This is a genomic window from Streptomyces sp. NPDC101219 (assembly GCF_044767675.1).
Lineage (GTDB): Bacteria > Actinomycetota > Actinomycetes > Streptomycetales > Streptomycetaceae > Streptomyces.
Window position 1 is genome coordinate 332,582 of sequence record NZ_JBIWOK010000003.1, and the last position, 56,556, is coordinate 389,137.

Consider the following 56,556-nt stretch of genomic DNA (forward strand, 5'->3'; position numbering starts at 1 on the left):
GTCGCGGGGCCTACAGCTCCTTCTCGTACCAGGCCACGTCCCAGTAGCGGCCGAACTTGCGGCCCACCTCACGGTGGGTGCCGGCATGGCGGTACCCGAAGCGTTCGTGCAGGCGCACGGAGGCCTCATTCGGGAGGGCGATGCCCGCGTACGCGCGGTGCAGGTCCTCGCCCGTCAGTGCGTCGAACAGGGACCGGTACAGGAGCGAGCCGATCCCGCGGCGGCCCGCGTCCGGCGCGACGTACACCGTGGTCTCCACGGACGTCGCGTACGCGGGCCGCGTGCGGTACGCGCTGGACGTGGCGTAGCCGAGAATCCGCCCGGATCCGGCGCCCGTGGCAACCAACAGCCGGTGCGGGCCGTCTACAGGGTGGGAGAGCAGCCAAGGGCGGCGCTCTTCCGGGGTGAACGGCGCCGTGTCGAATGTGATGGCCGTCTCACGTACGTAGTGGTTGTACAGGTCGGTGAGAGCTGCCAGATCACCCTCGGTGCCCGGCCTGACCTGGATCTCCGTCGGTTCCGATGGCATGAAGCCTCCCGCAGTGCGGCGGGACAGGGTACTGCAAGATCAGAAAAATCGAGGGTCAGGTTGGGAATTCTGTCCTGATTCCAGTCGTTGTTTCCTACGGATGCAGGGCACCCGAGCAGAGTCCGAAGAGACCTGTGAAGAGGTGTCCGAGCGTCCGCACCACCCGCTGACCTCACCATCGCAAGGGAGCACGCATGGCAACCCGCGCCGTCGCCCGTCGTCAGTCCGCCACCGGCGAGACGGTCGCCGCGGCAGGCAGTGTTCGCGCCCACGGCGGCGAGATCGCCGACCGCGACCTGGTAGGCATGTACCTCGACGAGATCGCGCGCACACCGCTGCTCGACGCCGCCAAGGAGGTCGAGCTCTCGCAGATCATCGAGGCGGGTGTGTTCGCGCGGCAGATCCTGGACGGCCAGGAGGAGAACAACGTCGGAGCCACCCCCGAGGAGCTCCAGGCCCTGGTCGACGACAGCGAGCGGGCCAAGGACATCTTCATCCGCTCCAACCTCCGGCTGGTCGTCGCCGTCGCGCGCCGTTACCCGCGCAGCGGACTGCCCCTGCTCGACCTGATCCAGGAGGGCAACGCCGGTCTGGTGCGTGCCGTCGAGAAGTTCGACTACCGCAAGGGCTTCAAGTTCTCGACGTACGCCACGTGGTGGATCCGCCAGGCCATCACGCGCTCGATAGCCGACCAGTCCCGCACCATCCGCCTCCCCGTGCACCTGGTGGAGGAGCTGGGGCGGATCCGCCGGGTGCAGCGCGAGTTCAACCGCGAGCACGGACGGGACCCGGAGCCCACCGAGATCGCCGCCGAGCTCGGTTCCACGCCGGAGCGCGTCACCGACGTGCTCGACTGGGCCCGTGACCCGGTCTCGCTGAACATGTCGGTCGACGACGACGGCGAGACGCAGTTCGGCGACCTCCTGGAGGACACGTCCGCCGTGTCGCCCGAGCAGTCGGTGCTCACGCTGCTGCGCAGCGAGGAGCTCGACGACCTGATCGGCCGTCTGGACCAGCGCACCGCCTCCATCATCAAGATGCGCTACGGCATCGAGGACGGCCGCGAGCGCACCCTGACGGAGGTCGGCAAGGAGCACGGCCTGACGCGCGAGCGCATCCGGCAGATCGAGAAGCACGCGCTGCTGGAGCTGAAGAAGCTGGCCCGCGACACCGGTTTCGACGCGGTGGCCTGAGCGCCCCCGCTGCCGGCTGCCCTCTCGCGGTAGTCCCGGGCCTGTACGGCCCCGACGATGCAACGATGCGTCCGCGGCAGCCGGCCCGTTCGCCCGGGCCGGGCCGGGCCGGTGCCGCCGGTGCGCAAGGTGGCGGACGACCGCGCGAACAATGGCGGTTCCGCGCCGCTTCAACTCCCGGAGCTCCGGGAACAAGACCTGCAAGTGCGGGAGTTCGGGCCGGAGGACCGTCGTGGCCCTCTCGGGCCGACGAGGCCGATGACCACGCAACGACGGACCGATCCACGCACGACGGACCACTGAGCCACGTCCCGGCGCACACCCCCCCCGGCGCCGGGACGCCCCGAGCCGGGCTCGGCGCCCTCCCCCCGGGCGCCGGGCCCGGCTTTTCTTCTGCTCGCCCGGCTCGGCCCGGTGGCCGGGGCGTATCCCCGTGCTGAGGGCATGGAAAGCGGGCCACCCCGAACCTGAACCCCGGGGTGGCCCGCCAGATGGCAGATTGTGCCACATGGGCATAGCCTGCCGAGCGTGAGCAGCACCACCCCGACGCCACCGTCCTCCCCGCTCCCACCGGCGTCACAGGACTCCTTGTCGCCTTCGCCCTCCCTGACCGAGCGGCGCAAGGCCGAGACCCGTATGTCGATCGCCCGCGCAGCGGCCGGACTGTTCGTCCGGCAGGGGCTGCGGGCCACCCGGGCCGAGGACATCGCGCTGGCGGCGGGCGTGGCCCCGCGCACCTTCTACCGGTACTTCGCGACCAAGGAGGAGGCCATCGCCCCCCTCTACGAGACCGGCGCCGGGCGCTGGGTGGAGGCGGTGCGGGCGGCCCCGCCCGAGGAGTCCGTGCCACAGGCGCTGGAACGCGCGGTACGGCACACGCTGACGCCGGGCGCAGGGGTGTCGGCGGCCTCGTGGGACTGGATGCGCACGCTGATCCGGCTCGCCGGGTCGGATCCGGTGCTGCGCAGGGTGTGGGCCGAGGTCTGCCAGGCGTCGGACCGGGCCCTGGCCGACGTGCTGGAGGAGCGGGTCGCCGCGCGCCGGGCGGCCCGGGGGCATGTCCCCTCCTCCGAGGCCGACAACGTTGCCGTGCGGATCCGGCTGCGGTTCGCCGCCGCCGTCGCCGGTGCCGCCGTGCGGACGGCCACGGAGGGCTGGGCGTCCGGTGACGGTCCCGTCGACGGCCCGCAGGGTCCCGTGGCACTGGCCCTGGCCAACCTGGCCGCGCTACGGCACTTCCCCTGGGACGACGTGGCGGGCACCGGCGGCTGACGGGTCACCGGTCGCCGCCTCTGCTCCGCCGCCCGAGGCTGACGGGGGACCGGTCGCGGCTTCTGCTGCGCCGCCCGTGGCTGACGGGGGACCGTTCGCGGCTTCTGATCCGAGGCCTACGGCTGGCGGGGGACCGGCGGCGGCCGCTGCTCCGCCGCCCGCCGCCCTCGACATGCGTGCGCCCAACTCACGTACACAGTCGACCAGTTCCTCCGGTCCGTGCACGGTGAAATCATGGCCGAGGAGGAGCAGACGGACCGCCATCCACTTCTTGTCGTCCCCCACCGTGGCGCGCAGGCGGCAGCTGTGCTCGCCCTGCGGCTCCGGCGTGCCCAGCCAGGGCGGCAGCTGGGGAGCCACCACGTCGGCCGGGGCGGCGAAGGAGACGTCGAGTGCGTAGGACTCCTGGTGGCGGTGCATCGACCTGCGCAGGTACTCCGCCGCGTCGCCGGTGGGCAGCTCGCGCGGTGCGAAGCGTGCCCCGGTCGCGAACGGTTCGCTCACCCGGTCGACGCGGAACGTGCGCCAGTCGGCACGGTCGAGGTCGTAGGCCACGAGGTACCAGCGCCGCCCGGTCGACACCAGCCGGTACGGCTCGGTCAGGCGCCGGGACTCGGTGCCGTCGGCCGCCCGGTAGGCGAACCGGAGCCGCTCGCGCCCGGCCACCGTGGACGCCATGACGGTCAGCGTCTCGGGGGCGATGTTCGCCCCGTCGCCGCTGGTCAGCGGGGTGGTGGCGGCCTGGAGTGTGCTGACGCGGTGGCGCAGCCGGCCGGGCAGCACCTGTTCCAGTTTCGCCAGCGCCCGTACGGACGCCTCCTCGACGCCCTCCAGGGCGTGTCCGGCGCCCGCGCGCAGGCCGACGGCGATCGCCACCGCCTCCTCGTCGTCGAGCACCAGGGGCGGCATGGCCTTGCCGGCGACGAGCCGGTAGCCGCCCTCGGCACCCAGGGTCGCCTGGACGGGATAGCCGAGTTCGCGGAGCCGGTCGATGTCCCGCCGCACCGTGCGGCGGGACACCCCGAGGCGCTGGGCGAGCTCGCCGCCGGGCCATTCACGGGGTGTCTGGAGGAGGGAGAGGAGCGTCAGGAGCCGAGCCGGGGTGTCCGTCGTCATGCACGTCAGGATGCCGCAGGACTAGGACATGATCTGGCCTATATGCGTCATAGCGTCGGGACATGACCTACACGGACTCCACCTCCGGCTCGCCTCCCACGTCTGCCGAGCCCGCTGCTCCGGCGCCCGCTCCGGGCGACCGCCGCCGCTGGTTCGCGCTGGCCATCGTGATGACCGCCGCCTTCATGGACCTGGTCGACGTCACGATCGTCAACATCGCCATCCCGACCATCCAGCGCGACGAGGGCGCCAGCTTCAGTCAGATCCAGTGGATCACCGCGGGCTATGCGCTCGCCTTCGCCGCCGGGCTGATCACCGGCGGACGGCTCGGTGACATCCACGGCCGCAAGCGGATCTTCCTCCTCGGTGTCGGGGGCTTCACCCTCGCCTCGGCGCTGTGCGGGCTCGCCGTGAACCCCGAGATGCTGGTCGCCTCCCGGATCCTGCAGGGCGCCACGGCGTCCCTGATGGTTCCGCAGGTGCTGTCGATCGTGCACGCCACCTTCCCCGCGCACGAACGCGGCAAGGTGTTCGGACTGTTCGGCGCGATCGTCGGCCTCGGCGCCGTGTCCGGGCCGCTGCTCGGCGCGTTGCTGACCGAGTGGAACCTGTTCGGCCTCGAATGGCGGCCGATCTTCCTGATCAACCTGCCCGTCGGCCTCGCCGCCCTGATCCTGGGCCGCCGCTTCATCTCCGAGTCGAAGGCGCCCCGCGCCATGAAGCTGGACCTGGTGGGCGTCGGACTGGTCACCCTCGGCCTGCTGATGCTGCTGTACCCGCTCACCCGCGGCCGTGAGCTGGGCTGGCCGCTGTGGGGATACCTGATGATGGCGGGCGCGCTGGTGGTGCTCGCGGTGCTGGTGGTGTACGAGCGCGGCAAGGGCGCGCGGGACGGTTCTCCACTGATCGAACTGTCGCTGTTCCGGGTCAAGAGCTTCGCGGCGGGCATCGCCGTCCAGACCGTGTTCGGCATCGGCCTCGGCATCTTCTTCCTGGTCTGGACGCTGTACATGCAGGTCGGCCTGGGCTGGACCGCCCTGCGGGCGGGCCTGACGGGGGTGCCGTTCTCCATCGCCGTCTCCGTGGCCGCCGGCCTGTCGGTGCAGCTGCTCGTGCCGCGCTTCGGGCGGAAGGTGCTCCAGGCCGGGGCGCTGGTGATGGCCGTCGGCGTGCTGCTCTACATCTGGGAGTCCGAGCGCTACGGCATGGGCATCTCCTCCTGGCAGATGGCGCTGCCGCTGGTGGTCATGGGCGTCGGCATGGGCCTGATCGTCGCCCCGCTGACGGACGCGGTGCTGTCCGAGGTGCCGCACGCCCACGCCGGGTCGGCGTCGGGGCTGATCAACACGGTGCAGCAGATGGGCAACGCGCTCGGACTCGGCCTGGTCTCGGTGGTGTTCTTCGGCGTGATCGACGAACGCCTTGCCCGGGGCGAGGTGGGCCCCGCCTTCGCCGACGGGTTCCAGCACGCGCTGGGCTGGGTCGCCGCGGTGATGGGTTTGATCTTCCTGCTGATGTTCGCGCTGCCCGGGCGGCCGGCTCAGCACGTGGACGGCGCGGAGGTGCCGGGAGGGCCGGAGCCGGTGGATGCCGGCCGTGCGCCGGGGACGGCGGACGGGGCGGCGGGCGCCGCAAGCGGTACTGCGGACACCGTGGACACCGCAGCGACCGCCGGCGGAGGGCGGGGCGACGCCGCGGCGGAGGACCGGAAGCCGCAGTTCGTGCCCTGAGCCGCAGTGCGTGCCCTGAGCCGGGGGCGTGACCGTGGGCGAGGGGGGCGTGACAGGAGGCGAGACGACGAGGAGCGGCCGGAGGGCCGGGCACCCGCGCGGGACGCCCGGCCCTCCGGCCGTGCGCCGCTCTCGCGTCCCAGGCGGCCGATCGGGCGGTCGAGGCAAAACGGGCACAAGCAGAAGCCCACTCATGCCCGATTGCGCCCGGACCTGTTTACTTTCCTGAAATGGAGCCGTACCATTCATTTCTAAACCACACGTTCGGGCACGGTTCGGAGGTGAGTGGACATGTACGCACCGGAGCGCCAGCAGGCGATCATGCGGCTCGCCCGCGAGAGCGGGCGGGTGGACGTGGTGTCGCTGGCCGAGGAGTTCCAGGTGACCGCGGAGACGATCCGCCGGGACCTGAAGACCCTCGACCGGGCGGGACTGGTCCGCCGGGTGCACGGCGGTGCCATCCCGGTCGGCCGCCTCGACTTCGAGCCGGACCTCGCCGAACGCGAGACGACCGCCGCCGACGAGAAGGACCGCATCGCCAAGGCGGCCCTGGCCGAGGTTCCCGTCGACGGCACGGTCATCGTGGACGCCGGTTCCACGGTCGCCCGGCTCGCCGGCTCGCTGCCGGTGGAGCTCTCCCTCACGGTCGTCACGCACAGCCTCCCCATCGCGGCCCGCCTCGCCGACCACCCCGGCCTCCAGCTGCACCTCGTCGGCGGACGCGTACGGCACCGCACACGCGCCGCCGTGGACGCCTGGGCGCTGCGCGCGTACGGCGAGATCCGCGCCGACGTGCTGTTCGTGGCGGCCAACGGCTTCTCCCCCGAGCACGGGCTCACCACCCCGGACCTCGCCGAGGCCGCGGTGAAGCGGGCGGCGATGGCCGCCGCCCGCCGGGTCGTACTCCTCGCCGACTCCTCCAAGCACGGCCAGGAACACTTCGCCCGCTTCGGCGACCTGAACGACGTGGACCTGCTCATCACCGACAGCGGGCTGAGCCCGGACGACGCCCTCGCGATCGAACGCGGCGGCACGGAAGTGGTACGCGCATGATCCTCACCGTCACCCCCAACCCGTCCCTGGACCGCACCTACGAGGTCCCCTCGCTGGCCCGCGGCGAGGTCGTGCGCGCCACCGGCGAACGCGTGGACCCGGGTGGCAAGGGTGTCAACGTCTCCCGGGCCGTGGCCGCCGCCGGGCAGCGCACCGTCGCCGTCCTGCCACTGGGCGGCGCACCGGGCGCCCTGGTCGCCCAACTGCTCGACGCACAGGGCATCGAGGTCGCGCCGGTCCCCGTCGAAGGGCCCACCCGGTCCAACATCGCACTCGCCGAGGCGGACGGAGTCCTCACGAAGATCAACGCGCCCGGACCGGAACTGACGGCCGCCGAGCAGGAGTTGCTGCTGCGGACGGTGCACCGGCAGTCCGAGGGCGCCGACTGGATCGCCTGCTGCGGCAGCCTGCCGCGCGGCCTGGACCCCTCCTGGTACGCCGAGTTGGTCACCCGGGCGCACTCCGCCGGGGTGCGCATCGCCCTGGACACCTCCGGCCCCGCCCTGCTCGCCGCCCTGCGCGGACAGCCGGACGTGGTGAAGCCCAACGCCGAGGAACTCGCCGAGGCCGTCGGCCGCCCGCTCGCCACGGTGGGCGACGCGGCCAAGGCCGCCGGAGAACTGCGGGAGATGGGCGCCCGCGCCGTCCTCGCCAGCCTCGGCGCCGACGGGCAACTGCTGGTGGACGGGGACGGCACCTGGTTCGGCACCGCCCGCGTGGAGACCGTCCGCAGCAACGTGGGCGCGGGTGACTCCTCCCTCGCCGGGTTCCTCATCGCCGGCGGGCGCGGCCCGGAGGCCCTCGCCTCCGCCGTCGCCCACGGAGCGGCGGCCGTCCAGACCCCGGGCAGCGTGATGCCGTCACCGGGCGACCTGGACCCGTCGGCCGTCACGGTCACCGCCGACGTCCCGGCCGACCGCCCGCTGAAGGAGCCGGTCACATGAACCCGTCCGACGTGGCCGCCCCGCTCACCACCCCCGTCCGTCCCCCCACCCCCTTCCCCCGCCCCCCGTTCCCTGCCTCCCCCCACCGCATCCCCGTCCCCTCCCCCGCCCACGGCACCTCCCGGGCGATACGCGTGCGAAGGAGCCCGCGATGAGCGACATGATCACCGCGGACCTGGTCGACCTCGACCTGTCCGCCGACACCAAGGAAGCGGCGGCCCGTGCCCTCGCCGAGCGCATGGCGGCCCTGGGCCGGGTGACCGACCTCGACGGCTTCCTCGCCGACGTGGCCGCCCGCGAGGCCCAGATGCCCACCGGCCTCGACGGCGGCATCGGCATCCCGCACTGCCGCAGCGAGCACGTCACCGAGCCGACGCTGGCCTTCGGGCGGACCGCGGACGGCATCGACTTCGGCGCCGCGGACGGCCCCGCCGACCTGATCTTCCTCATCGCGGCACCCGCGGGCGCGGACGACGCCCACCTGACGATCCTGTCGTCGCTGGCCCGGCAGCTGATGAACACCGAGTTCACGACCGCCCTGCGCGAGGTCACCGACCCGGCGGGCGCGGCGGCCCTCATCCGCGGCGACGCGACCCCGGCGACGGCGGACGCAGCCGCACCGGCGACCCCGGCCGCCCCGGACAGCCCGGCGTCCGCAGACTCCGTGGCGGCTTCGGCGGCGGCCTCCGCCGAAGCCGCCACGGCCGACGACGCCAAGAGGGCCAGGAGCGCCAAGGGCCGCACCGACGCCCAGGACGCCACCGCTTCCGGAGCGGGCGCCGGCACCGGGACCGGCACCGAAGGGTCCGGCCCGCGCCCCTTCCGGATCGTCGCCGTCACCTCCTGCCCCACCGGCATCGCCCACACCTACATGGCCGCCGAGTCCCTGGAGAACGCGGGCCGCGAGGCAGGCGTGGAGGTCACCGTCGAGACCCAGGGTTCGGCGGGCTTCACCCGGCTCGACCCGGCGGTGATCGAGGCGGCGGACGGCGTGATCTTCGCCCACGACGTTCCCGTCCGGGAGAAGGAACGCTTCGCCGGCAAGCCGACCGTCGACACCGGCGTCAAGGCGGGCATCAACCGCCCCGCCGAGCTGATCTCCGAGGTCCGGCGCAAGGCCGAACGCGGCGAGGTCACCGCGCCCGCCACGGGCGACGGCACGCCCGTCGAACGCGGCGGCGAATCCGGCGACGGCTACGGCACCAAGCTGCGCAAGTGGCTGATGTCCGGCGTCAGCTACATGGTCCCGTTCGTCGCCGCGGGCGGTCTCCTCATCGCCCTCGGCTTCGCCATCGGCGGCTACGAGATCAACGAAGCGCCGTCGGTGATGGAACACTTCCTCTGGACCGAGGCGGCCAGCTGGGGCGCCCTGCTCTTCCAGATCGGCGGCGTCGCCTTCGGCTTCCTCGTCCCCGTCCTGGCCGGCTACATCGCCTACGGCATGGCCGACCGGCCCGGCCTGGTGCCCGGCTTCGTCGGCGGCGCGATCTCCCTCACCATCAACGCCGGATTCCTCGGCGGTCTGGCCGCCGGTCTCATCGCCGGTGCGGTCGTGATCGGGATCCAGCGGGTCCGGATCCCCACGGCACTGCGCGGCATCATGCCGGTGGTGGTGATCCCGCTGATCTCCTCGGCGGTCGTCGGCTTCCTGATGTTCGTCGTCATCGGCAAGCCCATCGCCGAGGCGCAGAAGGCCATGACCGACTGGCTCAACGGCCTCACCGGCACCAACGCCATCCTGCTCGGCACCCTCCTCGGCCTGATGATGTGCTTCGACCTCGGAGGCCCGGTCAACAAGGTCGCCTACACCTTCGCCACCGCCGGTATCGCCGTCGCGAGCCCCAGTGACTCCGCCATGAAGATCATGGCCGCGGTGATGGCGGCCGGCATGGTCCCGCCGCTGGCGATGGCCCTGGCCACCACGGTCCGCGGCAAGCTGTTCAACCGCACCGAGCGGGAGAACGGCAAGGCCGCCTGGGTCCTGGGCGCCTCGTTCATCTCCGAGGGTGCGATCCCGTTCGCGGCGGCCGACCCGCTGCGTGTCATCCCCGCCTCCATGGTGGGCGGCGCCGTCACCGGCGCCCTGTCGATGGCCTTCGGCGCGACCCTGCGCGCACCGCACGGCGGCATCTTCGTGGTCCCGCTCATCGGCAACCCGCTGCTCTACCTGGTCGCCATCGCCGCCGGAGTGGTCGTGACGGCAGCCCTGGTGATCCTGCTCAAGGGCCTGCGCAAGCCCGTCCCGGGAGCAGCCGCCGAAGGCGGCGACGGTGCGGCTGCCGCGCCGGCCCGGCCGGAGCAGCCGGTGGCCGCCTGAGGGCAGCTGCGGACCGCGGCGGGCCCCTGAGGGTTCGGGGGTATTCATCCCGACTGCGAGATAGCTCACCATCATCACGGTCCGGGGCCATAAGCCCCGGACCGTGGTGTGTACTGGGCCGCATGCCTGAGCACGACGCGATCTTGAAGGTGACGGGCAGGACCGCCCTGACCCTGGCAGCCGTGGCCGCCGTGGGCTGCGCGGCCGGCCTGGCCACCGTCCTGCGCCGTCGCGCCGGAGCGGTGCCGGTGCGGACGCGGTTCCCGGCGCGCGCGAAGACCCGCGCGAGGAACGGCAGGCCGCCCGCGCCCTGTCTGCTGGTCCCCGGGCACGCGCGACCGTGGTCGCTCCCTGCGGTGCCCCGGCAGCGGCAGACGGGCCCACAGGCGGAAGCCGTCACCCTCAGCCCGGCGGAACGCGCCGCCTTCGCCGGCCTGGTACGCCGCCTCACCGGCCACGACGACTGACCCGGCCGCGGGCGTCACTGAGCGGTGTCTGCCCTACGGGGCCGGTGTCGCCGCCGGTACCACAGAGCCCGCGCAGCTCCGGCGGGGGAGGAGCGCCCCGACAGGGAGCGGCAAGGTTCGACCGGACCGTACCCGTGCCGCCTACGGGACCTGCGCCGCCCGGCGCTCCATGGCGTCCCGGGCCGCGTCCTCCGTCACGTACACCTCGCACATGTGCCGCCCGTCGGGCGTGGCCGTGTGCTCGACCTCCCAGAGGGAGACCTCGGCTCCGTCGTGCAGCAGAAACGCGTGCTCGTACAGCGAGAAGCACAGACCCGACCGGCCCGAGTACGCCGGCCGGCCGAACGCCTGGGTGATCTGATGCGCGAACGCCGTCCGCAGCAGCGCCGCCGTCCGGGAGTCCGGCCGGTCCGCGTTCTCCGCCCGGCGCAGGAGACGGCGCGCGTGGTCCGCGGAGTCGTCCGGCACGTACGCCGGCCGGGGCGCCGGCACCGACGACAGCTGCACCGTCACCGGAAGCTCGAACTCCGGGGCGTCCGGCGGCAGCGGCAGCCGGGCGGTGGCGGTCCGCAGCTCCTCCTCGTCCACGTACACCTCGTGCTGCGGCTCATGGCCGGGGGCCGGGTTGTGCACCAGCTCCCACAGCGTGAGCGCCGAGCCGTCGGCGAGCAGCCAGGTATGGCGGTACGTCTCCCGGTGCAGGCCCGCGCTGTGGTGCGCGGAGTACAGCGAGCCGTCGTGCGCCAGCGCGCAGTCCAGCCGGGCTATCGTCTCGTCCGGCAACTCGAACGAGTTCAGGGCACGGCCGAGGAGGCGCGCGAGGTGCTCCTCCGGAGACTCGGGCGAGTCGGACGGTTCGTACGCTGCCGTCTCGTACGGAACGCTCAAGGTTTCTCCCGGCGTTGCTGCATGTCACCTTGTGGGTGCATACCGTAGCCCCTCGGTCGGACATCATGTCCGGGAACCGAGAAAACGTACGCAGGGAAAACGGGCGGGCCACGCGAGAAATTCCTACCCGGACCGAGGGAACGTCAAAACTTCCTGCTCAGCGGGCCGTTCCGCCGACGGATCCACGGCGGCACGGCATCAGACCGCGCTGCCCGCGACCCACTCGCCCCACCCCATGTTCCAGCCGTTGAGGCCGTTGTCCGGCGCCACCGTGCTGTCGGGCGAGTTCTTCACGACCACCACGTCCCCGACGAGGGTGTTGTCGAAGAACCACTTGCCGGGCGTGTTGCCCCCGGCGCCCCGCACGTCCGCCAGCCCGACACAGCCGTGACTGGTGCCTTCCCGGCCGAACGGCGGGTTGCCCTTGTTGTACCAGTAGTTGCCGTGGATGAAGGTGCCGCTGCTCGTCAGCCGCATCGCGTGCGGCACGTCCGGGATGTCGTACTCGGAGCCCATCCCGACCGTCCGGCTGTTCATACGGGTCTGGGTGAACTTCTCGGAGATCACCATCTGTCCGTTGTAGGTGGTGTGCTGGGCGTCGCCCGCCGAGATCGGGACCGACTTGACGGTCTTGCCGTCCCGGACCACCGTCATCGTCCGGGTGTTCACGTCGACGGTGGAGACCTGCGACCGGCCGACGGTGAAGGTGACCGTCTTCTTCTGCACGCCGTGCACGCCGTCGGCCCCCTCGACACCGTCCAGGTCGATCTTCATCGTGACCTTGGAGCCGGCCTTCCAGTGATCCTGGGGCCTGAAGTCGAGGCGCTGCGCCCCGAACCAGTGCCCGACCACCTCCTGGCCGCTGCTCGACGTGACGGCGATGTGCGACTGCACGGCCTTCTTGTCGGTGATCGCCTTGTCGAAGGTGAAGGACACCGGCATGCCCACACCGACCGTGGTCCCGTTGTCCGGGGTGTATGTGCCGATGAAGCTGCCGTCGGTCGTGACGGTGGTGAAGCTGGAGTTGGCCGCTGCCGTGCGGCCCTCGCCGTCCTTCGCCGTCGCCGCTATCCGGTACTGCGTCCCGCGCTCCAACTGCTTCCCCGGCTTCCAGGCGGTCCCGTCCGACGAGATCGACCCGGCCACCGCCTCTCCAGAACCCGCCACGGTCATCTTCACGTCCGTCAGACGGCCCCCGCTCACCTTGACGCCGGTGGAGTTGATCGACGCACCCGTCGAACCGTCCTTCGCCGAGATGGCTATCTTCGCGACGGACACGTCGGCGGACTGTGTGCCGCCCTTGCCGTCGCGGTCGCCGTCGGCCTGGGCGCTGCCACCGCAGGCGGTGAGGGTGAGGGCGCCGACGATGAGGGCGGCACCGGCCACCAGTGCGCGCCGTGCTGTGTTGTCCGGCCTTGTCACGGGCTGCTCCAGATGCGAACGATGCGGGTGATCCACTCCGTAGGCGCCATACACGGGGTAAGCGGCGTACGCGAACGAAGAGGGGACCCGCACCTGCCCGGGTTCCGGCCGAGCGGCATGAGAACGGTGCCGTGACAGAACCGGGACATCGGCGCCGGGGAGTCACCGGGGAGGGGGGCCTCCCCCCTCCCCCCCGCCCCCTCCCTCCCCGCCCCCAGCCCTCCCCTCCGACCCTCCCTCCCCACCCGGCCACCCACCCCCCTGGTCGTCCCGCCCCCGGCCCGCCTCGCTCTCAGCTGCCCCTTCGGCTCCCCCTTCGTCCCCTCCCCCGTGCACCTACGGCGTTCCGTACAACTCCTCGTAGGACGGCCAGGCTCCGCCCGGGCCGTCCACGGAGCCGGCCATGCGGACCGCCCGGACGATCGCGCGGGTGACCATGTCCGCGCCGGCCGCGAGGATCTCGTTGAGCGCCAGCGGGTCGGCCGGGTCGAGGGTGCGGGCGCCCGTGGCCATCGCGAAGACCGTGTCGCCGTCGCTGAGCAGGTGCACCGGCCGTACCGCGCGGGCGATGCCGTCGTGGGCCGTGCCGGCCAGCTTCTGGGCCTGCGCCTTCGTCAGCACCGCGTCCGTCGCCACGACCGCGAGCGTGGTGTTGAGCGGCGGCGGCGCGCTGCGCTCGGCCAGCGCCTCCAGCCGCTGGAGCGCGGCCCGGTGGACGTCGGGGTCCGGGTAGCGCACCCGGCCCGCGAACAACTCCCCGTAGAGCACCCCCGTTTCCGGATCGACGACCGAGCCCGCCGCGTTGGCGACCACCAGCGCGGCCACCGTGACGCCGGACTCCAGCACCGTGGCGGCGGTGGCGACACCGCCCTTGAGCTGTCCGACCACCGCCCCCGTCCCCGCGCCGACGCACCCCTGGGGGACCGGCGACCCCGGTTCGCTCGCCGAGGCGGCCTCGACGGCGGCTCGTCCCATGGCCGCGTCGGGACGCGCCCGGAAGTCGCCGCCCCGGCCCAGGTCGAACACGCACGCCGCCGGCACGACCGGCACGACATGCGTGGGGTCGGGGCCGACGCGCACCCCGCGTTCGCGTTCCTCCAGCCAGGCCATCACCCCGGACGCGGCGTCGAGCCCGTAGGCGCTGCCGCCGGTCAGGACGATCGCCTCGACCTTCTGCACGAGGTTGCGCGGATCGAGCGCGTCGGTCTCCTTGGTGCCGGGACCTCCGCCGCGCACATCCACCGCGGCGACCGCCCCGCCCTCCGGTGCGAGGACGACCGTGGTGCCGGTGAGTGCGCCGTCGCCGGTGCGGGTCGCGTGTCCGACCCGCAGGCCGGTCACATCCGTCAGAGCGTCAACTGTCATGGCGCCAGTCTGGAGCAGGCACCGCGCGACCCACCGCAGCTCACCGGGGCCCGCCGCGGGCCGCGCCGTCCGGCACCGTGCGGCCGGAGTGGCGGGCGTGGCCGGAGTCGTACCCTGGAGGCATGAGTACCGCCCCGGATTCCGCGCCGCGCGAGCCGAAGCCCGCGCTGGTCTTCGACGACCCGTTGAACCAGCAGTCCTCGGACGACACCGACCGCGGGTGGGGCGAGCGGCCGTCCGGCGACAGCGCGGCGGACCTGAAGCGCTTCCTCGACGAGAAGCCGCCCCACCACATCTGACCGGTCGGCCCGCTCCGGCCGGGGGCCATCGCCCTCGGCCTCGCCTTGGCCTTCGCCGGGGTGCCGAGTGCGCGCCCTCCGGCTTCGGGGGCCGGGCCCCGCAGCTCAGCGCTCGCTGTGGCCCGAGCCCCGCTGCGACACGAGGGCGTCGCGGATCTCCTTCAGCACCTCCAGCTCGGAGACCTCGATGATTTCCTGCGTGCCCTCCTTGGCCTTCCGGCGGGCCTCCACCCGGGCCAGGTACTTGGCCATGGGCAGCACCATCAGGAAGTAGACCACCGCAGCGGTGATCACGAACTGCAGCGTCGCGCCGAGGACCGAGCCCCACAGGATCCTGACGCCCGTCGCGGCATCGCCGCTGCCCTCGCACGGGCCCTTCAGGCACGAGCTGTAGCTGTCCAGGTTCTGTGTGCCGAACGCTCCGACGAGCGGGTTGATGACACCCTTCACCACCGCGTTGACGATGTTCGTGAAGGCGGCGCCGATCACCACTGCTACGGCCAGATCGACGACGTTCCCCCGCATCAGGAAGGCCTTGAAGCCCTGCCAGATGCTGGAATCCTTCTGCTCGCTCAACTCGGGGCCTCTTCTCGCGTACGCGGTCCGTGGAACAAAACGCTCCGCAACCTACGTCAACGCCGTGTCGGCCTGTCCAATCGGGTCGCTCGCACGAGGCATCCGGCGCGCCCCCGGGACTCGAAAGGTCCCAGTTCAGCACAGCGTCACCGCCAGCCGTGCGGTCGAGCTCGCGCCGACGAGCGCGGCCGCGGTGGCACGTGGCACGGACAGCACCACCAACGCCCCGCCGCTCACCCCGCCGCCCACGGCATCGGCCCCGCCGGTCCCTTCGGCCCCGTCGGCATCGTGCAGGGGGTCGTCCGGGACGTCCGTCACCCGTGCCCCGCGTGCCAGCACACGGGTTTCCCCGCCGGTGGCCTGCTCCTCGGCTGCGATCACGTCGACCCGGTCTCCCGGGCGCACCAGCCGTACCGTGGCCGCGTCGGCGATCCGCACCGGAGCCATGACATACGCGCCCGAGCGCCGCTTCCGTACCGCCTCCGCCTCCGCCTTCGCTGCGGCGGCCGGACGGGCGGCGGCCGACTCGTCGGGGCGGTCCCGGGACTCGTCCGTCTCCCGCGGGCCGGCCGCCACGAGCGCGGCAGCCGTGACGGCGAGTCCCGCCGCGACGGCCCGCCTCCGGTGTGCGGCGAGCCTGCCCGGGCGGAGCATTCCCGCGCGCACCCGCACCGGAGCGAAGTACGGCACCGCGCACGTCGGCGGCACATCGGCACCGGCGCTGTGTACCACGTCGGGCCCGGGAGGGCTCGCAGACGAGGCGACGGTCCGGAACGCGGGCGGGGGACGGTGACGGTGCACGGACGGGGGAGGGGATGCGGACGGTGGACGGTGCACGGACGAGGGGCTGGACGCGGACGAGGGGCTGGACGCGGACGGGGGACGGGACGACAGCGACGACACGGGACCACCACCTGTGACGAGGGACCGGCTTGCGATCCCCACGATGGCGTCTGCCGCCGAAGTCCGCCTGAGTCTGTGGATCAGCACGGACCTGTGGACAACCGCGTCACCCGAACGAGAGCCTCACCTCCCGTCGAGCCCTCGCCCCGCACCGGGCCCTCGCCCGCCGGGCCCTCGCCCCCGTCGACCATTCCCCCCTACGGCAGCGCGATCCCCGGGTCCATCCCGCCCAGCGCGGACGCGCAGAGGCACTCCCGCTCCTCCTCCGCGGCCGGCAGTGCCGCCAGGGTGTCGAAGAGGACGCCCCGCAGCCGGTCCACGTTGGCCGCGAACACGCGCAGTACCTCGTCGTGGGAAACGCCCTCACCGGTCTCCGCGCCGGCGTCGAGGTCGGTGACGAGGGCCATGGAGGTGTAACAGAGCTCCAGCTCACGGGCGAGCGCCGCCTCGGGGTGGCCGGTCATGCCCACCACGGACCAGCCCTGCGCCTGGTGCCACAGGGATTCCGCGCGGGTGGAGAAGCGCGGCCCCTCCACCACCACCAGCGTTCCGCCGTCCACCGGCGCCCAGTCCCGCCCGTGTGCCGACTTCAGGGCAGCGGCCCGACCGGTGGGGCAGTAGGGGTCGGCCAGCGACACGTGCACCACGTTCGGGATCGTGCCGTCGGGCAGCGGAAGCCCGTCGAAGTAGGTGCCCGCGCGGGACTTCGTCCGGTCGACGAGCTGGTCCGGCACGAGCAGCGTGCCCGGCCCGTACTCGGGGCGCAGGCCGCCCACCGCGCAGGGACCGAGCACCTGGCGCACCCCGACGGAGCGCAGCGCCCACAGGTTGGCCCGGTAGTTGATGCGGTGCGGCGGCAGATGGTGCCCGCGTCCGTGCCGGGGGAGGAAGGCGACACGCCGGCCGGCGACCTCACCGATGAAGAGGGAGTCGCTGGGCGCCCCGTAGGGGGTGTCGACCTCGACCTCGGTCACATCGTCGAGGAACGAGTAGAAACCGGAGCCGCCGATCACGCCGATGTCCGCGGTCACGGTCGCAGGGGTCGCCGCCTGGGGAGCGTTCGCCTTGTTCGCCATGCACCGCACCCTAACGGCCCACCGCCTTGCCGAACCGGCCCACCGCCTTGCCGGACCGGCCCACCGCCTTGCCGGACCGGCCCACCGCCTTGCCGGACCGGCCCACCGCCCGGCCGGACCGGCCGTGAGACGGCCGCCCGGACCGTCGAGCGGGGCGGGAACGCCGTACACCCCGTCGTCCGGTGACGACGGGGTGTACGGGGGAAAGCGGAAGAGGAGTTACGCGGCGGTCGTGCTCGTCGAGCTGCCGGAGCCCGACGACGAGCTCGAACCCGAGCCGGACGTCGAGGAGGACGACGACGAAGACGAAGAGGAACCGGAGGAGGAAGACGAGGAGGAGTCGGAGGACGACTTCGACGCCGGCGAGCTGCTCGACGAGGAGCCGCGGCTGTCATTGCGGTAGAAGCCGGAGCCCTTGAAGACAATGCCCACCGCCGAGAACACCTTCTTCAGGCGGCCCTGGCAGTTCGGGCACTCGGTCAGGGCGTCGTCGGTGAACTTCTGCACCGCCTCGAGGCCCTCGCCGCACTCGGTGCACTGGTACTGGTAGGTCGGCACTGTCTTCCTCCTGGCACTCTCACTCGATGAGTGCTAACGACGGTCCATAGTGACGTATTCCGAGGGATCAGTCCACTGCGACGGGCGCGCGGTGACCCACGCCACGTGCGACGGTGCGTCCGCGCGGGGCCGGGACCAGCCGTGACCGGAGGGTCAGCAGGGTCATGAGGGCGAGCACTGTGCCCGCCATCGGGACGAGGAAGCCGGCGCCGTCCCAGAGCCGGTCCTCCAGCTGCCCGGCGACCGTCACCGCGGCCGCCTGCCCGAGGGCCACGGCGCCGGTGAGCCAGGTGAACGCCTCGGTGCGGGCGCCGGCCGGGACCAGGTCGTCCACCAGGGTGTAGCCGGTGATCAGGGCGGGCGCGATGCACATGCCGACCAGGAGTCCGAGCCCGGCCAGCAGCAGCGCCGAGTCGGCGGTCCACAGGGCGGAGGCGGTCAGGGCGAGCGCGGCGTAGCCGAGGAGGAGGCGGCGCTGGGGTGCCGTCTTCCAGGCGATGGCCCCGCAGGCGAGGCCGGCGAGCATGTTGCCCGCGGCGAAGACGCCGTACAGGACGCCGTTGAGGGCGGGCCGGTCGATGGACTCGGAGAACGCGGCCAGCGACACCTGCATGCCGCCGAACACGGAGCCGATGCCGAGGAAGGTCACGATCAGGACCCGCACCCCGGGCACGCTCAGCGCGGAGGCGTGCCGCACGCGCGTGCGCCGGTCGGCGGCGACCGCGGGCTGGGTGCCCTTCTGGGCGGCGAAGAGCAGGCCGCCCACCAGGGTGAGGGACGCCTCGGCGAGCAGTCCGGCAGCCGGGGCGACGGTCGTGCACAGCGCGGTGGCCAGCAGGGGGCCGACGACGAAGGTGAACTCGTCGGTGACCGACTCGAAGGCCGCCGCCGTGCCCATCAGCGGAGAGTCCTTCTTCAGCTTGACGCCCCACCGGGCCCGCACCATGGGCCCGACCTGCGGGACCGAGGCGCCCGTGGGGACGGCGGCGAGGAACAGCACCCACAGCGGGGCGTCGGCCAGCGCCAGCGCGGTCAGGGTCACGCCGGACAGGGTGTGCACCAGGACGCCGGGCACGAGGACGGCGCGCTGCCCGTGGCGGTCGGCGAGGCGGCCGCTGTAGGGGGCGAAGAGGGCCATGGACACGCCGGTGACGGCGGCGACGGCGCCGGCTGCTCCGTAGGAGCCGGTGGTGTGCTGCACCAGCAGCACGATGGAGAGGGTGAGCATGGCGAACGGCTGGCGTGCCGCGAAACCGGGGACCAGGAAGGTCCAGGCGCCGCGGGTGCGCAGCAGTTGGCCGTATCCCGGGCGGGAGGTGGCCGCCGACTTCTCCGACGAGGTGACCGTGGATGCCACGGCCCGTGCCTTTCTGCCGCCTGGTAGCGCAGGCCCGCTGAGGGGCGCGCCGAGAGCTGTCCTCTTGCGCTGACTGCGGTAGATACCGGTGCCACAGCTCAGGGCGTGCCGGCCGCCATACGGTCGCGCCAGCTCTGCATCAGGCAGAGTTGGTTCGATCTGGGTGTCCCTGCATGGTACAGGGATCAGGGGATGCGATGCCTGTGAAACGGAGCACCATCAGGCCGTATGCCTGTGAATGACGGGGGCCTTCCTCGCTGGGTGGGCTCCGGATCCTCGCTGGCCGGGCTCCGCATCGTCACTGGCCGCTCCGGATCGCCGCTCGCCGGGCTCCGGAGGGTCACTGGCCGGGCTCCGCATCGTCGTCCGTGCCCAGCCAGCCCGCCAGCTTGCCGCCGCGGCCGACCGCGCGCAGGCGGCGTTCGGCGGCGTCGCGCACCGGGTCGGTGGCGACGACGAGGAGTTCGTCGCCGCGCCGCAGCACGGTCGCCGGCGACGGCACGAACGACGTGCCGTCGCGGACGACCAGGGTGACGGCGGACCCGGCCGGCAGGCGCAGCTCGGCCACCTCGACGCCGTGCATCCGCGAGCCCTCCGGGATGGCGAGGGACAGCAGGTGGCCGCGCAGCCGCTCCAGGGGCGCCGACTCGATGCCGAGGTCGGCGGCCTCCGGGCCGCTGCCCAGGTGCAGTCTGCGGGCCACCCACGGCAGCGTCGGCCCCTGGATCAGCGTGTAGACGACGACCAGGACGAAGACGATGTTGAAGATGCGGCGGCTGCCGTCGACGTCCTGCACCATCGGGATCGTCGCCAGGATGATGGGCACCGCGCCCCGCAGTCCCGCCCACGACATCAGGGCCTGTTCCTGCCAGGGCACCCGGAAGGGCAGCAGGCACAGGACGACGCTCAGCGGGCGGGCGACCATCGTCAGGGCCAGCCCGATGAGCAGGGCGGGCACGATGTCGTCGCCCAGCTCGTGCGGGGAGACGAGCAGGCCGAGCAGGACGAACATGCCGATCTGCGCGATCCAGCCGAGCCCCTCGGCGAAGCCGCGGGTGGCGGGCCAGTGCGGCAGTCCGGAGTTGCCCAGCACCATCGAGGCCAGGTAGACGGCGAGGAAACCGCTGCCGTGCAACATCGCGCCGGTGGCGTAGGCGGCGACCGCGATGGCGGTGACGGCGATGGGATAGAGGCCGGAGGCCGGCAGCGCGACGTGGCGCAGTCCCCAGGAGCCGAGCCAGCCCACGGCGAGCCCGATGGCGGCGCCGATGGCCAGCTCCAGTGCTATCTCGCCGATCAGGACGTACCAGTGCTCGACCGGGCCGGCCGTGGAGAAGGAGACGACGAGGATGACCACCGGGGCGTCGTTGAAGCCGGACTCGGCCTCCAGGGTGCCGGTCACCCGGCGGGGGAGCGGGATCCTGCGCAGGACGGAGAAGACGGCCGCCGCGTCGGTCGAGGACACCACCGCGCCGATGATCAGCGCCTGCCGCCACTCCAGCCCGACCAGGAAGTGCGCGGCCGTCGCCGTGACCCCGACGCTCACCGCGACACCGGCCAGGGCCAGGGCGGAGGCGGCCGGCAGGGCGGGTCTGCATTCCGACCACTTCGTGCTCAGGCCGCCTTCGGCCAGGATCACGACCAGGGCCGCGTACCCGATGACCTGCGTCAGCTCGGCGTTGTCGAACTGGATGCCGCCGATGCCGTCCTGGCCCATGGCGATGCCGATGCCCAGGTAGACGAGCAGGCTGGGGAGCCCGCTGCGTGAGGAGATCCGGACCGCCGCGACGGCCACGATCAGGACGAGCGAGCAGATGAGCAGCAGCTGGTTGAGGTGGTGGACAGTCAGCGGCCGTTCCCTTCCCTGACGCGTGCGCACCGCGCGCGGACTCACGTGTGTCGCGCGCGGGACCGGGCCCTGCTGCCACGGCAGACTACTTCGTTACCTTACCTAAGTCTTGACGTGTTCTTGACGCCCGTCACGGCATGATCGAACGTCCGTCCGGGCTGGTTCCCGACTCCGCGTCAAGTGGCGCGGGGTCCTGCGCCTATCGTTGCTCCAGCGCTCAGTTAAAAGCACAGCCCGACCTGCCGCTCGCGTTAGGACAGCAAGGACAGCGATGCCCACCGACACCATTGCCGCCACGGGTCAGCAGGCCGGTACGCCCGGCCGGAAGAAGGGGCGCAAACTCCGCCTCATGGCGCTCGTGCTGGTGCTGGCACTGATCGGCGGTGTCGCCTACGCGGCGTACTGGTCCATCAGCACCGTGCGCGCCTCCTTCCCGCAGACCGAGGGCTCCCTCACGCTGCAGGGCCTGTCCAAGCCCGTCGAGGTCAAGCGCGACGGCAACGGCATCCCGCAGCTGTACGCCGACTCCGACGAGGACCTGTTCATGGCGCAGGGCTACGTCCAGGCACAGGACCGGTTCTACGAGATGGACGTGCGCCGGCACATGACGTCCGGCCGCCTGTCGGAGATGTTCGGCGCCGGCCAGGTCGACAACGACGCCTTCCTCCGCACCCTGGGCTGGGACCGGATCGCGAAGGAGGAGTACGAGAAGAAGCTGTCGCCCGCCACGAAGAAGTATCTCGACGCGTACGCCAAGGGGGTCAACGCCTACCTCGACGGCAAGGACGGCGAGGAGATCTCCGTCGAGTACGCGGCGCTGGGCTTCACCAACGACTACAAGCCCGAGCCCTGGACCCCGGTGGACTCGGTGGCGTGGCTGAAGGCGATGGCCTGGGACCTGCGCGGCAACATGCAGGACGAGATCGACCGGGCCCTGATGACGAGCCGCCTCGGCCCGAAGCAGATCGCCGACCTGTACCCGGAGTACCCGTACAACCGGAACAAGCCGATCATCGCCGAGGGCCAGTACAACGAACTCACCGGAGCCTTCGAACAGGGCGGCGACAGCACCGGCGGCACCGGTACGGGAACCGGAACCGGAAACGGAACCGGTACGGGCTCGGGTGTCGGCGGCGCCCCGGACGGGAGCGGCACCGGCACCGGTACGGGCACCGGAAGCGGCTCCGGCGTCGAGGGCGCTCAGGGGGCGGGCGGTGACGGCACCGGGCTGGAGGGCCAGCTCGCGGGCCTGCAGCAGGTCCTGAAGGACCTCCCCACCGCGGTCGGCGTCAACGGCGACGGCATCGGCTCCAACTCCTGGGTGGTGTCCGGCCGGCACACCATCACCAAGAAGCCCCTGCTCGCCAACGACCCGCACCTGTCGGCCTCGCTGCCCTCCGTCTGGTACCAGATGGGCCTGCACTGCCGCAGCGTCTCCGCCTCCTGCCAGTACGACGTCACCGGCTACACCTTCGCCGGCATGCCCGGCGTGGTCATCGGCCACAACGCGGACATCGCGTGGGGGCTGACCAACTCCGGCGTCGACGTCACCGACCTGTACCTGGAGAAGATCACCGGGGAGGGCTACCAGTACGACGGCAAGGTGGTGCCGTTCGAGAGCCGGGAGGAGACCATCCGGGTCGCCGGTGGCAAGGACCGCAAGATCGTCGTCCGGGAGACCAACAACGGGCCCCTGCTGTCCGACCGCTCCGACGAGCTGGTGAAGACCGGCAAGAAGGCAACCGTCGAGACCGCCGCGCCCGACCGGGGCGACGGCTACGGCGTGTCCCTGCGCTGGACCGCGCTGGACGCCGGCCGCACCATGGACGCCGTCTTCGCCATGAACCGCGCGAAGAACTGGGACGACTTCCGCGAAGCCGCCACCCTCTTCGAGGTGCCCTCGCAGAACCTCGTCTACGCGGACACCGACGGCCACATCGGCTACACCCTGCCCGGAAAGATCCCCACCCGCGCGAAGAAGCACGACGGGTCCGTCCCGGCACCCGGATGGAACCCGGACTACGAGTGGACCGGCTGGATCGAGCAGGACGCCCTGCCCTACGAGTTCGACCCCAAGCGCGGCTACATCGTCACCGCCAACCAGGCCGTCGTCGACCCGGACGCCTACCCGTACACCCTCACCACCGACTGGGGGTACGGCGCGCGCAGCCAGCGGATCAACGACCTGATCAAGCTGAAGATCAAGGACGGCGGCAAGATCTCCACGGACGACATGCGGCAGATGCAGCTGGACAACCACAGCGAGATCGCCCGCAGCCTGGTGCCGGACCTGCTCAAGATCGACACCGAGGACCCGGACGTCCGTGAGGCGCAGAAGCTGCTGGAGGGCTGGGACTACACCCAGGACGCCGACTCGGCCGCGGCGGCCTACTTCAACTCCGTCTGGCGCAACATCCTGAAGCTGGCCTTCGGCCACAAGCTGCCCAAGGAACTGCGCGTCGAGGGGCAGTGCCTGTGGGTCGACCCGGTCAACACCACCGGACCGGCGGACGAGGCCGAGAAGGTGCGCGAGTGCGGCCAGCGCTCGGCCGACCAGGCGCAGCCGGACGGCGGCGACCGGTGGTTCGAGGTGGTGACCACCCTGAAGAAGGACCAGGACAGCGACTGGTGGTCCACGCCCGAACGGGGCACGCGCCCGGGCGCCGACAAGAACCGTGACGACCTGTTCAAGCGGGCCATGATCGACGCCCGCTGGGAGCTGACGGCGAAGCTGGGCAAGGACATCGACACCTGGAGCTGGGGCCGGCTGCACCGGCTGTTCCTGAAGAACCAGACGCTCGGCACCGAGGGGCCCGGCTTCCTGCGCCGCGCCCTCAACCGCGGGCCCTGGAAGCTCGGCGGCGGCGAGGCCACGGTCAACGCCACCGGCTGGAACGCCGCCGGCGGCTACGGGGTCGTGTGGGTCCCGTCGATGCGGATGGTGGTCAACCTCGACGACTTCGACAAGTCCCGCTGGATCAACCTCACCGGCGCCTCCGGACACGCCTACAGCGCCCACTACGTCGACCAGACCGACAAGTGGGCCAAGGGCGAGCTGCTGCCGTGGGCGTACTCGTCCGAGGCGGTCGACGAGAACACCGAGGACACGCTGACGCTGGAGCCCTGACCCGGCCCCGGACCCGAGGCGGCCGCCACGCACACGCGCGTGGCGGACGCTTTTCCGTCCCCGTGGCGCCCGCCGGCTCGTCCTCGCCGCGTGCGTCCCGTCCCCCGCTGTCACCGACCCCGCTGTCACCGACCGGTCCTTCGGCCGGGACGACGCTGCCCGGCCCGTCCCGTCCCGGCCCCACCCGTCCCGGCCCGTCCCCACCCGGCCCCACCCGTCCCGGCCCGTCCCCACCAGGCCCGTCCCCACCCGGCCCGTCCCGGCCCCACCCGTCCCGGCCCGTCCCCGCCCGGCCCGTCCCGGCCTCAGCCGAAGCGCCGTACCCCCGACGGGGTCACCGCCGCCCGCACCGGCCGGTCGTGGGGCTCCTCGGGCACCCGCGCGACCACCTCGCCGTCGTACAGCAGCACCACGAGCGCCGGGTCCGCGCCCGCGCGTTCCAGCCGGGCGAGGACCCGGTCGTAGGAGCCGCCGCCGCGGCCCAGCCGCATCCCGCGCGCGTCGACGGCGAGGCCCGGCAGCAGGACGACGTCCGCCTCGGTGACGGCGTCCGGGCCGAGGCGCGGCCCCGCCGGTTCGAGCAGGGTCATGCGTCCGCCGCCGTGCCGGACCGGGGTGAGGGAGTCCGCTCCCTCGTAGCGTCCCCAGTCCAGGTCGTTGTCGGGCAGGAGCGCCGGCAGCAGCACGCGCACGCCCCGCGCGTGCAGCGCGTCGAGCAGCGTGAGCGTGCCCGGTTCGCTGCCGACGGAGACGTACGCCGCCACGGTGCGCGCCTGCCGGAGCTCGGGCAGTGCGTCTGCCCGCCGGGCGAGCGCGGAGGCGGCCACCTGGACGTCATCGGCCGTCAATCCGTTTCTCACCGCGAGGATTTCCCGCCGAAGGGTGCGTTTGTCAGGGTCGTTCGCGCGACGGTTGTATCTCAAGGTTGTCCCTGTCCTGTTCCAATATGTTCATATGAGCAGGAAGTAACCGGAGGTGCAGATTCCCTGCAAAGGCAGCGGATATTGTGGCGGCCATGTCTCAGTCACACCCTCGGATCAGCAAGGCTGTCATCCCGGCAGCAGGTCTCGGCACCCGGTTCCTGCCGGCCACGAAGGCCACTCCCAAGGAGATGCTGCCGGTCGTCGACAAGCCGGCGATCCAGTACGTGGTCGAAGAGGCCGTCGCCGCCGGCCTCGACGACGTCCTCATGGTCACGGGCCGCAACAAGCGCCCGCTGGAGGACCATTTCGACCGCAACTACGAACTGGAGTCCGCTCTCGAGAAGAAGGGCGACGCCAACCGGCTGGCCAAGGTCCAGGAGTCCAGCGACCTGGCCACCATGCACTACGTCCGTCAGGGTGACCCCAAGGGTCTGGGACACGCCGTGCTGTGCGCCGCCCCCCACGTGGGCGACGAGCCCTTCGCCGTGCTCCTCGGCGACGACCTGATCGACCCGCGCGACCCCCTGCTCCAGCGCATGATCGACGTCCAGGCGCAGCACGGCGGCAGCGTCATCGCCCTCATGGAGGTGGCCCCGGAGCAGATCCACCTCTACGGGTCCGCCGCCGTCGAGGCCACCGAGGACGCCGACGTCGTCCGGGTCGGCGGTCTGGTCGAGAAGCCCGACGCCGCCGACGCGCCGTCCAACTTCGCCATCATCGGCCGCTACGTCCTCGACCCGGCCGTCTTCGAGATACTCCGCAAGACCGAGCCGGGCCGCGGCGGCGAGATCCAGCTGACCGACGCCCTCCAGCAGCTCGCGGCCGACAAGGGGGTCGGCGGCCCGGTGCACGGCGTCGTCTTCAAGGGCCGGCGCTATGACACCGGCGACCGCGGCGACTACCTGCGTGCCATTGTCCGGCTCGCGTGCGAACGTGAGGACCTCGGCCCGGACTTCCGGACCTGGCTCCGCCGTTACGTCACCGAGGAGATGCAGCAACGTTGAGCACCGCCGCGCCCCGCACCGCAGGCCCGGACCACCTCTGGTCGGTGGACGAGCACCTGGACGACATTCTCGGCACCGTCCGTCCGCTCGAGCCCATCGAACTGCACCTCCTCGACGCCCAGGGCTGCGTCCTGGTCGAGGACGTCACGGTGCCGGTGTCCCTGCCCCCGTTCGACAACAGCTCCATGGACGGGTACGCGGTGCGGGTCGCGGACATCGCGGGCGCCAGCGAGGAGTACCCGGCGGCCCTCGAGGTCGTCGGTGACGTCGCCGCCGGCCAGGCCGACCTCCTCCACGTCGGCCCCGGCCAGGCCGCCCGCATCATGACCGGCGCCCCGCTCCCGCCGGGCGCCGAGACCGTCGTCCCCGTCGAGTGGACCGACGGCGGCCTGGGCGGCGGCCCCGCCACCGGGATGCGGGCCCGCAGCCTCGCCCCCGAGGGCGCCACCGGACAGGTCCGCGTCCACCGGCCCGCCGCGGCGCGCGCCCACGTGCGCGCCGCCGGCAGCGACGTCGAGGCGGGCGACCGTGCCCTGACCGCCGGGACCGTCCTCGGCCCGCCGCAGATCTCCCTGCTCGCGGCCATCGGCCGCGGCACGGTGCGCGTGCGGCCCCGCCCGCGCGTGGTCGTGCTCTCCACGGGCAGCGAACTCGTCCAGCCCGACGCGGAACTGCGCCCCGGACAGATCTACGACTCCAACAGCTTCGCCCTCACCGCCGCCGCCCGGGACGCCGGAGCGATCGCCTACCGGGTGGGTGCCGTCACCGACGACGCCGCGACCCTGCGGGACACGATCGAGGACCAGCTGGTGCGGGCCGACCTGATGGTGACCACCGGCGGCGTGAGCGTCGGCGCGTACGACGTGGTCAAGGAGGCCCTGTCGTCCGTCGCCGACGAGGACGAACCGGGCAGCGGCATCGACTTCCGCAGGCTGGCCATGCAGCCCGGCAAACCGCAGGGCTTCGGCTCCATCGGCCCCGACCACACTCCGCTGCTGGCCCTCCCCGGCAACCCGGTCTCCTCCTACGTCTCCTTCGAGCTGTTCGTCCGGCCCGCCATCCGTACCCTCATGGGCCTCACCGACGTCCACCGGCCCCGCACGCGCGCGACCCTCACCGCGGACCGCCCGCTGACCTCGCCCAAGGGCCGCCGCCAGTTCCTGCGCGGCCGGTACGCCGACGGTGCGGTGACCCCGGTCGGCGGCGCCGGATCCCACCTGGTCGCCGCGCTCGCCCGGGCGAACGCGCTGATCGTCGTCCCCGAGGACACCGAGTCCCTGGAGCCGGGAGCCGCCGTCGAGGTGGTCCTGCTCGGCTGAGCACCCCGCATTGCCGGTACCGTGTCGCGCACAGCAGGCCCACGCGCCGCACCGCGACGGGCCCGGACCGGGAGCGCCACACGATCATGACCGTGCCTTCCCGGGGGGACACCCCCGGACCCTCCGAGCAGCGCCGCCTGACGCACATCGACGAGGCGGGCGCCGCCCGCATGGTCGACGTCTCCGGCAAGGACGTCACCGCGCGCACCGCCCGCGCCACCGGCCGCGTCCTCGTCTCGCCCCACGTCGTCGATCTGCTGCGCGGCGAGGGCGTCCCCAAGGGCGACGCCCTGGCCACCGCCCGTATCGCGGGCATCATGGGCGCCAAGCGCACCCCCGACCTGATCCCGCTGTGCCACCCCCTGTCGGTGTCCGGTGTGACACTGGACCTGTCGGTCGCGGACGACGCCGTCCAGATCGCGGCGACGGTCAGGACGACGGACCGCACGGGCGTCGAGATGGAGGCGCTCACCGCGGTCTCCGTCGCCGCGCTCACCGTGATCGACATGGTCAAGGCGGTCGACAAGGAGGCGGTCATCACGGACGTGCGGGTCGAGGAGAAGACGGGCGGCAAGTCCGGCGACTGGAGCAGGTCATGACCCCCGGCGCACCGGACGGCGACACGGCGCCCGCGCCGTACCGGGCCCTGGTCGTCACCGCCTCCAACCGGGCCGCCGCCGGCGTCTACGCGGACCGGGGCGGCCCGCTGATCGCCGACGGCCTGCGCCGGCTCGGCTTCGGCGTCGACGGCCCGCAGGTCGTCCCCGACGGGGACCCCGTGGAGGCCGCGCTGCGCGCGGGCGCCGACGCCGGGTACGACGTCGTCGTGACCACCGGGGGCACCGGCATCTCGCCCACCGACCGCACCCCCGAGGCCACCCGGCGGGTCATCGACCACGAGGTGCCCGGCATCGCGGAGGCCATCCGCGCGTACGGCCGCGAGAAGGTGGCGACGGCCGCGCTCTCCCGCGGCCTCGCGGGCGTGGCCGGCCGCACGCTGATCGTCAACCTCCCCGGATCCAGCGGCGGGGTGAAGGACGGTCTCGCCGTTCTCGAGCCGCTGCTGCGGCACGCCGTCGACCAGTTGCGCGGTGGTGACCACGAGCGGCCCGGCGCCCGGAGCGGGGGTGCGAGCTGAACCGCCCCTCCTGGCCCGTGGAACTGGTGGACGGCGACATCGTCCTCCGGCCGATAAAGCTGCGCGACCAGCGGGCCTGGCGTGAGGTCAACCGGCGCAACCGCGACTGGCTGCGGCCCTGGGAGGCGACCATCCCGCCGCCCACGCCGTCCGGCCCCGTCATCCACCGGCCGACCTACCGTCAGATGGTCCGCCACCTGCGGACCGAGGCCAACGCGGGCCGCATGCTGCCGTTCGTCATCGACTACCAGGGCCGCCTGGTCGGCCAGTTGACGGTCGCCGGCATCACCTGGGGCTCCATGTGCTCGGGCCACGTGGGTTACTGGGTGGACGAGGCGGTGGCCGGGCGCGGGGTGATGCCGACGGCCGTGGCGCTGGCCGCCGACCACTGTTTCCGCACCGTCGGTCTGCACCGCCTGGAGATCTGCATTCGCCCCGAGAACGGCCCCAGCCGCCGGGTCGTCGAAAAACTCGGATTCCGGGAGGAGGGCCTGCGGCCCCGCTATCTCCACATCGACGGAGCCTGGCGCGACCACCTCGTCTTCGCCCTCACCGCGGAGGAGGTCCCCGAGGGCCTGCTCACCCGTTGGCGCCGGTCACGCGAACGGCAGGCCGGGCCCGGGGCGTCCGAGGGGAGCGCGGAGAACGGAAGACACCACCCGGGTATCCCGCACCGCCCCGGAAATTGAATAAATGTTCGAAATTGATCGCGTGGTGACCGTCTTCATGCCCCGAATTCCCGGGTCGGGCGGTCCGCTGATCGCATCCGTCACAAGAAAAGTTCGAAATATCAGCCAGATCGTGCGACACACCGGCTCAATTGGCGGATGGCCTCACGCAAACCCCTCTACCGTGTGAGACGTGAGCAGCAGCGGCCTCATCTACGCAGTCATCGTCGGGGCCTGGGCCGCCTACTTGGTGCCGATGTGGCTCCGTAGGCAGGACGAGCTGAACGAGGCCCGTCCGACGGAACGCTTCAGCACCGCCATCCGATTGCTGTCCGGACGGGCGGGCATGGAGCGCCGGTACGCCAAGGACCTGCGGGCGCGCTCCTCCGGCGAGGAGGAGCAGAGCGTCCACGACCCGGACGCGGTCACCGACTCGGTGGACGTCCGGGCCTTCGCCGTGTCCCGGACCCGCCCGCAGACCCGGGTGCCCCTCCCTGAACCCTCCGTCCGCCCGCCCCACGAGCAGGCCGACGCAGCCGCCCGCCCCGCCCCGCAGGGACGGCGCGCCCCCGCCCCGGAGCGCGGCGCGGTCCCGCCCGCACGACGGGAGGACCGGGCGGCCGGGACGGCACACCAGGACCGGCGCGGCCGGCGGGACCACGAGGACCCCGCCGCCGACGCCATTGAGGCAGCCGAGGCGACGCAGGCCGCCACCCGCGCCGCCCACGCGGCCCAGCGCGCCCGGCGGGCCCAGGCGGCGCAGGCCGCCGCGCGCGCCCGGCGCTCGAAGGTGCTCGCGCGCCGCCGCCGCACCACCACGATGCTGTTCCTCGCCTTCACGCTCGGCGCGATCGTCGCGGCGGTCGGCGGACTCGCCTTCCTGTGGGCGCCCGGCGTCCCCGCCGTGCTGCTCAGCGCGTACATCGCCCACCTGCGCTCCCAGGAGCGCCGCCGCTTCGCCTACCAGATGGACCGCCGCCAGGCCGAGGCCGCCGCCCAGCGGCTGCGGGAGCGCGACCGCCGGCCCCGTCGCCGCCCGGCCGTGACCGAAGCCGACCCCGACGAGCCGGAAGGCCCGGGGGCCGGCACCGACACCGACCCCGGCCTCTCCGCCCTGGCCGCCGACCGGCGCGCGCTCGTCGAGCAGACCGACCACGCCGAGTGGGTCGACCAGCAGCGCGAGCGGCAGCAGCGCCCCGGCCAGGGCAGCGACAGCTGGGACCCCGTCCCCGTCCCGCTGCCCACCTACGTCACCGCCCCCGTCGCCCCGCGCGCCACCAGCGACGTCGACCTCGGCGCCCCGGACACCTGGAGCTCGGCCCGCTCCAGCGCCGTCACCCCCGGCCCGCAGGAGACACCGGCCGCCGCAAAAGCCGACGAGGAGGAGACCGGCACGGACGAGCGGACCGACGGCGACGGCCGCACCGACGCCCGCCGCGCCGCCTCCGCGCGCCGCGCCCGCGAACGCGGCCGCACCCCGCTGTTCGACCAGTACGAGGACGGCGACCGCCCCCGCGCCGCCAACGAGTAGCCCGCACATCTCGCGTCCGCGCCCCCACCGGCAACGGATTTCCGAGCTGCCGGATCGGGGTGCTAAAGTTTCACTCGTTGCAAGGGCCTGTGGCGCAGTCCGGTAGCGCACCTCGTTCGCATCGAGGGGGCCAGGGGTTCAAATCCCCTCAGGTCCACGCAGCTCGAAGCCCCGGTCGGGATCTCCCGACCGGGGCTTCGACGTGTCGTACAGCAGCGAAGTACAGCAACTACTCCGGATCTTGTTTCCCGAGATGCTTGCCGAGCTTGCGCAGCGCCCGGCGGGTGGCTTCCGACGGGACGTGCGTGTAGACCTCCATCGTCACCGCGATCTTGCTGTGCCGGAGGATCTGCATGGCGACCCGCGGGTGCACGTCGAGCGCCGCGAGGAGCGAACCGCACGTGTGCCGGGTGTCGTGCAGCCGGATCTGGCGGACGCCGGCGCGGGCCGACCGGTCGACGAACCGGCGGTTGAAGTTGCGCGGCTCGAACGGCGTCCCGTAGCGCGTCGTGAACACGAAGTCGGAGTCCGACCACAGGTCACCCGCAGCCTGCTTGGCCAACTCCTGCTCCTTGCGCCTCCGCTGGAGAGCCGCAATGCAGATCTCCGGGAGAGGCAACGTCGCCGACGACGCCTCCGTCTTGGTCTCGTCGTGGACCAAGCGCCGATTGATCCGTTGAAGCTGCATCTGCACCGTGATCTCGCCAGCGTCCAGGTTGACGTTCTCCCAGGTGAGGCCCAGCACCTCACCGCGACGGAAGCCCAGGACCAGGATCAGCACGTACGCCGCGTACAGCGGGTCATGAGCCGCGCTGGCCGCTTCGAGGAACTGTCGAGCCTCTTCCACCGACCACGGGTGCCTCTTCTTCCTCCGCGCCGATCGGACCTTCACCAGGGCGGCCACGTTCTTCGTGATCAGCTCCTCTGTCATGGCGTTGGTCAGGGCCGACCGTAAGACCGCTCGGGCATCCTGAACAGTGCGGCGGGACGGTATGCGTTCGCAGCAGTCGCCGACGGAGCAGCAGCGAGGTGTGTCCCGCCGCGCGTCGAGTCCCTGCGCGCAGCATTGGCACTGCCCCAGGAGGGTATTCACCCAGTTCCTCACGTCCCGCACCGTGAGCTTGTCGAGCCGCTTTGCCCCCAGTCCCGGAGCGATGTAGAGCCGGACGTGCATCGCGTACGTCTCGGCGGTCTTGGGCTTCAAGTCCGGCGTCACGACCTCCGTGAGCCACCGGGCGAGGTACTGCGCGAGCGTCGGTGACGAGGTCGCCACCGGCCCTTGCTTGGCTTCGGCGTGCAGCTTGATCCACTTGTCGTGGACCTCTTCGCGAGTCTTGCCATAGACGTACTTCCGCTTGCGCTTGCCGTCCGGGGTGGTCACCCAGGCGTATGCGGCGAAGCCGTTCTTGTACGGGTAGATCGAGCCTTCACCGTTGCCGCGCTTGCCGGTCATGCTGACACCCCCTCAGCCTGAGAGGTGACCTGCTGCACGTACTCATCCACCCAGGCCGGGAGTATCCGCCGGTTGCGTCCGACCTTGACGGAGCGGATCTCTCCCGTGAGGACGAGCATCTTGGTCTTGGACAGACCGAAGCCGAGCATCTCGGCCACCTCTGCCGTGGTGTACCACTTGCGCGTGATCACAGCCGTCGTCATGCCGCGGCTTCCTCCCATTCGAGTTGGTCTTGCAGGGCTTCGCGTGCTGTCTCTCGGTTCAGTCGGATCTCCTTCGCGATGGATGCGGCGAGCCAGGATTCGCCGGGGGAGTGGCCCTGTCCGGCGTAGGTCCAGTGGGCGAGGACGAGGGTGGAGCCGTCGGCGTCGTCCAGGTCCTCGGGGAGTCCGCGTTCGCGGCGTTCCTGGCGGGCGCGGTAGTCGGCGCGGGTCTGGCGCAGGGCGCCGAGGGTGGTGGAGTAGCGGCGGGATTTGGTGGAGAAGTGCCCGCGGAAGCCGAGCATGTGAGCCCACCGGGTCAACAGGCGGTCCGGGTAGGTGTCGTTGAGCTGGTAGCAGGCTTCGATCAGCCGCCGGGTGTGTGCGGGCAGGTCGAGCTTGTCGAGTTCGGCCAGCTCGCCGATGCGGCGGTCGACGGTGCCGGTGGTCTCGGCGGCTTTGGTGGCGTACTTGGCGACGTAGGAGGCGACGGCCTGTTCGGTCAGTTCCTCGTGGCCCAGGGCGCCGATGGGCTGCACGTCGACCTGCTTCCCCCAGCGCAGGGTTCGTGCGGGGAAGTCACCGGCAGCCGGGACCGGTACGGCGACGCGGGCGGCGGCGGCCCGGATCGCGGCATCCAGGAGAGCGACGGTGGCCCAGGCCGGGGGTGGAGTGTCGGGGCCTTCCGGGCCGTCGAGGCGCACCACGGCGTGGAAGTGGACGGAGCCGCGTTTCTGGAACTCGGCGACCTTGCCGAAGGAGACCCGGCAGGTCTCCCGCAGGGCGGTTTGGGTGCTGCCGGCGCGGGCCGCGATCTCGCGGCGGAGGTAGATGGTGAAGCGGCGCCACAGGTCCCCGGCGTGGTTGTTCCACAGCACCGCTCCCGCGTAGTCGTAGCGCTCCGGGGCCAGGGCCGTTCCGAGGGCGAGGTCACTCTCGCCGTGCTGGACTCCGCAGCGGCAGCGCCCGGAAGCGGGCCGATTGTGGACCGGGCCGAAGGACGGGGCGGTGAGGGTGGCGAAGACACGCGGGTGATCCCGCACGGTCGCGGGCACGTCCTTGCCCTCATCACCGGTGATCCCGGCGCGGATCAGGTGGTAGGTGTCTCCCGCGTAGGTCCAGGCGCAGGCCGGGCACCGCGAAGCACGCCGGTTGCCGCAAGCCACCCGAAGCCGTCCGCCAGGCTCCTGGTCGGTGCTGTAGAAGTAGAGGACGTCGCCGCTCTTGGCATCGCGGGTGACCGTCGAGCCTTGCAGGTGGATCGGGTTGGAGCAGCCGCCCGTGCGGCGGATCTGCTCCCGCCAGCGGTCGAAGCCAGGCGTGTTGGCGACCCGGAGCAAGTCGGCGAGGGTGAGCGGATCGGTGCCCACGGCTGCCGCCACGTCAGCGACGACAGCCGTGGAAACGGGCAGGTGGGTCACGCGGCCACCGCCCGCAGGTGCGCAACCGGCCGAACGGGGGCGGCCGTGGCGAAGAGGTGGTCCAGGGTGGCCAGGTAGCCACCGGTCATCGGGGCCGGGCCTAACCGGCGCAGGTGCAGGACCGGAGCCAGAGCCGGGGTGGAGCCGTCGATCGGCGTGGTGACCAGCAGGTCATCGTCCGCGCGCAGGACGTCGGCCCGCAGCCCGGGGTGCGTCGACAGGCGCAGGCCGGGGACCGTCAGCAGCGAAGGGAAGACGTCGCCCAGCCCGGTGACCGGTCCGGCCGGGTGCTCCGGGGTGACGAGGCGGACGCGGACGCCGGCCGATGCCTTGTCGGCCAGCAGGGGCGGCAGGTCCCAGACCGCGTCGGCCAGGAACAGCAGATTGGACATCGCCAGGTCGATCACCGTCGCGGCACCAGCCACGGTGGAGCGCCACAGGCCGTAGGGGACGGTGGAGCGCATCGGGTAGCAGGCGACGACCTCATCCTGTGCCGTCGGCGCGGAGCGGTGACGCTCGCCGAGCCTGGGCCACAGGTGATAGGCGTCCGCCCGCAGGTACTTGGCGGCGGCCTCGGCGTTGCGGGCGTGCGGGGTCCGGTCCGTGTTGAGCCAGCGATCCACCGACTTCGGGTCGATGCCCAGGTGGTCGGCCAGGGCCTCGATGGTGACGTTCGCGGCGACCATGGCGGCACGCAGCCGCTCGTTCCCGGTGATCGTTGCGGAGGTCATGCGGCCACCGCCCCGGCGAGCGAGGTCACGGGCTGGCCCGTCTCCCAGATGAAGGGCACGGCCACCGGGCAGCGTTCCTGACCGTGGACCAGGACGCCGATGCCGTCCACGTTGATCCAGTCGAGCCCTCCGAACGCGCCGCAGGCCCAGCACGACGAGGGCAGGACTACGGCGTCATCCCGGCGGGACAGCGGGGCAGATAACGGCGCCGGGTGCGCGTCAGCAAGCGTCACGGGCATGATGGGACTTCCCTTCGAGGGACGAAGGAGGGCGGCGATCTGCTTGGCGGTAGGTGCGTCGCCCTCCGGGTCATCAGCGGGTAACCGCATGACTTAGCTTGATATATAGCAGGCTAGAGCACAAGAGGTAGTGCGGCATAGGCTGTGCTATGTCGCAAGGCTCTGTACGCTCGGCACATGACGGTTGAAGCCCACGACCCCAGGCCGAAGAAGGTGCAGATCGCCGACGTCCTGCGCGAAGAGGTCGCCGCGCTACCGGCGGGGCACAGGCTTGCTTCGCTGCGTGAAGTGGCCGACCGGTTCAAGGTCACCACCGTGACAGCAGGTAACGCACTCAAGCTGCTCGCAGATGAGGGCGTGATCGTCTCGGTGCCGACGCGCGGGTACTTCGTGCAGTCGCCGCAGGACACCGGCGAAGCCGGGCGGGACGCCGGCGGGCCGGTTAACCGAGACGAGATCAACGCTATCCACTCCGAGATTCGACAACTTGCCGCCCGAGTAGCCGAGTTGGAGAAGCGTGCTCAGTCCCCGAGCAGTGCCTGACTGGTGATCCACCATGCGGGGTGACCGGCGAGGGGACTAGGGACATACGCGGTGTCAGTGGGGGACAGCGCTAGTGCCAACCCCCTGTCACCCCCCGTGTCACCAGCTCTCTCAGTGCCAGACTCGAAGGAAGGCATCCGATGGGAGGCAGCAGATGAGTGACGAACGGCCCGCGTGGGCGCGAAGGCTCGCCTCGGAACGGGCGGCCCGGCAGTGGTCTCAAGCCGAAGTGGTGGCCGCGCTCCGGGCGCACGCCCCGAACCCATTGCCTGAGGGCTCCAGCATGCTGCGGCAGTGGAAGCGCTGGGAGTCCGGCGAAGTCATGCCGAGCGACTTCTACAAGCCGATCATCGCGGCCACCTTCGGCACAGTCACTCACGCGATCTTCCCAGTTGCCGGACAGCGAGACGGGAACGCCGAGATTACCGCCGTCAGTGGCATGGAGACGCTGGACATCATCAGCAGGTTGCAGGCTTCCGATGTGGACAATGCCACGCTGGAGGCCCTCAGGATCACCACTGACCGTCTTTGCTCCGAGTACCCGTTCCTGCCTAGTGGGCAGCTCGCCGCCGAGGGCAGGCAGTGGCTGAAGCGCATTGCCGGTCTTCAGTCTCAGCGGCTGACGCTCGCGCAGCACCGTGAAGTGCTCACTCTGTCGGGTTGGCTGGCCCTGCTCATCGGGTGCGTCGAGTACGACATGGGCGACCGAGCTGCGGCTGAGAGCACTCGAAAGGCCGCTCTGTCTTTAGCCCGTGAGTCCGGCAACGCGGAGATCACCGGTTGGGCCCACGAGATGCGGGCATGGTTCGCGCTGACCACGGGCGACTACCGTGGGATCCTCGCGGCAACAAAGGCAGGGGCGGAAGCGGCTCCGAGCCACGGCGTGGCCGTCCAACTCGCCGGCCAAGAGGCGAAGGCATGGGCACGACTGGGCGACCGTCGGCAGACGGAAGTTGCACTTGACCGAGGGCGGAAGCTCCTCGAAGGCATGCCGTACCCCGAGAACCTCGACAACCACTTTGTGGTGGACCCAGCGAAGTTCGACTTCTACGCGATGGATTGCTACCGGCTGCTTGGCGAGGATCGGTTCGCCGAGAACCTTGCCAACGAGGTGATCCGAGCGGGCACCGACTTCGACGGGTCCGAGCGATCACCGATGCGCATGGCGGAAGCGCGGATCACGCTTGGTGTGGTGGCAGCGCGGCAAGGCGACTTGGACCAGGCCGTGAACTACGGCGAGTGGGCCTTGCAGGGCGACCGGCAGTCCTTGCCGTCCTTGCTCATGGTCAGCCGTGAGCTTGCGGCCATCGTCAATCGAGACTTCCCCAATGAGTCGACAGGCCGGGACTACCTTGATCACCTGACCGCGCTGAGCCGAACAAGCTAGGGCGTTACAGGTTTCTCTACCTCATCAAGGCCCCCGCGCACGGCGCGGGAGCGCGCCGCCTCTGCGGCGCGGCCTGCCTCCTGTCTTCGCCCCGGCTGGCCGCGCCCGGCGGCGCGCAGGCGACTGCGGGGGCATGGGTGGAAGAAACCCTCTGTGGCTGGGGCGGTCGGCTCCACGGCTTTAGGCAGCCACTTTGGGGCGAGCCTCGAAGATCTTGGCCCCAACGTCGTGCTTTAACGGGCAGGTCCACAGACTGCCCGACTCGCCATCAGCTTACGGGGCCAAGATCACTCGCCCCAAAGCAGCTCCAGCCCAAAGCCGTTCCGCCGACCGCGTGCTCAGTAACCCGCCTTACGGGCGAGATTAAGTCAGGATCTACGTTCCTTTCATCCCGTATTGCGCGGTGTTGTGCGATCGCAGTTGCGATTGCAGTTGCGGTCGCAGCCGTCACCGCAAGACGCATAGAGGTGCAGGTACATCTGTCTTCGTGTAGCTACAAAAACCCAGCTCATGTAGCTACACGGCATGGCTCATCGAGGGTCACAGGAAAGCTGTGCGCCGCACGCCGAAATGTCGCTAGCGCGTTGTGCCTGAAAACAGTCGCCTGGCTAAGCTCCGGGTCCGCGACGACCGAGCTAAGAGGCGCCCTGCGGTCCTGATTTGGCGATCGGCTAGCAGGGCGCCCGCGGGCTTGGTCGCCGAACCAGACCATCAGCCAGGAAGGACGAGGCCGCCTCGTGGAGACAGCATCCAGTTCCCAAGAGCCAAGCCCACAGGAAAACCGTACTGCACGAGGTGCAAGGGGCCGAGTGATGCGCGCATGGATCACGACTGGCGCGACTGTGTTGGGGGCCGTTGCGGCATTGATCACTGCGCTGCGGGGATAGTCCGCAGTACAGCAGCGATGTACAGCAACCACGGCAGCCGCCTATGACGGCCGCTGGCCGGTATAGGCACTCTGGCCAGGCAAGGAGACCTCAGCGACCGTCCCGCCCGTAGTTCGCATCGAGGGGGCCAGGGGTTCAAATCCCCTCAGGTCCACGCAGCTCGAAGCCCCGGTCGGGATCTCCCGACCGGGGCTTCGACGTCTCGTACGGCAGCGAAGTACGGACATGACTCCGGAGCCGCACGCCACGGGGCTCAGCGAGGAACGGGCAGGTCAACGCCTTGCCCGGAGAGGGCGTTCGTGAATCTGGCAGATCAGGCGGCGAACCCGGGACCTGCCCCCTTCTTCCTGGCGGCCGTCGGTGGCGCATTCCTTCTGGGCCTGGGTTACGTGCTGTGGTTCGATCCGCGCGGCTACGGCGTGCGGCTGATGGGACTCTGGTATTCCGCTTCGCCCTACCGGGTCCCCGACGGGTACGCCCTGGCGCGGCGGGCACGCCTGTTCGGCGTCATGTACTTCGCGGGCGGCGCAGTGGTGGCAACGGTTGCCGTTCTGGGGTTCCTTGGCAGATTCCCGCCCAGCTGACCCACGGAAACCGCTGCACGCGAGAGGGTGCAGCGGGCTGTGTGGTCATCGGCCAGGACTCCGGCAGGTCCGTCGGTGAGGAAGTGCGGCCGCTCCGCGTTCTGGCCTCCGGGCGACTGCCCCCGAGCACGCGCCGCGCCCCCCTCCGGTCCCGGTCGAGCTGATGCCCCCTCCGCCCCGGCCGCAGGCCGTGGCCCTGGTGGCCCGCCTCGTCTCCAGCAGCGCCCTTGCCAGGCGCACGAGTTGAGCCAGGCGCGCCGGATCCGGGGCGGCGGACGTGAGAACGTCCGTGGAGGAGCGGTCCGGGCAGGGGAGGGTCAACGCCAACCGCTCGCGGGGACGGTCGCCGTGCCGCACCGTGAGGTGGTACGTCAGCACCGGGATGCCGCCCGCGAGGTGGGCGGCCGTCAGGGCGTCGACTTCGGACCGCGTGCTGCCGTCGCCGGTGGGGTACGGGTGGGCGAGGGCCCGCTCGGCCGGTGTGCGGGCCGCCGACGGCACACCGGTGGCCCTACAGCGCCTTGGCGTAGCAGCGGCTCTCCTCGTGGAAGCGGTAATAGCCGAAGGGCTCGCAGGGCTCGTAGCCGCTGGAGGTGTACAGGGCGATGGCCTCCGGCTGCTTGGTGCCGGTCTCCAGGACCATGCGGACGCGGCCGGCGGCGCGGGCGTCGGCCTCCAGGGCGGCCAGGATGCGGCGGGCCAGGCCGCGGCCGCGCATGGACTCGATCACGTACATCCGCTTCAGTTCGGCGTCGCCGTCCCGGTTGCCCTCGCCGTTGGCGTTCTGCACGCGCCAGCCGCCGGAGGCGACGGGGACGTCCCGGTCGTCGTAGACGATCAGATACGTGCCGTTCGGGGGTGTGAAGTCCGCCGGGTCCATGGGGGTGGCGTCGCCGCCGTCGCCGTAGCGGAGGTTGTATTCGGCCTGTACCTCGGCGTCCAGCTTCACGGCGTCGGGGTGGTCGTAGGGGACTGGGCGGATGTTCATGATGAGCACGGTAAATCAGGATCGCGGGTGATCGGGAGCAGAAATCCGGTCCGGAATTGGACCGTGTCCAGGGTATGGGTACGCTGCCCTGGTGCTCACTGTGACCTCTGTCAACGTCAATGGTCTGCGTGCCGCCGCGAAGAAGGGCTTCGTGGAGTGGCTGGCCGGAACCTCCGCCGATGTGGTGTGCCTGCAGGAGGTGCGGGCGGAGCCGCACCAGCTGCCCGAGCAGGTGCGGGAGCCCGAGGGGTGGCACGTCGTGCACGCCCCGGCGGCGGCGAAGGGGCGCGCGGGGGTGTCCCTGTACACCCGGCGTGAGCCCGACCGGGTGCGGATCGGCTTCGGCTCGGCCGAGTTCGACGGCAGCGGCCGGTACGTGGAGGCGGACCTGCCCGGCGTCACCGTCGCCTCCCTGTACCTGCCCTCCGGCGAGGTCGGCACCGAGCGGCAGGACGAGAAACTGCGGTTCATGGGGGAGTTCCTCGCCCACCTGAAGCAGCTGCGGGAGCGGGCCGCCGGTGAGGGACGCGAGGTCGTGGTGTGCGGGGACTGGAACATCGCCCACGAGAAGGCCGACCTGAAGAACTGGCGGGGCAACCTCAAGAACTCGGGCTTCCTGCCCGAGGAGCGGGAGTGGCTGTCCCGCGTGCTGGACCCGGACGAGGGCGGGTACACCGACGTGGTGCGGGCGCTGCATCCGGAGGTCGACGGACCGTACTCGTGGTGGTCGTACCGGGGGCGGGCGTTCGACAACGACACGGGCTGGCGGATCGACTACCAGATGGCGACCCCGGGGCTGGCCGCGCGGGCGCTCAAGGGGTACGTGGAGCGGGCCGCCTCGCACGCCGAGCGGTGGTCGGACCACGCTCCGGTGACGGTGGTCTACGGCTCCTGAGGCGGGCGGCCGGGCCCGTTCTGCTTGCGCAGCCGCCGGTCCAGCGCCAGGGAGAGTTCCGAGTCGACGACGCTGCGGGCCAGCGGGCGCAGGCGGTCCAGTGCCTCCTCGGGGGCGTGGCGCAGGATGAGGTCGGCGAACAGGTCGGCGAGGGCGTCGGCGTGGCTGCGGACCGTCGCGCCGGCGTGCAGAACCTCGGCCAGCGGGATGCCCTCGCGGACCAGGGCGGAGGAGACGTCCAGCAGGCGGCGGCTGATGTGGACGATCTCCTCGCCGTCGGTGGCCAGGTAGCCGAGTTCGAGTGCGGCGGCCAGGTTCTCCGGGGTGACCTGTCCGGCGAACCGGTCGGCGAGCTCCTCGGGGGTGAGGCGGACCGGGGTCTCCTCGGTGGGCGCGCCCACGCCGAGGAGTTCGCCGACGTCCCGGCCGTGGTCGAAGGCCTCGGCGAGCTCGGCTATGCCGTTCAGGGTGTGGCCGCGTTCCAACAGGGCCGTGATGGTGCGCAGGCGTGCCAGGTGGTGGTCGTCGTACCAGGCGATGCGGCCCTCGCGGCGGGGCGGCGGGATCAGTTTGCGTTCGCGGTAGAACCGCAGGGTGCGCACCGTGATGCCGGCCAGCCGGGCCAGCTCCTCCATGCGGTACTCGCGCCGCTCACCGGTTTCCGCGCCGTCTTCTGCCACATCAGCAGCCTAGGGCCTCTCGTTCGGATCGGGCCGGGCTCGCGGGCCCCGGCACCGCGCCCCGCCGCGTTGTCGTCGGTTGTCAGGGCTCCGCTCTGCCGCCCTCCTCCGCCTTGCGAGCCCCGGCGCCGGACCCCGCTCCCTGATCCGGCCTGATCCGAACGAGAGACCCCGGGGCCTGACACTGTCGCCCCGCCCGCCCGGGACGCGCCCGGCCTACCGGCGGTAACTTTCCCTCCCTGCCCCCTACCCATCAGTACGGTGCTGCTCTACGCTCCCCATTGCGCCAGTGTTCACTGGCAGGGTTCTTCGGCGATGCGTGGAGGCTTTGGGATGGCCGAGCACGAGCATGTACGGGTCGCGGTGGTCGGTTCGGGATTCGGCGGCCTGGGCGCCGCCGTACGGCTGCGGCGTGAAGGGATCACCGACTTCGTCGTCCTGGAACGGGCCGGCAGCGTCGGCGGGACCTGGCGCGACAACAGTTATCCGGGCTGCGCCTGCGACGTGCCGTCGCACCTGTACTCCTTCTCCTTCGCGCCCAACCCGGACTGGCCCCGCTCCTTCTCCGGGCAGGAGCACATCCGCGCCTACCTGGAGCACGTCACCGACACCTTCGGGCTGCGCCCCCACCTGCGCTTCGACTCGGAGGTGAAGCGGATGGTGTGGGACACCGAGCGGCTGCGCTGGGAGATCGAGACCAGCAGCGGCAGCCTCAGCGCCGACGTCGTCGTCTCCGCCACCGGACCGCTTTCCGAGCCCAAGGTCCCGGACATCCCCGGACTCGACACCTTCCCCGGCAAGGTGTTCCACTCCGCCCGCTGGGACCACGACTACGACCTGCGCGGCAAGCGGGTCGCGATGATCGGCACCGGGGCCTCCGCCATCCAGATCGTGCCGGCCGTCCAGCCGCTCGCCTCCCGCCTCACCCTCTTCCAGCGCACCCCCGCCTGGGTCCTGCCCCGCGTCGACCGGCCGATCAGCGCCGCCGAGCGCGCCCTGCACCGCACGCTGCCCCTCACCACCCAGCTGCGCCGCGGACTGCTGTGGGGCGTACGGGAGTTGCAGGTGCAGGCGTTCACCAAGCACCCGCGCCAGCTGGGCTTCGTCGAGCAGCTCGCCAAGCGCAACATGGGCCGGGCCATCAAGGATCCGGACCTGCGCGCCAAGCTCACCCCCGACTACCGCATCGGCTGCAAGCGGATCCTGCTGTCGAGCACCTACTATCCGGCGCTGGCCCAGCCGAACGTCGACGTCGTCGCCGCCGGCCTGCGGGAGGTGCGCGGCTCCACCCTCGTCGCCGCCGACGGCACCGAGACCGAGGCCGACGCGATCGTGTTCGGCACCGGCTTCCACGTGACCGACATGCCCATCGCCGAACGCGTCGTCGGCGCGGAGGGCAGGACCCTCGCCGAGACCTGGGCGGGCGGGATGCAGGCACTGCGCGGCGCCGCGGCGGCCGGCTTCCCCAACTGGATGACGATCATCGGGCCGAACACCGGGCTCGGCAACTCCTCCATGATCCTGATGATCGAGTCCCAGCTGAACTACCTGGCCGACTACCTCCGCCAGCTCGACGTCCTGGGCGGCCGGGTCGCCCTCGACGCCCGCCCCAGCGCGGTGCGCGCCTGGAACCACCGGGTGCAGGAGCGGATGAAGCGCACGGTGTGGAACACCGGCGGCTGCACCAGCTGGTACCTGGACGCGAGCGGACGCAACACCACCATCTGGCCCGGCACCACGAGCGAGTTCCGGCGCGCCACCCGGCGGGTGGACCTCGCCGAGTACGCGGTGCTGCGCCCCTCCCCGGCACACTCCGCCGCCACCCCGGCCGGCGCCTCCGACGAGACCGCGGAGGTGACCGCGTGAGCAGGCCGGCGCACGTCACCTCCGGGCCCTACGCCCCGCCCGTCCCCGGCCGGGAGCTGACCGCCGTCTCCGCCGACGGCGCCCGGCTGCACGTCGAGACGCATGGGCCCGACGGGGCGCCCGCGGTCGTCCTGGCCCACGGCTGGACCTGCTCGACCGCCTTCTGGGCGGCGCAGATCCGCGAACTGGCCGCCGACCACCGGGTCATCGCCTACGACCAGCGCGGCCACGGCCGCAGCCCGGCCTCCGACGCGTGCAGCGCCGACGCCCTCGCCGACGATCTGGAAGCCGTGCTGACGGCGACCCTCGCACCGGGCGAACGGGCGGTCCTGGCCGGGCACTCCATGGGCGCGATGACGATCCTCGCCGCCTCCGCCCGGCCCGCCCTCGCCGCGCACGCGGCGGCCGTCCTGCTGTGCAGCACCGGCAGTTCGCGCCTGGTCGCCGAGTCGACCGTGGTGCCGATCCGCCCCGGCCGGCTGCGGACCGGACTGACCCGGCGCATCCTCGGCTCCCGGCTGCCGCTCGGCCCCGTCACGCCGATGGCCCGCCGCGTCCTCAAGTACGGCACCATGGGCCCCGGTTCGGCGCGGGAGACGGTCGACGCCTGCGCCCGTATCGTGCACGCCTGCCCGCGAACGGTGCGCCACGCCTGGTCCCACGTCCTCGACGCGCTCGACCTCGACGAGCGGGTGCGGGAGTTGAAGGTGCCGGCGGAGGTCCTCGTGGGCACCGCGGACCGGCTCACCCCGCCCGTGCACGGCAGGTCGCTGGCCGCCGCGCTGCCACACTGCCTCGGGCTCACCGAACTGCCCGGCATCGGCCACATGACGCCCGTCGAAGCGCCCGGCACGGTCACCGCGAAGATCCGCGGCCTGGTGACCGCCCACCTGACCGCACCGGGGCCGGCCGCACCGGCCGCCCCCGCCGGACCGCCCGTTCCCGCCGCACCACTGGAGGAGACCGCATGAGCAGGGCCAGTCTCGAGGGACGGGTCGCCGTCGTCACCGGAGCGGCGCGCGGCGTGGGCGAGTTGCTGGCCCGCAAGCTGTCCGCGCGCGGGGTGAAGGTCGCGCTGGTCGGCCTGGAGCCGGACGCGCTCAAGGACGTCTCGTCCCGCCTGCACAGCGACAGCGACCACTGGTACGCCGACGTCACCGACCACGAGGCGATGACCCGGGTCGCCGCCGAGGTCAAGGAGCGGTTCGGGCGGGTCGACATCGTGGTCGCCAACGCCGGTGTGGCGACGGGCGGTCCGTTCTCCGACTCCGACCCGGAGTCCTGGCGGCGGGTGATCGAGGTCAACCTGATCGGTTCGGCGGTCACCGCTCGCGCCTTCCTGCCGCTGCTCACCGTCTCCCGCGGCTACCTGCTCCAGATCGCCTCGCTCGCCGCGATCACCCCGGCGCCCATGATGACGGCCTACTGCGCGTCCAAGTCCGGGGTGGAGGCCTACGCGCACAGCCTGCGCGCCGAGGTCGGGCACCGCGGCGTGAAGGTGGGCGTGGCGTACCTGTCGTGGACGGACACCGACATGGTGCGCGGTGCCGACCAGGAGGACGTCATGCGGGAGTTGAGGCAGCGGCTGCCGTGGCCGTCGAACAAGACGTACCCGCTCGGTCCCGCCGTGGACCGCATCGTGGCCGGGATCGAACGGCGCTCCGCCCACGTCTACGGGCAGTGGTGGCTGCGCGGGATGCAGGGCGTGCGCGGCTACCTGCCCGCCGTCATCGGGACCGTCGGCCAGCGGGAGATGCGGCGCTTCGCGGACCGGCTCACCGGGATGCGGACGGGCCTGGTCGGAGCCGGTGGCAGCGCCGACGAACAGCACCGTGTCACGCAGCGTAAGTGATCGACATGCGCAGGGTGACCGCCCGTGTGAATCTGGTCGGGCCAGATCCCCTCACCCCCCACGGGAGTGAACCCACATGGGTATGAAGGACCAGTTCCAGGAGAAGTCCGAGCAGTTCCAGCAGCAGGCCAAGCAGAAGGCCCAGCAGGGCAAGGAGCAGCTGCAGAACCGCGGTCGCCGTCGTGACGACGACATGGACAACCCGCGCCGCCGGCCGGAGCACGAGGAGCGCATCGACCGCGACCGCGAGGTCTGACGTCCTGCGCGAGGCGGAGTGACGCGAGAAGGGGCGCCCCGAGGGAGGCGCCCCTTCTTCGTGCGCGCTCCGAGGGAGGTGCCCGTTCTTCGTGCGCGCTCCGAGGGAGGGCCCTTTCTTCGTGCGCTCCGCCCTCCTGCCCCGTACGCCCCATCTCCGTGCCGGAGCCCGGAGTTGCGGGCCGGCCGCCGCTACGTCCTCGGCGGCAGCTTCGGGCGGGAGCGGTCCGGGAGGTCCCGGTAGGAGGGCGGGGTGGCCGGGGGCTCGGACTCCAGCAGGTCCAGGGCCAGCCGGACGGCGTCGTCCAGCTGCGTGTACCGGCCCTCCGCCCAGTCCAGGGGGGTGCGCAGCGCCTCCAGGTCGGGTGCGACGCCGTAGTTCTCCACGGACCAGCCGTACGCGTCGAACCAGGCCGCGTTCATCGGCACCGTGATGACCGTGCCGTCGCCGAGCCGGTGCCGTCCGGTCATGCCGACCACGCCGCCCCAGGTGCGCTGGCCGACCACGGGACCGAGCCGCAGCAGCTTGAACGCGGCGGTGATCATGTCGCCGTCGGAGCTGGTCGCCTCGTCGGCCAGCGCCACCACCGGCCCGCGCGGGGCGTTGGAGGCGTACGAGACCGGCTGGGCGTTGCGGGTGAGGTCCCAGCCGAGGATGGTGCGGGTCAGTTTCTCGACGACGAGTTCGCTGATGTGGCCGCCGGCGTTGCCGCGCACGTCCACGATGAGGGCCGGCCGGGACACCTCCATGCGCAGGTCGCGGTTGAACTGGGCCCAGCCGGAGCCGCCCATGTCGGGGATGTGCAGGTAGCCGCACCGGCCGTCGCTCAACTCCCGGACCACCTGGCGGCGTTTGGTGACCCAGTCCTGGTAGCGCAGCGGCCGTTCGTCGATCAGCGGGACGACGGCGACCCGGCGCGGGGCGCCCTCGCCCCCGGCGGGCGCGAAGGTCAGCTCCACGGTCGTGCCGCCCGCGCCCGCCAGCAGCGGGTACGGTCCGGTCACGGGGTCCACGGCGCGGCCGTCGACGTGGGTGAGGACCGCGCCCTCGCGGATGCCGGTCCCGGCCAGCGGGGAACGGGCCCGGGAGTCGGAGGCGTCGCCGGGCAGGATCCGCCGGACCGTCCAGCCCTCCTCCCGCGGCACGAGGTTGGCGCCCAGCAGGCCCTGGCGGCGCTGGTAGTGCGGCGGGCCCTCGTTGCGCCGGGCGGCGCTGACGTAGGCGTGGGAGGTGCCGAGTTCGCCGAGCACCTCGCGCAGCAGGTCGGCGAACTCGTCGGGGGAGGCGACCCGTTCGACCAGGGGGCGGTACTGGTCCAGGACGGCGTCCCAGTCGATGCCGCACATGCCCGGGTCCCAGAAGTAGGCGCGGATCAGCCGCCCCGCCTCCTCGAAGGACTGCCGCCACTCCGCGTCCGGGTCGACCTCGTGCAGGATGCGGCGGGCGTCGATCCACACGGTGGAGTCGCTGTCGCCGGGCTCGGTGGCGGGCACCGCGCGCAGTTCGCCCTCGTCGGCCACCACCAGCCGGGTGCCGTCGCCGCTCACCGCGAACACGTCGAGGTGGTCGACGAGTTCGGTCCTCTTGGCCTTGCCGATGCCGAAGTGCTCCAGGGTGGGCCGGCCGCTGGTGTCGTCCGGGTTGGCGAAGGTCTCGCCGAGCGCGCCGGAGATCGGCCAGCGCAGCCACACCAGGCCGCAGCCCGCGACGGGGTGCAGCGCCGAGTACTTGGAGGCGGCCACCGGGAAGGGGGTGACCCTGCTCTCCAGCCCCTCGGTCTCCACGGTGACGGTGCCGTTCTCGCCCTCGCCGGCGTCCTCGCGCTCCACCGGGTCCAGTCCGCCCGCGGCCGGGCGGCCCTCCGGGTTGAGCGCGAACGGTGAGGGGGTCGCCGAGGACAGCGGCACCAGGTAGGGGCGGCAGCCGAGGGGGAAGGACAGGTCGCCGGTGTGCACGTCGTACACCGGGTCGAAGCCGCGCCAGGACAGGAAGGCCAGGTAGCGGCCGTCCCGGGTGAACACCGGACTCTCGTCCTCGAAGCGGCCGTCGGTGACGTCGACGACGAGCCGGTCCGCCAGCCGGGCCAGTTTGATCTGCCGCAGCGACCGGCCGATCCCCGGGTGCGACCAGGTCAGCCACGCCCCGTCGGGGGAGAAGGCCAGGTCGCGCACCGGGCCGTTGAGGGAGCGGATCAGCTCGGTGACCTCGCCGCCGTCGTCCTCGCCGGTGCCGAGGAGCAGCAGCCGGCCGTCGTGGGCGGCGACGGCGAGCCGCTCGCCCTCGGGGTCCGCGACGAGTTCCAGGACCCGGCCCAGCCGTCCGGCGGCGAGCCGCCGGGCGGGGCGCTGGCCGGTGGCGCGGGGCAGGGAGGCGATCTCCACGGCGTCCTCGCCCTCGGCGTCGGTGACGTAGGCGACCTGCCCGGTCGCGCCGAGCATCTCCGGGAGCCGGACCCGCACGCCCGGGGTGTCGGTGAGGGTGCGGGCGGGGCCGTCGCGGTGGGTGAGCCAGTACAGGCTGCCGCGGACCACGACGGCGCTGGCCCGGCCGGTCTCGTCGACGGAGATGGCGTCCAGGTGCTGTGCGGCGGGCACCTGGTGGCGGCGGCGCCCGGCGCGCGGGCTGCTGAGGCGCACGTCGAGGCGGTGCGGGAGGGAGCCGGGGGACAGGTCGTCCACCATCCACAGGTCGCCGGCGCACTGGTACACCACCCGGGTGCCGTCGCTGGAGGCGTGCCGGGCGTAGAAGGCGTCGTGGTCGGTGTGGCGGCGCAGGCCGGTGCCGTCGTGGGCACAGGAGTAGAGGTTGCCGACGCCCTCGTGGTCGGAGAGGAAGGCGATCCGTCCGCCGACGAACATCGGGGAGTGCAGGTGGCCGTCGATGCCGTCGAGCAGCCGCCGGCCGTGCAGCCACAGCCGGCCCGTGGCGCCGCCCCGGTAGCGCTTCCAGGAGGCGGGTTCGTGCGGCGGGGTGCCGGTGAGCAGCAGGGACTTGCGTTCGCCGTCGATCTCTGCGGTCTGGATGTCGCTGACCGGGCCCCAGGGCAGTTTGCGGCCTGGGCTGCCGTCGCAGGGCAGCTTGTAGGCCCAGGTGAAGTAGGAGAAGGGTTCGCCGTGCGAGGCGACGGCGAGGATCTCGGCGTTGCCGTGTTCGTCGGGCGGCTCCCAGCCGCAGACCCGGGTGTCGTCGCTGCCCCAGTACGTCAGCCGGGTGCCCGGGCCGCCGTCGACGGGGATCACGTGCACCTCGGGGTCGAGGCTGTGCCAGCTGGTGTACGCGATGTGGCGGCCGTCGGGGGAGAAGCGGGGGTGGCCCAGTTTGGTGCGGTCCACGGTGAGCCGCCAGGCCCGGCCCGGACGGTCCAGCGGGGCGATCCACAGGTCGTCCTCGGCCACGAAGCACAGCAGGTCGCCGTTGAGGTGCGGCAGGCGCAGGTAGGTCACCCTTCCCATGCTTTTCCGGGGGGTGTACCGGGGCAAGTCGGCCGAAGCGGGCGCATGCGCGCGAGGGCGCGTGATCCACGACACGTACGAAACGGTTTCGTTCCCTTAAGGGGCGGGGTATCGTCGTCACGTGTACGAAACCGTGTCGTTCGCACGGTGGACCGGAACGGAGAGGTGGACGGGATGACGGAGACGACGGCCCCACGTCGCAGCCGGATCACGCCCGAACGCGAGGCCGAGCTGTACGCGGCCGTGCTCGACCTGCTCCGCGAGGTCGGCTACGACGCCCTCACCATGGACGCCGTGGCCGCCCGCACCCGGTCCAGCAAGGCCACGCTCTACCGCCAGTGGGGCGGCAAGCCCGAGCTGGTGGTGACGGCGCTGCGGTTCCAGAAGCCGGGCAGCATCGCCGACATCGACACCGGTTCCCTGCGGGGCGACCTGCACGCGATCATCACGCGCGAGGACGACTGCGCCATGGAGCAGAACGCCGCCCTGATGCGGGCGCTGTCCATGGCCATCCAGGCGAACGAGGACCTGCGTCAGGCGTTCAAGGAACTGCTGGTGGAGCCCGAGGTGGAGGAGTTCCGCCGCATCGTCCGGCGGGCGATCGACCGCGGTGAGGTCAGATCCGACAACCCGGCCCTGTCGTACATGGTGCACATGCTCGTCGGCGCGTTCGCCACGCGGACGCTGATCGACGACCTGCCACCGACCCGGGAGTTCCTGGCCTCGTACATCGACGCCGTGGTCCTCCCCGCACTCGGCGTCTCCCCACGCTGACCCGGCGGCCGCCCCGGCCGCCGCACTCCCTTCACTGACCGCACCCCCGGTCAGCCAGTACCTGACGCCTCCGCTCACGTCGTCGGGCCGTACGCCCCTGCCCTGAAAGAACCACGACTGACCGGGAGACCTCCCTCGTGGCCACATTCCTCTATCGACTCGGTCGACTCTCCTTCCGGCGAAGGCACTTCGTCGCCCTGATCTGGGTCGCCCTGCTGGCCCTCGCCGGGGTCGGCGCGGCCGGTGCCCCGGCGGCCGGGAACAGTTCGTTCTCCATCCCGGGCACCGAGGCCCAGAAGGCCTTCGACCTGCTCGAGGAGCGCTTCCCCGGCACCAGTGCCGACGGAGCGACCGCCCGCGTCGTCTTCAAGGCGCCCGACGGCGAGAAGATGACCGACGCCGCCCACAAGGCGACCGTCGGCAGCACCGTCGAGGAACTGTCCGGCGGCGCGGAGGTCGCCCGGGTCACCGACCCCTACCAGGGCGGCGGCATCAGCCAGGACGGCAGCGTCGCCTACGCCTCGGTGAGCTACAAGGTCTCCGGCATGGAGCTGGAGGAGTCCTCCCGCGAAGCCCTTCAGGCCGCCGCCGAGGACGCCCGCGACGCGGGGCTGACCGTCGAGATCGGCGGTGACGCCCTCCAGGCCGTCCCGGAGACCGGCGCCGCGGAGATCATCGGCATCGGCGTCGCCGCGGTCGTCCTGGTCATCACCTTCGGCTCCCTGCTCGCGGCCGGACTGCCGCTGCTCACCGCGCTGATCGGCGTCGGCATCGGCGTCTCCGCCATCACCGCGCTGGCCGTCACCCTCGACCTCGGCTCCACCACGTCCATCCTGGCCACGATGATCGGCCTCGCGGTCGGCATCGACTACGCCCTGTTCATCGTCTCCCGCTACCGCGCCGAACTCGCCGAGGGCCGCGAACGCGAGGAGGCGGCCGGCCGGGCCGTCGGCACCGCGGGCTCCGCGGTCGTCTTCGCCGGTCTCACCGTCGTCATCGCCCTGGTCGGCCTGTCGGTGGTCAACATCCCGATGCTGACCAAGATGGGTGTCGCCGCCGCCGGCACGGTCGCCATCGCGGTCCTGATCGCCCTCACCATGATCCCCGCGCTCCTCGGCTACGCCGGCCGCCGGGTCCGCCCGGCCGGCGAGAAGAGCAGGCTGCTCGGCGGAGGCCGCACCTCCGGCAAGCCCGGCCGCGAGAACATGGGCACCCGCTGGGCACGCTTCGTCGTCCGCCGGCCCGTGGCCGTGCTGCTGCTCGGCGTGGTCGGCCTGGGCGCCGCCGCCCTGCCCGCCGCCTCCCTGGAACTGGGCCTGCCCGACGACGGCTCCCAGCCCACGTCCACCACCCAGCGCCGCGCCTACGACCTGCTCTCCGAGGGCTTCGGCCCCGGCTTCAACGGCCCGCTCGTGGTCGTCGTCGACGCCGAGGGCAGCGACGACGCGCAGGGCGCCTTCGAGCGCACCGGCAAGAAGATCGAGGGGCTCGACAACGTCGTGGCCGTGACCCCGGCGGCCCCCAACAAGGCCGGCGACACCGCCACCATCACCGTCATCCCCGAGTCCAAGCCGTCCTCCGTGACCACCGAGGACCTGGTGCACGACATCCGCGACGCCGGGAGCGGTCTGAAGGCCGACACCGACGCCGAGGTCCTCGTCACCGGCGCCACGGCGATGAACATCGACGTGTCCGAGAAGCTCAACGACGCGCTCGTGCCCTACCTGATCCTGGTCGTCGGCCTCGCCTTCCTCCTGCTGATCGTGGTCTTCCGCTCGATCCTGGTCCCGCTGAAGGCGGCCCTCGGCTTCCTGCTGTCGGTGATGGCCGCCCTCGGCGCCGTCGTCGCGGTCTTCCAGTGGGGCTGGCTGTCCGGCCTCATGGGCGTCGAGGAGACCGGCCCGGTCATGTCGATGATGCCGATCTTCATGGTCGGCGTGGTCTTCGGCCTGGCGATGGACTACGAGGTCTTCCTCGTGACCCGCATGCGGGAGGCGTACGTCCACGGCGAGCAGCCCACCCAGGCCGTCGTCACCGGCTTCCGGCACGGCGCCCGGGTGGTGACCGCCGCCGCCGTGATCATGATCGCGGTCTTCTCCGGCTTCATCGGCTCCAGCGAGTCCATGGTCAAGATGATCGGCTTCGGCCTCGCGATCGCGGTCCTCTTCGACGCCTTCGTCGTCCGCATGACGATCGTCCCGGCCGTCCTGGCCCTGCTCGGCAAGCGCGCCTGGTGGCTGCCGAAGTGGCTGGACCGGATCCTGCCCAACGTCGACGTCGAGGGCGAGAAGCTGCAGACCGGCGGCGAGAAGGAGAAGGGCGACGAGGACCGGGAGCTGGTCAGGGTCTGACCACCCCGGACAGCGGCCGCGCGCCGGCCGCCGCACACCAGCCGGTGAGGGTTCCCGTGGGGACGGGGGCGCCCTCACCGGCTTCCCCTTCCGGCCGGCGGGCCGGGCGGTGCGACACCCCCGTCGCCCGCCCGGCCCGCCGGCCGCTAACGTGCCCCGCATGACCACCGCCGCCCACGACCCCGCACCCGACGGCTCCGCCGCCCACCCCCGCTTCGCCCAGGCCCTGCGCGACCTCGGCCTGGAGCACCTGATCGCCGAGGTCCGCCGCTTCCCCGACGCCACCCGCACCGCCGCCGAGGCCGCCGCGGCCGTCGGCTGCGAACTCAGCCAGATCTGCAAGTCCCTGATCTTCGCCGCGGACGGGGTGCCCGTGCTGGTGCTGATGGACGGCGCCTCCCGCGTCGACCTGGAAGCGGTCCGGCGGGAACTCGGCGCGGACAGGGTGACCCGCGCCAAGGCCGACATCGTCCGCGAGGCCACCGGCTACGCCATCGGCGGCGTACCGCCGTTCGGCCACCGCACGGCCACCACCCGGGTCCTCGCCGACCGCTCCCTCCTGGAGCACGACCTCGTGTGGGCGGCGGCCGGCACCCCGTACAGCGTCTTCCCGATGGAGCCCAAGACGCTCGTCGCCCACGCCGGCGGCACCCTCGTGGACGTGCGCGAACGGACGGCGTGACCCCGGCGGTCACCGCGGCCGTCCTGATCGCCGCGGTCACCCACGCCGGGTGGAACGCCATCGCCCACCGCATCACCGACAAGCTGGTCGGCTTCGCCCTGATCTCCGGCGGCGGACTGCTCATCGGGCTCGCGCTGCTGCCGTTCGTGCCCGTCCCGGCGGCCGCGGCGTGGCCGTACCTCCTCGGCTCCGCCGCCCTCCACATCGCCTACTACGCGCTGCTGATGCGGTCCTTCGAACTCGGCGACTTCGGGCAGGCGTACCCGATCGCGCGCGGCAGCGCGCCGCTGGTCGTCACCGTCCTCGCGGCCCTGTTCGCGCACGAGGTGCCCGACGGCCCGGCCGCCGCCGGCATCGTCCTGTCGTGCGCCGGCCTGACCGGCGTCGCCCTGTGGGGCCTGCGCGGCCGCCCCCCGCACTGGGCGGCGATCGGGGCCGCCCTCGCCACCGGCCTGTCCATCGCCGTCTACACGGTCGTCGACGGCCTCGGCGTCCGCGCCTCCGGCTCCTCCCTCGGCTACGTCGCCTGGCTGATGACCGTCCAGGGCACGGTGATCCCGGCCTACGCCCTGTGGCGGTGGCGCGGCTCGGCCGCCGCCCGGCTGCGCCCGCACGCCGCCGTCGGCCTCGTCGGCGCCGCGATGTCGGTCACGGCGTACGGCCTGGTCCTGTGGGCACAGACCCGCGCCGCCCTCGCCCCGGTCGCGGCGCTGCGCGAGTCGTCCATCCTCGTCGGTGCCGCCATCGGCGCCGTGTTCTTCAAGGAGCGCTTCGGGGCCCCGCGCATCGCCGCCGCTGTCCTGATGGTGGCCGGCATCGGGCTGATGCTGCGGGCCGGGTAGTCCGGGGAGTCCGGGGCCGTGGAGAAGGCGGGTGCGGGGGGCGGGTGGTGCGAGGAGAAAGCGGGTGCGGGGGGGGGGCGGGTGGTCCGCGAAGAAAGCGGGGGCGGGGGGCGGTGGTCCGCGGAGAAAGCGGGGGCGGGGCGGGTGCGGGGCGCCCGGGCCGGAGGCACCCTGGAACTAGGGATTCCGGAGGTGATCGTCATGGCGCACACCATTGTGGGCTGGCACGTCGAGCTCGAATTCAGCGAGGACGACCAGCACACACGCGCGGCCGCGATGGTGCGGCTGCCCGACGGTTCGGAGGTGCGGGCGCACGGACACGCGGTCCGGCACCACACGGACGCGAATCAGCCACGGGTCGGGGAGGAGATCGCCGGGGCCCGGGCGTTGAACGAGCTCGCGATGCAGTTGCTGACCAAGGCGCACGGGGAGATCGACGAGGCGTCGGGGCGCATCTCGCACCCGATCCACGTCTGACCCGCCACGCGCCGACGCGCTGACGCGCCGACGCGCCCGGCCGCCGTCCGCCGCCGCAGGACGGACGGCGGCTGCGCGGTGCTCAGGCGTCGAGGGTCGGACGGCGGCTGCGCGGTGCTCAGGCGTCGAGCGGTCGGACGGCGGCTGCGTGGTGCTCAGGCGTCGAGGGTCGGACGGCGGCTGCGCGGCTCAGGCGTCGAGGCAGGCCCGCAGCGCCCGGATCAGGGACTGCGCCCTCGGGTCCGCGGTGACCGTCCGGCGGAAGCCGTTGGTGACGTAGCCGAAGGCGATGCCGGAGCCGGGGTCGGCGAAGCCGAGGGAGCCGCCGCGGCCGGGGTGGCCGAAGGAGCCCGGGCCGAGGAGCGGCGAGGCGCTGCCGTGCAGCATGTAGCCGAGACCGAAGCGGGTGCCGACGACCAGCACCCGGTCGGGGCCCGCCGACTCCTCCGCGCGGGCCTGCTCGACGGTGTCCGGGCCGAGCAGGCGGACGCCGTCGACCGGGCCGATGAGCGCGGCGTGGAAGCGGGCCAGGGCGTCCGCCGTGGCGATGCCGTTGGCGGCGGGTAGGACCGCCGCGTGGAAGGCCGGGTCGTTCTGGTCCGGGGTGGGCGTGATCGCGGCGAACGCCCGGCGGGTGAGGGACGAGGGGTCGGCGTAGGCGTCGGTGACCGACGGCTTGGGCCGGGCGCGGAGCGCCCCGGACGGTTCGGCGCCCTCGACCGGGCCGACCCTGCCCACCCGGTGGGCCTGGGCCGCGGGCAGGCCCACCCACAGGTCCAGGCCGAGCGGGTCCGCGATCTCGGAGGCGATCCACTCGCCGGTGCCCCGGCCCGTCACCCGCCGGACGAGGGCGTCGGCCAGCCAGCCGTAGGTCAGCGCGTGGTAGCCGTGGCCGGTCCCCGGCTCCCACGCCGGCGTCTGCGCGGCCAGCGCCTCGGTGGCCCGCAGCGGGTCGTACGCCTCGCGCGGGGTGAGCGGTGCGTCGAGGACGGGCAGCCCGGCCCGGTGGCTGAGCACGTGGCGGACGAGGACGCCCTCCTTGCCGTGCGCCTTGAACTCCGGCCAGTAGTGTCCGACCGGCGCGTCCAGGTCCAGTGCGCCGCGCTCGTGCAGCATCAGCAGGACGGCCGCGGCGACGCCCTTGGTCGCGGAGCGCACCACCTGGGCGGTGCCGCGTCGCCACGGGTCGGTGCCGTCGACGTCCTTCGTGCCGGCCCACAGGTCGACGACGCGGCGCCCGTCGCGGTACACGGCGAGTGCGGCGCCCCGTTCGCCCAGCGCGGTGAAGTTGCGGGCGAACGCCTCACCGACGCGTTCGAAGCCCTCGGCCACTGTGCCGTGCACGTCGATGCCCACGCCCGTCGTCCCTTCGCTCACCTGTGACACAGGGTGCAACGGCCGTCGTCCGCCTGCGATTCCTGGGTTCGGGCGGCTCCGGGCGATCGTTACGCAGCCGTTGCCGCGGGCCCCGCGCCGTTCCCGTCCAGGCCGGGTCAGGCGCCGGGGGTCGCCGGCACGGACCGCGGGTCGAAGCCGTAGGGCAGTTCCAGGCGGTGGGCGCGCATCAGCGCGTCGTCGGACAGCAGCTCGGCCGTGGCGCCGTCGGCCGCGATCACCCCGTCGCTGAGGATCAGCGAGCGCGGGCACAGCTGGAGGGCGTAGGGCAGGTCATGGGTCACCATCAGCACGGTGACGTCCAACGCGCTCAGGATGTCGGCGAGTTCGCGCCGCGAGGCGGGGTCCAGGTTGGACGAGGGCTCGTCCAGGACCAGGATCTCCGGCTCCATCGCCAGCACCGTCGCCACGGCCACCCGGCGCCGCTGCCCGAAGGACAGGTGGTGCGGCGGACGGTCCTTGAACTCCGCCATGCCGACCCGGGCCAGCGCCCGGTCCACCCGCGCCTCGAGCTCCGGCCCCTTCAGACCGGCCGCGGCCGGGCCGAACGCCACGTCCTCGCGCACCGTCGGCATGAACAGCTGGTCGTCCGGGTCCTGGAACACGATGCCGACCCGGCGCCGGATCTCCGCCATGTGCTCCTTGCCGACGGGGAGTCCGGCCACCCGGACGGTTCCGGTGCCGCCGGTCAGGATGCCGTTGAGATGCAGCACCAGGGTGGTCTTCCCGGCGCCGTTCGGGCCGAGCAGGGCCACGCGTTCGCCCCGCCCGATGGCGAAGTCGACGCCGAACAGGGCCTGGTGGCCGTCGGGGTAGGCATAGGCGAGGCCGCGGACCTCCAGGGACGTCGTCATGGGGTCCATCACACCACCCACCCCAGCACGCACAGCACCAGGGCGGCGGCCGGGAGCGTGCCGGCGCGGGACCACTGCGCCCGGGACGCGGTCACCTCGTCGATGACCGGCATGGCGCCGGTGTACCCGCGGCTGAGCATGGCCAGGTGCACCCGCTCGCCCCGTTCGTAGGAGCGGATGAACAGCGCGCCCGCCGACTTGGCGAGCACCCCCCAGTGCCGCGGGCCCCTGGCCTCGAAGCCGCGTGACGCGCGGGCGATGCGCATGCGGCGCACCTCGTCGGTGACGACGTCGCTGTAGCGGACCATGAAGGCCGCGATCTGCACGAGCAGCGGCGGCAGTCCGAGGCGCTCCAGTCCGCGCAGCAGGTCCCGCAGGTCGGTGGTGGCGGCCAGCAGCACCGAGGCGGCGACCCCCAGGGTGCCCTTGGCCAGCACGTTCCAGGCGCCCCACAGCCCGTCCACGCTCAGCGAGAGCCCGAGGACGTCGGTGCGGGCGCCCTCCGCCACGAACGGCAGCAGCACCGCGAAGGCGACGAACGGCACCTCGATCAGCATCCGCCGGAGCAGGAACCCCGCCGGGACGCGGGCGACGCCGGCCACGACGCCCAGCAGCACCGCGTACCCGGCGAACGCCCACATCGCCTCGCGCGGCGTCGACACCACGACCAGGACGAAGGCGAACACCGCGGCCAGTTTGGTGTGCGGGGGCAGGGCGTGCACGGGGGAGTCCGCCGGGCGGTAGAGCCGGTGGGCATGGCCGGCGCCCACGGTCAGCCCTTCGCGCGGGCAGCGGTGTCCGCGTCGCTCGGGGTGCCGGCCGTGCTCGTGCCCCTGCTCGTGCCCGTTTCCGTGCTCGTGCCCGTTTCCGTGCTCGTGCCCGTTTCCGTGCTCGTGCCCGTTTCCGTGCTCGTGCCCGTTTCCGTGCTCGTGTCCGTGCTCGTCGGTGAGGCGTCGGTGCCGCGCCGCCTGCGCAGCACCCAGAACACGCCGGTGCCCGCGACCACGGTGACGCCGACGCCGATCACGCCCGCGAGGCCGCCGGAGAGCCGCTCGTCGGTGACGTCCCGGACGCCGTAGTCGGCGAGCGGGGAGTCGGCCGTCGCGTGTTCCTCGGCCTTCTC

52 protein-coding genes and 1 tRNA gene (1 of these 53 running past the window's edge) are annotated in these 56,556 nt (G+C 72.3%); 29 read left to right on the plus strand and 24 right to left on the minus strand.

What is annotated here, in order from left to right:
* Nucleotides 1-10 precede the first annotated feature (10 nt).
* The gene (locus ACIRPP_RS07710; RefSeq protein WP_403638847.1) at nucleotides 11-529 is read right to left on the minus strand and encodes a GNAT family N-acetyltransferase; all 519 of its coding nucleotides are present in this window, start codon (nucleotides 527-529) and stop codon (nucleotides 11-13) included.
* 194 nt (nucleotides 530-723) lie between these two features.
* Between ACIRPP_RS07710 and ACIRPP_RS07715 the strand changes: the two genes are divergently transcribed.
* Nucleotides 724-1,722, plus strand: a complete 999-nt coding sequence (locus ACIRPP_RS07715) for an RNA polymerase sigma factor RpoD/SigA (protein WP_403638848.1) — start codon at nucleotides 724-726, stop codon at nucleotides 1,720-1,722.
* Between the two features lie 528 nt (nucleotides 1,723-2,250).
* The gene (locus ACIRPP_RS07720) at nucleotides 2,251-2,994 is read left to right on the plus strand and encodes a TetR/AcrR family transcriptional regulator (protein ID WP_403638850.1); all 744 of its coding nucleotides are present in this window, start codon (nucleotides 2,251-2,253) and stop codon (nucleotides 2,992-2,994) included.
* On the opposite strand, the gene ACIRPP_RS07725 is transcribed toward ACIRPP_RS07720, so the two are convergent.
* Nucleotides 2,950-4,110: a helix-turn-helix transcriptional regulator gene (locus tag ACIRPP_RS07725; protein ID WP_403638852.1), complete on the minus strand. Its 1,161-nt coding sequence runs from the start codon at nucleotides 4,108-4,110 to the stop codon at nucleotides 2,950-2,952. The genes ACIRPP_RS07720 and ACIRPP_RS07725 overlap by 45 nt on opposite strands.
* Nucleotides 4,111-4,172: 62 nt before the next feature.
* Here ACIRPP_RS07725 and ACIRPP_RS07730 point away from each other — a divergent pair, with 62 nt between their 5' ends.
* From ACIRPP_RS07730 to ACIRPP_RS07750, 5 genes are all read left to right on the plus strand, one after another.
* On the plus strand, nucleotides 4,173-5,840 hold the full coding sequence (locus ACIRPP_RS07730) for an MFS transporter (protein ID WP_403638853.1): 1,668 nt from the start codon (nucleotides 4,173-4,175) through the stop codon (nucleotides 5,838-5,840).
* Between the two features lie 291 nt (nucleotides 5,841-6,131).
* The gene (locus ACIRPP_RS07735) at nucleotides 6,132-6,893 is read left to right on the plus strand and encodes a DeoR/GlpR family DNA-binding transcription regulator (protein WP_164351608.1); all 762 of its coding nucleotides are present in this window, start codon (nucleotides 6,132-6,134) and stop codon (nucleotides 6,891-6,893) included.
* A complete protein-coding gene (gene pfkB, locus ACIRPP_RS07740) occupies nucleotides 6,890-7,837 on the plus strand; it encodes a 1-phosphofructokinase (protein WP_403638855.1) in 948 nt (315 codons plus the stop codon). Before ACIRPP_RS07735 ends, pfkB begins: the two co-directional genes overlap by 4 nt.
* A 151-nt stretch (nucleotides 7,838-7,988) precedes the next feature.
* Nucleotides 7,989-10,154, plus strand: a complete 2,166-nt coding sequence (locus tag ACIRPP_RS07745) for a fructose-specific PTS transporter subunit EIIC (protein WP_403638857.1) — start codon at nucleotides 7,989-7,991, stop codon at nucleotides 10,152-10,154.
* 122 nt (nucleotides 10,155-10,276) lie between these two features.
* Nucleotides 10,277-10,621: a hypothetical protein gene (locus tag ACIRPP_RS07750; RefSeq protein ID WP_403638859.1), complete on the plus strand. Its 345-nt coding sequence runs from the start codon at nucleotides 10,277-10,279 to the stop codon at nucleotides 10,619-10,621.
* Between the two features lie 141 nt (nucleotides 10,622-10,762).
* On the opposite strand, the gene ACIRPP_RS07755 is transcribed toward ACIRPP_RS07750, so the two are convergent.
* The 3 genes from ACIRPP_RS07755 to ACIRPP_RS07765 all read right to left on the minus strand — a co-directional run bounded on the left by ACIRPP_RS07755 (nucleotide 10,763) and on the right by ACIRPP_RS07765 (nucleotide 14,296).
* A complete protein-coding gene (locus ACIRPP_RS07755; protein WP_403638861.1) occupies nucleotides 10,763-11,509 on the minus strand; it encodes a DUF6227 family protein in 747 nt (248 codons plus the stop codon).
* 198 nt (nucleotides 11,510-11,707) lie between these two features.
* The gene (locus ACIRPP_RS07760) at nucleotides 11,708-12,931 is read right to left on the minus strand and encodes an Ig-like domain-containing protein (protein WP_403638862.1); all 1,224 of its coding nucleotides are present in this window, start codon (nucleotides 12,929-12,931) and stop codon (nucleotides 11,708-11,710) included.
* A 336-nt stretch (nucleotides 12,932-13,267) separates the two neighbouring features.
* Nucleotides 13,268-14,296, minus strand: coding sequence for a P1 family peptidase (locus tag ACIRPP_RS07765; protein ID WP_403638864.1), 1,029 nt, complete (start codon nucleotides 14,294-14,296; stop codon nucleotides 13,268-13,270).
* Between the two features lie 122 nt (nucleotides 14,297-14,418).
* Here ACIRPP_RS07765 and ACIRPP_RS07770 point away from each other — a divergent pair, with 122 nt between their 5' ends.
* A complete protein-coding gene (locus tag ACIRPP_RS07770) occupies nucleotides 14,419-14,595 on the plus strand; it encodes a hypothetical protein (RefSeq protein ID WP_403638866.1) in 177 nt (58 codons plus the stop codon).
* Between the two features lie 105 nt (nucleotides 14,596-14,700).
* Here the strand turns inward: ACIRPP_RS07770 and mscL are convergent, their stop codons facing one another.
* The 6 genes from mscL to ACIRPP_RS07800 form a co-directional block, all read right to left on the minus strand.
* Nucleotides 14,701-15,171, minus strand: a complete 471-nt coding sequence (mscL, locus tag ACIRPP_RS07775; protein ID WP_403638868.1) for a large conductance mechanosensitive channel protein MscL — start codon at nucleotides 15,169-15,171, stop codon at nucleotides 14,701-14,703.
* Between the two features lie 135 nt (nucleotides 15,172-15,306).
* On the minus strand, nucleotides 15,307-15,861 hold the full coding sequence (locus ACIRPP_RS07780; RefSeq protein ID WP_403638869.1) for an RcpC/CpaB family pilus assembly protein: 555 nt from the start codon (nucleotides 15,859-15,861) through the stop codon (nucleotides 15,307-15,309).
* Between the two features lie 410 nt (nucleotides 15,862-16,271).
* A complete protein-coding gene (locus ACIRPP_RS07785; RefSeq protein WP_403638871.1) occupies nucleotides 16,272-17,150 on the minus strand; it encodes an S-methyl-5'-thioadenosine phosphorylase in 879 nt (292 codons plus the stop codon).
* Nucleotides 17,151-17,369: 219 nt separating this feature from the next.
* The gene (locus ACIRPP_RS07790) at nucleotides 17,370-17,708 is read right to left on the minus strand and encodes an FmdB family zinc ribbon protein (protein ID WP_403638873.1); all 339 of its coding nucleotides are present in this window, start codon (nucleotides 17,706-17,708) and stop codon (nucleotides 17,370-17,372) included.
* 67 nt (nucleotides 17,709-17,775) lie between these two features.
* Nucleotides 17,776-19,065, minus strand: coding sequence for an MFS transporter (locus tag ACIRPP_RS07795; RefSeq protein ID WP_403638875.1), 1,290 nt, complete (start codon nucleotides 19,063-19,065; stop codon nucleotides 17,776-17,778).
* 340 nt (nucleotides 19,066-19,405) lie between these two features.
* Nucleotides 19,406-20,944: a potassium/proton antiporter gene (locus tag ACIRPP_RS07800; protein ID WP_403638876.1), complete on the minus strand. Its 1,539-nt coding sequence runs from the start codon at nucleotides 20,942-20,944 to the stop codon at nucleotides 19,406-19,408.
* 241 nt (nucleotides 20,945-21,185) lie between these two features.
* Here ACIRPP_RS07800 and ACIRPP_RS07805 point away from each other — a divergent pair, with 241 nt between their 5' ends.
* A complete protein-coding gene (locus ACIRPP_RS07805; protein ID WP_403638878.1) occupies nucleotides 21,186-24,041 on the plus strand; it encodes a penicillin acylase family protein in 2,856 nt (951 codons plus the stop codon).
* Between the two features lie 305 nt (nucleotides 24,042-24,346).
* Here the strand turns inward: ACIRPP_RS07805 and ACIRPP_RS07810 are convergent, their stop codons facing one another.
* Entirely contained in the window at nucleotides 24,347-24,964 is a 618-nt protein-coding gene (locus ACIRPP_RS07810; protein ID WP_403638880.1) for a 5-formyltetrahydrofolate cyclo-ligase, read from the minus strand.
* Between the two features lie 92 nt (nucleotides 24,965-25,056).
* On the opposite strand from ACIRPP_RS07810, the gene galU reads away from it, so the two are divergent.
* The 7 genes from galU (at nucleotide 25,057) to ACIRPP_RS07845 (ending at nucleotide 30,781) form a co-directional block, all read left to right on the plus strand.
* Entirely contained in the window at nucleotides 25,057-25,968 is a 912-nt protein-coding gene (gene galU, locus ACIRPP_RS07815) for a UTP--glucose-1-phosphate uridylyltransferase GalU (RefSeq protein WP_403638882.1), read from the plus strand.
* Nucleotides 25,965-27,287 (plus strand): gephyrin-like molybdotransferase Glp, encoded by a 1,323-nt coding sequence (glp, locus tag ACIRPP_RS07820; protein WP_403638884.1) that lies wholly within the window; start codon nucleotides 25,965-25,967, stop codon nucleotides 27,285-27,287. The genes galU and glp overlap by 4 nt, the downstream gene beginning before the upstream one ends.
* Nucleotides 27,288-27,373: 86 nt before the next feature.
* A complete protein-coding gene (gene moaC / locus ACIRPP_RS07825) occupies nucleotides 27,374-27,886 on the plus strand; it encodes a cyclic pyranopterin monophosphate synthase MoaC (protein WP_403638886.1) in 513 nt (170 codons plus the stop codon).
* Complete coding sequence (locus tag ACIRPP_RS07830; protein ID WP_403638888.1) at nucleotides 27,883-28,425, plus strand: molybdenum cofactor biosynthesis protein B; 543 nt, start codon at nucleotides 27,883-27,885, stop codon at nucleotides 28,423-28,425. Before moaC ends, ACIRPP_RS07830 begins: the two co-directional genes overlap by 4 nt.
* A gap of 17 nt (nucleotides 28,426-28,442) precedes the next feature.
* Nucleotides 28,443-29,114, plus strand: coding sequence for a GNAT family N-acetyltransferase (locus ACIRPP_RS07835; protein ID WP_403638892.1), 672 nt, complete (start codon nucleotides 28,443-28,445; stop codon nucleotides 29,112-29,114).
* 172 nt (nucleotides 29,115-29,286) lie between these two features.
* Nucleotides 29,287-30,624 carry a gephyrin-like molybdotransferase receptor GlpR gene (gene glpR, locus ACIRPP_RS07840; RefSeq protein ID WP_403638894.1) on the plus strand — a complete coding sequence of 446 codons (1,338 nt, stop codon included), beginning with the start codon at nucleotides 29,287-29,289 and terminating at the stop codon, nucleotides 30,622-30,624.
* A gap of 83 nt (nucleotides 30,625-30,707) precedes the next feature.
* Nucleotides 30,708-30,781: transfer RNA gene (locus ACIRPP_RS07845), tRNA-Ala, on the plus strand.
* Nucleotides 30,782-30,853: 72 nt separating this feature from the next.
* On the opposite strand, the gene xerC is transcribed toward ACIRPP_RS07845, so the two are convergent.
* The 5 genes from xerC to ACIRPP_RS07870 are packed head-to-tail and all read right to left on the minus strand — an operon-like array spanning nucleotide 30,854 to nucleotide 34,668.
* Nucleotides 30,854-32,077, minus strand: a complete 1,224-nt coding sequence (xerC, locus tag ACIRPP_RS07850; protein ID WP_403638896.1) for a tyrosine recombinase XerC — start codon at nucleotides 32,075-32,077, stop codon at nucleotides 30,854-30,856.
* Entirely contained in the window at nucleotides 32,074-32,280 is a 207-nt protein-coding gene (locus tag ACIRPP_RS07855) for an excisionase family DNA-binding protein (RefSeq protein WP_403638898.1), read from the minus strand. Before ACIRPP_RS07855 ends, xerC begins: the two co-directional genes overlap by 4 nt.
* Nucleotides 32,277-33,659 carry a replication initiator protein RepSA gene (gene repSA, locus ACIRPP_RS07860; RefSeq protein WP_403638900.1) on the minus strand — a complete coding sequence of 461 codons (1,383 nt, stop codon included), beginning with the start codon at nucleotides 33,657-33,659 and terminating at the stop codon, nucleotides 32,277-32,279. Before repSA ends, ACIRPP_RS07855 begins: the two co-directional genes overlap by 4 nt.
* Nucleotides 33,660-33,694: 35 nt before the next feature.
* Nucleotides 33,695-34,429 carry a helix-turn-helix domain-containing protein gene (locus tag ACIRPP_RS07865; RefSeq protein ID WP_403638902.1) on the minus strand — a complete coding sequence of 245 codons (735 nt, stop codon included), beginning with the start codon at nucleotides 34,427-34,429 and terminating at the stop codon, nucleotides 33,695-33,697.
* A complete protein-coding gene (locus ACIRPP_RS07870; protein ID WP_403638903.1) occupies nucleotides 34,426-34,668 on the minus strand; it encodes a hypothetical protein in 243 nt (80 codons plus the stop codon). The genes ACIRPP_RS07865 and ACIRPP_RS07870 overlap by 4 nt, the downstream gene beginning before the upstream one ends.
* Nucleotides 34,669-34,845: 177 nt before the next feature.
* On the opposite strand from ACIRPP_RS07870, the gene ACIRPP_RS07875 reads away from it, so the two are divergent.
* The 3 genes from ACIRPP_RS07875 (at nucleotide 34,846) to ACIRPP_RS07885 (ending at nucleotide 38,069) form a co-directional block, all read left to right on the plus strand.
* Entirely contained in the window at nucleotides 34,846-35,211 is a 366-nt protein-coding gene (locus tag ACIRPP_RS07875; RefSeq protein WP_403638905.1) for a GntR family transcriptional regulator, read from the plus strand.
* Nucleotides 35,212-35,365: 154 nt separating this feature from the next.
* Nucleotides 35,366-36,598: an XRE family transcriptional regulator gene (locus ACIRPP_RS07880; RefSeq protein ID WP_403638907.1), complete on the plus strand. Its 1,233-nt coding sequence runs from the start codon at nucleotides 35,366-35,368 to the stop codon at nucleotides 36,596-36,598.
* Nucleotides 36,599-37,784: 1,186 nt separating this feature from the next.
* Nucleotides 37,785-38,069: a hypothetical protein gene (locus ACIRPP_RS07885; RefSeq protein ID WP_403638908.1), complete on the plus strand. Its 285-nt coding sequence runs from the start codon at nucleotides 37,785-37,787 to the stop codon at nucleotides 38,067-38,069.
* Nucleotides 38,070-38,580: 511 nt separating this feature from the next.
* Here the strand turns inward: ACIRPP_RS07885 and ACIRPP_RS07890 are convergent.
* On the minus strand, nucleotides 38,581-39,057 hold the full coding sequence (locus tag ACIRPP_RS07890; protein ID WP_192235377.1) for a GNAT family N-acetyltransferase: 477 nt from the start codon (nucleotides 39,055-39,057) through the stop codon (nucleotides 38,581-38,583).
* A 91-nt stretch (nucleotides 39,058-39,148) separates the two neighbouring features.
* On the opposite strand from ACIRPP_RS07890, the gene ACIRPP_RS07895 reads away from it, so the two are divergent.
* Nucleotides 39,149-39,952 carry an exodeoxyribonuclease III gene (locus ACIRPP_RS07895; protein WP_403638911.1) on the plus strand — a complete coding sequence of 268 codons (804 nt, stop codon included), beginning with the start codon at nucleotides 39,149-39,151 and terminating at the stop codon, nucleotides 39,950-39,952.
* Here ACIRPP_RS07895 and ACIRPP_RS07900 read toward each other — a convergent pair.
* Complete coding sequence (locus ACIRPP_RS07900) at nucleotides 39,940-40,587, minus strand: MerR family transcriptional regulator (RefSeq protein ID WP_403639175.1); 648 nt, start codon at nucleotides 40,585-40,587, stop codon at nucleotides 39,940-39,942. The genes ACIRPP_RS07895 and ACIRPP_RS07900 overlap by 13 nt on opposite strands.
* Nucleotides 40,588-40,965: 378 nt before the next feature.
* On the opposite strand from ACIRPP_RS07900, the gene ACIRPP_RS07905 reads away from it, so the two are divergent.
* The 4 genes from ACIRPP_RS07905 (at nucleotide 40,966) to ACIRPP_RS07920 (ending at nucleotide 44,606) form a co-directional block, all read left to right on the plus strand.
* Nucleotides 40,966-42,498 (plus strand): flavin-containing monooxygenase, encoded by a 1,533-nt coding sequence (locus ACIRPP_RS07905; RefSeq protein ID WP_403638913.1) that lies wholly within the window; start codon nucleotides 40,966-40,968, stop codon nucleotides 42,496-42,498.
* Nucleotides 42,495-43,469, plus strand: a complete 975-nt coding sequence (locus tag ACIRPP_RS07910) for an alpha/beta fold hydrolase (protein ID WP_403638915.1) — start codon at nucleotides 42,495-42,497, stop codon at nucleotides 43,467-43,469. The genes ACIRPP_RS07905 and ACIRPP_RS07910 overlap by 4 nt, the downstream gene beginning before the upstream one ends.
* Nucleotides 43,466-44,350 (plus strand): SDR family oxidoreductase, encoded by an 885-nt coding sequence (locus ACIRPP_RS07915; RefSeq protein ID WP_403638916.1) that lies wholly within the window; start codon nucleotides 43,466-43,468, stop codon nucleotides 44,348-44,350. The genes ACIRPP_RS07910 and ACIRPP_RS07915 overlap by 4 nt, the downstream gene beginning before the upstream one ends.
* 76 nt (nucleotides 44,351-44,426) lie before the next feature.
* Complete coding sequence (locus ACIRPP_RS07920) at nucleotides 44,427-44,606, plus strand: hypothetical protein (protein ID WP_164337800.1); 180 nt, start codon at nucleotides 44,427-44,429, stop codon at nucleotides 44,604-44,606.
* 191 nt (nucleotides 44,607-44,797) lie between these two features.
* On the opposite strand, the gene ACIRPP_RS07925 is transcribed toward ACIRPP_RS07920, so the two are convergent.
* Nucleotides 44,798-48,049, minus strand: coding sequence for a S41 family peptidase (locus ACIRPP_RS07925; protein WP_403638918.1), 3,252 nt, complete (start codon nucleotides 48,047-48,049; stop codon nucleotides 44,798-44,800).
* A gap of 183 nt (nucleotides 48,050-48,232) precedes the next feature.
* Here ACIRPP_RS07925 and ACIRPP_RS07930 point away from each other — a divergent pair, with 183 nt between their 5' ends.
* From ACIRPP_RS07930 to ACIRPP_RS07950, 5 genes are all read left to right on the plus strand, one after another.
* Nucleotides 48,233-48,832 (plus strand): TetR/AcrR family transcriptional regulator, encoded by a 600-nt coding sequence (locus tag ACIRPP_RS07930; protein ID WP_403638920.1) that lies wholly within the window; start codon nucleotides 48,233-48,235, stop codon nucleotides 48,830-48,832.
* Between the two features lie 137 nt (nucleotides 48,833-48,969).
* Nucleotides 48,970-51,183 (plus strand): MMPL family transporter, encoded by a 2,214-nt coding sequence (locus tag ACIRPP_RS07935; RefSeq protein WP_403638922.1) that lies wholly within the window; start codon nucleotides 48,970-48,972, stop codon nucleotides 51,181-51,183.
* Between the two features lie 160 nt (nucleotides 51,184-51,343).
* A complete protein-coding gene (locus tag ACIRPP_RS07940; protein WP_403638924.1) occupies nucleotides 51,344-51,865 on the plus strand; it encodes a YbaK/EbsC family protein in 522 nt (173 codons plus the stop codon).
* On the plus strand, nucleotides 51,862-52,707 hold the full coding sequence (locus tag ACIRPP_RS07945; RefSeq protein WP_403638926.1) for an EamA family transporter: 846 nt from the start codon (nucleotides 51,862-51,864) through the stop codon (nucleotides 52,705-52,707). Before ACIRPP_RS07940 ends, ACIRPP_RS07945 begins: the two co-directional genes overlap by 4 nt.
* Before the next feature lie 201 nt (nucleotides 52,708-52,908).
* Nucleotides 52,909-53,184, plus strand: coding sequence for a DUF1876 domain-containing protein (locus ACIRPP_RS07950; protein WP_192232366.1), 276 nt, complete (start codon nucleotides 52,909-52,911; stop codon nucleotides 53,182-53,184).
* A 189-nt stretch (nucleotides 53,185-53,373) separates the two neighbouring features.
* Here the strand turns inward: ACIRPP_RS07950 and ACIRPP_RS07955 are convergent, their stop codons facing one another.
* The 4 genes from ACIRPP_RS07955 to ACIRPP_RS07970 all read right to left on the minus strand — a co-directional run.
* Entirely contained in the window at nucleotides 53,374-54,534 is a 1,161-nt protein-coding gene (locus ACIRPP_RS07955) for a serine hydrolase domain-containing protein (RefSeq protein WP_403639177.1), read from the minus strand.
* A gap of 143 nt (nucleotides 54,535-54,677) precedes the next feature.
* Nucleotides 54,678-55,442 carry an energy-coupling factor ABC transporter ATP-binding protein gene (locus ACIRPP_RS07960; protein WP_403639179.1) on the minus strand — a complete coding sequence of 255 codons (765 nt, stop codon included), beginning with the start codon at nucleotides 55,440-55,442 and terminating at the stop codon, nucleotides 54,678-54,680.
* A complete protein-coding gene (gene cbiQ, locus ACIRPP_RS07965) occupies nucleotides 55,442-56,203 on the minus strand; it encodes a cobalt ECF transporter T component CbiQ (protein WP_403638928.1) in 762 nt (253 codons plus the stop codon). The genes ACIRPP_RS07960 and cbiQ overlap by 1 nt, the downstream gene beginning before the upstream one ends.
* A gap of 2 nt (nucleotides 56,204-56,205) precedes the next feature.
* Nucleotides 56,206-56,556, minus strand: partial view of an energy-coupling factor ABC transporter permease gene (locus ACIRPP_RS07970; protein ID WP_403638929.1) — the 3' end only. It continues 870 nt past the right edge of the window; only the last 351 of its 1,221 coding nucleotides appear in the window; its start codon lies beyond the right edge, outside the window; its stop codon occupies nucleotides 56,206-56,208.

Bases quoted from the DNA above. Each gene is read 5' to 3' on its own strand.
- ACIRPP_RS07785 (WP_403638871.1), bottom strand. From the start codon at position 17,150: ATGGCGAACAAGGCGAACGCTCCCCAGGCGGCGACCCCTGCGACCGTG.
- ACIRPP_RS07960 (WP_403639179.1), bottom strand. From the start codon at position 55,442: ATGGACCCCATGACGACGTCCCTGGAGGTCCGCGGCCTCGCCTATGCC.
- ACIRPP_RS07725 (WP_403638852.1), bottom strand. From the start codon at position 4,110: ATGACGACGGACACCCCGGCTCGGCTCCTGACGCTCCTCTCCCTCCTC.
- ACIRPP_RS07870 (WP_403638903.1), bottom strand. From the start codon at position 34,668: ATGCCCGTGACGCTTGCTGACGCGCACCCGGCGCCGTTATCTGCCCCG.
- ACIRPP_RS07915 (WP_403638916.1), top strand. From the start codon at position 43,466: ATGAGCAGGGCCAGTCTCGAGGGACGGGTCGCCGTCGTCACCGGAGCG.
- ACIRPP_RS07805 (WP_403638878.1), top strand. From the start codon at position 21,186: ATGCCCACCGACACCATTGCCGCCACGGGTCAGCAGGCCGGTACGCCC.
- ACIRPP_RS07855 (WP_403638898.1), bottom strand. From the start codon at position 32,280: ATGACGACGGCTGTGATCACGCGCAAGTGGTACACCACGGCAGAGGTG.
- ACIRPP_RS07745 (WP_403638857.1), top strand. From the start codon at position 7,989: ATGAGCGACATGATCACCGCGGACCTGGTCGACCTCGACCTGTCCGCC.
- ACIRPP_RS07830 (WP_403638888.1), top strand. From the start codon at position 27,883: ATGACCCCCGGCGCACCGGACGGCGACACGGCGCCCGCGCCGTACCGG.
- moaC (WP_403638886.1), top strand. From the start codon at position 27,374: ATGACCGTGCCTTCCCGGGGGGACACCCCCGGACCCTCCGAGCAGCGC.
- pfkB (WP_403638855.1), top strand. From the start codon at position 6,890: ATGATCCTCACCGTCACCCCCAACCCGTCCCTGGACCGCACCTACGAG.
- ACIRPP_RS07875 (WP_403638905.1), top strand. From the start codon at position 34,846: ATGACGGTTGAAGCCCACGACCCCAGGCCGAAGAAGGTGCAGATCGCC.
- ACIRPP_RS07735 (WP_164351608.1), top strand. From the start codon at position 6,132: ATGTACGCACCGGAGCGCCAGCAGGCGATCATGCGGCTCGCCCGCGAG.
- ACIRPP_RS07750 (WP_403638859.1), top strand. From the start codon at position 10,277: ATGCCTGAGCACGACGCGATCTTGAAGGTGACGGGCAGGACCGCCCTG.
- ACIRPP_RS07770 (WP_403638866.1), top strand. From the start codon at position 14,419: ATGAGTACCGCCCCGGATTCCGCGCCGCGCGAGCCGAAGCCCGCGCTG.
- ACIRPP_RS07715 (WP_403638848.1), top strand. From the start codon at position 724: ATGGCAACCCGCGCCGTCGCCCGTCGTCAGTCCGCCACCGGCGAGACG.
- ACIRPP_RS07920 (WP_164337800.1), top strand. From the start codon at position 44,427: ATGGGTATGAAGGACCAGTTCCAGGAGAAGTCCGAGCAGTTCCAGCAG.
- ACIRPP_RS07900 (WP_403639175.1), bottom strand. From the start codon at position 40,587: ATGGAGGAGCTGGCCCGGCTGGCCGGCATCACGGTGCGCACCCTGCGG.
- ACIRPP_RS07730 (WP_403638853.1), top strand. From the start codon at position 4,173: ATGACCTACACGGACTCCACCTCCGGCTCGCCTCCCACGTCTGCCGAG.
- xerC (WP_403638896.1), bottom strand. From the start codon at position 32,077: ATGACCGGCAAGCGCGGCAACGGTGAAGGCTCGATCTACCCGTACAAG.
- ACIRPP_RS07950 (WP_192232366.1), top strand. From the start codon at position 52,909: ATGGCGCACACCATTGTGGGCTGGCACGTCGAGCTCGAATTCAGCGAG.
- ACIRPP_RS07890 (WP_192235377.1), bottom strand. From the start codon at position 39,057: ATGAACATCCGCCCAGTCCCCTACGACCACCCCGACGCCGTGAAGCTG.
- ACIRPP_RS07940 (WP_403638924.1), top strand. From the start codon at position 51,344: ATGACCACCGCCGCCCACGACCCCGCACCCGACGGCTCCGCCGCCCAC.
- ACIRPP_RS07905 (WP_403638913.1), top strand. From the start codon at position 40,966: ATGGCCGAGCACGAGCATGTACGGGTCGCGGTGGTCGGTTCGGGATTC.
- ACIRPP_RS07880 (WP_403638907.1), top strand. From the start codon at position 35,366: ATGAGTGACGAACGGCCCGCGTGGGCGCGAAGGCTCGCCTCGGAACGG.
- ACIRPP_RS07865 (WP_403638902.1), bottom strand. From the start codon at position 34,429: ATGACCTCCGCAACGATCACCGGGAACGAGCGGCTGCGTGCCGCCATG.
- ACIRPP_RS07765 (WP_403638864.1), bottom strand. From the start codon at position 14,296: ATGACAGTTGACGCTCTGACGGATGTGACCGGCCTGCGGGTCGGACAC.
- galU (WP_403638882.1), top strand. From the start codon at position 25,057: ATGTCTCAGTCACACCCTCGGATCAGCAAGGCTGTCATCCCGGCAGCA.
- ACIRPP_RS07710 (WP_403638847.1), bottom strand. From the start codon at position 529: ATGCCATCGGAACCGACGGAGATCCAGGTCAGGCCGGGCACCGAGGGT.
- ACIRPP_RS07930 (WP_403638920.1), top strand. From the start codon at position 48,233: ATGACGGAGACGACGGCCCCACGTCGCAGCCGGATCACGCCCGAACGC.